The sequence below is a fragment of the Nesterenkonia cremea genome, from assembly GCF_014642675.1.
In the GTDB taxonomy this organism is placed as follows: domain Bacteria; phylum Actinomycetota; class Actinomycetes; order Actinomycetales; family Micrococcaceae; genus Nesterenkonia; species Nesterenkonia cremea.
The window spans coordinates 344748-402418 of sequence record NZ_BMIS01000002.1; the positions used below are offsets into that span (position 1 = coordinate 344748).

Sequence of the window (57671 nt, forward strand, 5' to 3'; positions counted from 1 at the left end):
GTTGGCGATGCCGGTGCTGATCCCGATGATCCCGGTGGCTCTGATCTTCCTGGGCATGTTCGTCTGGCCGTGGATCGAGTCTTGGATCACCAAGGACACCAAGGAGCGCCACCTCCTGGACCGTCCGCGCAACGCCCCCACCCGCACCGCCTTCGGTGTGGCCATCGTGACCAACTACATGATCATGTGGGGCATGGGCTCGAACGACCTCATCGCAACACACTTCCAGCTGTCGCTGAACGACATCACCTACTGGTCGCGTGTGCTGTTCTTCCTCGGCCCGGTGATCGCCTACATCCTCACCAAACGCATCTGCCTGTCCCTGCAGCGCAAGGACCGCGAGACGGCACTCCACGGTGATGAGGCCGGGGTGATCCAGGTGTCCGCCGACGGCGGCTTCAGCGAGAAGCACCGTCGCCTGGACGACTACGAGCTGTGGACCCTGGTCTCCTACGATTCGCCTGAACCGACCCCGGCCCAGCCGAACGCCAAGGGTAAGATCACCCTGCTCGAGAAGTTCCGGGCACGTCTGAACCGTGCGTTCTACGAGGACCGGGTTGCCCCGGTCAGCCGCGAGGAGTACCTCGAGGCGCTCGAGCACGATCACCATGAGCCGGAGGAGCTCCCCGCCAGCGGAGTGGGCGCCATCGAGTCCAGGGATCACTGATCCTTGAGCCTCCTCGGGCGAGATCATCGGGGAGCCTGACCGGCTCCACCACGACGGCGGGCCCGTTTTCCACAGATGTGGGAGACGGGCCCGCCGTCGTACCCGCTCCATGGGTAGTGTGGGACCCACGATCATCCCTGGTCAGACGGTCCGGGTCTGACAGTGGAGAGGAGCCTGAGTGGAGTTCCTGATCATCATCGGCCTGGTGCTGGCTGTGCTCTGCGCAGTGCCGCTGCTGATCGGCTTCGCCATCGGCCAGGCCGTGGAGCGCAGGCGCTGGATCCGCTCCGGCGCCTCAGCTCCGCATATCCGCGCTCAGCAGTCATACCCGACGCCGTACGGTCAGGCTCCGCAACAGCCGCAGGCTCCCTATGGTCCGCAGGCTGCGCAGGCACCGCAGCAGGACCCGTGGGCGCGGCCGGTGGCGGATCAGGAGCAGGCGGCACCACCACCGGCTGTCCACCCCCAGCCTCATCCGCACCCTCAGCCGTCTGCCGCTCGCTCCGCACCGCTGCCCGGCTACCAGGCGCCGGTGGGCAAGACTGCCGAGCAGTTGGCCGCAGAGAAGAGGCGTCGGGAGCACCGGAACATCAATGTCGCTCTCTACAGCGGCGGTCTGCTGCTGGTGGCCGCGGCACTCTCCTTCATCGCCGTGGTGGGAGACCCGGTGCTCACGGCCGTCAGCCTGGGTGCAGTCTGCCTGGCCTTCACCGCCGGCGGCTTCCTGATCGCGCGCTTCTCCACTGTCCTCAGGCCCGCAGGCATCGCCCTCTACGGCACAGGCCTGGCGCTGCTGCCGGTGCTGGCGCTGCCGCTCAACGAGGCGATCATCCATGAGGAGCTGCTGACCTGGTTGGTCACCTCAGTGGTGGGCACGGCTGTCTATCTCCACGGTGCCGTGGCCCTGGACAGCCGCATCCTCGGCTATCTGGTCATACCCTTCCTCTACTCCACGGTCTTCGCGGCCACGGCCGCCGTCCGTCCTGCCCTGTTCTGGGCGCTGCTGGTGGTCATCGCAGTCTCGTCGTCGCTCCAGCTGGCCATGGCCCTCTGGGGATCCCGTGTGCCGCAGGTGTTGTCCAAGCCCTTCGGGCAGCTGCATGTGGTCGTGGTGCCGGGTGTCCTGGTGGCCGCTCTTGTGATGTTCGACCAGCTGAGCCGCTATGAGTCTGCCACGCTGTTCGGCGTCACGGGTGTCTACTACTTGGCGAGCTCCTGGCAGTGCCTCACGCAGGCCGGTCGGCTGGCCCAACGGATCGCAGCGCGTCCAGTGTGGCTGCTCGCAGCGGTGCTCCTGCTGGGGGACCAGGGAATGGGTGCCTTCGGTCTGCTGACTGTGCTGGTCGGCATCCTGGCGGTGCTCTATCTGGCCGTCTGCCATATCCCTGGGTTCACCGTGGGGGAGTGGGCGCGTGCCGATCGGCGGCTCTCGCTGGTGCTGGTCCTGGGCGCCTCGGTGCTGGTCCAGCTAGCTGTGCTGCCCTCTGACACGCTCGACAGCACCGGACACGCCTGGATGATCATCCTGGCTGTGATCACTGTGTGCGTGGCCGTACAGTCTCTGCTGATCATTCGGGACACGGCAGCCGCAACGGCTCCGCTGGGCTGGCAGCTGGTCATCCGCGGTGTGCTGGTCCTCTCCATGCTGGCCGCCCTGCCGGAGAACACCTGGTGGACTGTGGCCTGGGCCCTGGTCTGGCTGCTCGGGGAGATCGCCCTGTCTCGGCGGCCCTGGCGAGCGCGCTGTCGGTGCCGTCGCTGTGGGAGCGTTCGGACTCGCTCTGGGCCGCGCTCTGGAGGATCCGCTGCTCGGCGATCGCCTGGCCCTGGCGGCAGTGACGCTCTTCGCCGTGACCTGCGCCGTCCTGTTGGGTCTGGCCAGCCGCAGCTCGTTCAGGCTCGGCGCCAGTCCACGCCGCGAGCTGGGAGAGTCATGGTGCTGGGCCGCACTGTTCATTCCAGCGGCGGCGCTGGGAGCAGTGCTCTACCTGCTGGGCGCGGCCGCGGTGCTCTGCAGAATCCTGCTCATGACCTCCGGATCGGCCGCGACAGTCGGTGATCAGGGCGAGGTCCCCTCGATCAGCACCGCTCGGGCAGGAGCTTTCGCCGGTTGTGCACTGATCGGAATCACCGCGGTGGACTGGCTCTACGGCAGCGCACAGGGCCAGGCGGCCCTGCTGCTGGCCGTGGCGCTGACTCTGCTGGGCGCAGAGGTGCTCAGCGCTGTCCTGCTGCGCCGTGGCGGTGCCGCCCAGGATGTCCGTGTGCGGACCTGGATGCCGCTGCATCTCTCCGCGAATCTGCTCTGGCTGGCCGCGGTCAACGCAGTGCTGGCGGTCACCGGGGCTGACGGCGCGCTGTATTGGGTCACCGCAGTGCCCTGGGCGCTGTCCGCGCTGGTTCTGCTGTGGCGCCTGGATCTTCGGGTTCCGCAGATCCTGCTGATCGCTCCGGCGTTCTACGCCGTCGGTGCGGCCGTGATGATGCTGGCCGGACTGGTCTCCGTCGATCGCCCATGGTGGGCCGCCTTGATCCTGGGCGCGGCCGGACTGCTGCTGGTGGTCCTGTGCCTGCGTCATGTGAGCCTTCCGCCGGGGGCGCTGGCTCTTCCGACCTGTGCCGCGTTGGGCGGCGCACTGCTGATGCTGGGTCCATTGGAGGCCGTCGATGCCTCGGCGGGGCTGACGCTCTATGTGGTCCCGGTTGCGGCCTTCCTGCTGAGCCTGCTGGCCGGCGTCGCAACGATGGCCCTCACCTCTGCTCAGCAGACGCGTATAGCGCTGATCGCCTCCACCGGTGGTATGACGCTGCTGACCTCGCTGGTCCCGGTGATCGCCGCACCCGCTGCGGATCCGCCCGGGCTGGGATGGACGGTTCCTGCCATGCACGCGCTGCTGGTGGCGGCGGCCCTCTGGGGCGGACCGCACAGTGTGCGGGTCATCGCCGCTCTGATCGGCAGTCTCGCCATGCCGGCCTCGTTGCTCTTGGCCTGGGGTCAGCATGAACCGATCACAGCGACCACGGCGGCTGTGGCTGTCCTGCTCATGCTGGCGGGTCTGCTGGTCAGCGAACCGCTGCTGAGTCGCGTACCTCATGAGTCCCATCTCTTCCTGGGCACCGCTGCGGCCGTGCTGGCGGTCCTGGTGGTGACGTCCCACCAGCCGCTGCCTGCCGGTGACTCCACGCTGCTGCTGCAGGTGGCGCCCTTCGCAGGTGCTGCGGCGCTGCTGACCCATGGTCTGGTCCGAGGTCACAGCGGTGCCCTCTGGGCAGGCGCTCTGCTGCCTGTGGCGGCTCCGGTGCCGGAGGAGGCCATGTACCTCTTCTGGCTGCTGCCGGTGCTGCACGCCCTGGTGTTCATGGCAGAGCTGGATCGCTCGGGTCCGGCGCAGCGCGCCCAGTGCTGCCTCTTCGGAGCGCTGGGGCTGCCGGTCTCGGGGCTGTATGTCTGGGTCCGGACAGAGGGGCTCTCACAGGTCAGCGTCTCGGTGACGCTGCTGCTGATGATGGTGGCCCTGATGGTCAGCGAGTGTGTGCTGGCCGCGCGTCAGGAGCTGCCCGGACAGGCGCCTGAGGTGGCCCGCACGGCCGTCCTGGGCCACGGGCTGTTCTTCGGAGCGGGGGAGCAGTCGCCACTGCCGCAGCGTTGGTCTCCTTCCTGGGCGACTCCACCTTCGCCGAGGTCACGCCGCTGGCCGCAGCCGCCGCTCTGCTGGTCTGCGCGCTGCTGCGATCCAACCGTAAGGGCCTGTGGTGGGCCGCCACGCTGATCGTGCTGAGCGTGCTCTGGTGGCTGCGGAGCTTCACTGTGCTGCTGCTGGTCACGCTGGCAGTGCTGATCATCGGTGCGGCCATCTGGCGGCTGATCGTGATCAACCGCCGGGACGTCACCTTCGGCGGGTGATGTCGCGCAGCTTCTCCAGCCGCTCGGCCACAGCCCGCTCAGCACCGTTGGTGGTGGGCCGGTAATAGTCCACGCCCACCAGATCGTCTGGCGGGTACTGCTGGGCGGCCACATGGTGGGGCTCGTCATGGGCATAGACATAGCTCTTGCCATGACCCAGACGGTGGGCCCCGGAGTAGTGGGCGTCGCGCAGATGGGCCGGCACCGGGGCTCCCTTGCCTGAACGGACATCGGCGATGGCGGCATCCAGGGCCTGATAGGAGGCATTGGACTTGGGCGCGGTGGCGATATGCACTGTGGCCTGTGCCAGCAGGATTCTGCCCTCGGGCATGCCGATGAGCTGGACGGCGTCGGCCGCCGCCACGGCTGTGGTCAGTGCGCTGGGGTCCGCCATCCCGACCTCCTCGCCGGCGGCGATCACCAGGCGCCGTGCCAGGAAACGAGGATCCTCACCGGCTTCGATCATCCGAGCCAGATAGTGCAGCGCGGCATCCGGGTCCGAGCCGCGCAGAGACTTGATGAAGGCCGAGATGATGTCATAGTGCTGGTCGCCGTCCTTGTCATATCTCTGGACGGCATGATCCATGGCATGCTCGGCGTCCAGTGCGGTGATCCGGATCTGCTCGTCACCCTCCGCCCGGGCGGTGGCCACAGCGGCTGAGGCCTCCAGAGCGGTGAGCACACGGCGGGCGTCGCCGCCGGACATGCGCAGGATATGCGAACGAGCTTCATCCTCCAGCAGGAACTCATCATTGAGCCCGCGGGGCTCGGCCACAGCGCGGTCGATCAGCTCACCCAGATCATCGGATGTCAGGGGCTGAAGGGTCATCAGAAGTGACCGGGAGAGCAGCGGGGAGATCACGGAGAAAGAGGGGTTCTCCGTGGTGGCGGCCACCAGGATGACCCATCCGTTCTCCACGCCGGGCAGCAGCGCATCCTGCTGCGCCTTGTTGAAGCGGTGGATCTCATCCAGGAACAGAACAGTGGTCTTGCCACGCAGGTCACGGTCCTCCAGCGCCTGATCCATGACGCTGCGGACGTCCTTCACGCCGGCGCGGATGGCAGAGAGCTCCACGAACTTCCGGGCGGCACCGCGGGCGATGACATGGGCCAGTGTGGTCTTGCCCGTACCGGGTGGTCCCCAGAGGATCACCGAGGAGGGGCCGGCGGGGCCGCGTGACCCTTCGGAGAGTACGCGCATGGGGGAGCCCTGGTCCAGCAGATGCTTCTGGCCGACCACCTCGTCCAGAGTACGCGGACGCATCCGCACCGCCAGGGGAGTGTGGCGGCGTCGGGTGCTGCCGGTCTCCGGGGAGTCGTCTCCCTCGTCCTCCGGGCCGAAGTCATCGGCGGAGAAGAGATCGGTCACGGCGCACCTCCGGCGGTATTCGGAGAAAGATTCGAACGGGCGGAGTCCACTCTACCGCGGCTGGAGCTGCGGGGCATCGTCCTGCTGCAGTCCGGCACCCGCCAGCCCCGCCAGCCTATGGGCTCCGATGTCGGCCATATAGCGTACCTCCCGGCCCGACGAGCCCAGAGCGCTCCCGTGCTCGAAGCGGGAGAAGCAGATCCCCACGGCCGGGTCTCCCACGGTGCGGCCGGCGGTGAGGGTGACAGCACCCAGCAGCAGGAGCGAAACCCAGCAGGCGACCGGCTGGGTCAGCTCGGCGTCGAGGGTGTCTCCATGCTGGCCGAGGTGGATCTGCCAGGCGTTGGTCAGCACCGCGGCCGGAGACGATCTCCTCGGTGGGCAGCCACCGCAGCTCCTCGAGCTCCGCGGCGGCCGGGAGGTTCTCAGGATGCGGCGCGGCGGCCAGCACGTAGGCTTCGGCCTGGACCAGCTGGCCGGAATCATCGGCCGCCTCGGCGGTCTGGTGGGGTTCCTCGGCCGGTTCAGGCGTGCCTCCGGACAGCATGAACCGCTGCGTGCCGCGTCTGCGCACTGTGAGGTTCCGCTGGTCGGCATCGCAGATCACGACGGCGGCGACATGGATGATGCGGGGGTCGATCGGGGCTGAGTCCACTCGGCCAGTCGTTCATAGGGCAGCTCCCAGGGATCGTGTCACGCAGTCATGTCAGACCCCCTCCGTAGACTCAGACCATGGAAGAGACTCAGGCTCTGATCGGCGGCGAGCGGCCGGGGCATGATGTGGATGCGCTGCTCGCCTCCGCCGCTGCGCTGCAGCGTCAGGGCCGACGGACAGAGGCCGCACAGATCAGCCGGATGCTGGCATATCAGGACCATCGCGAGCGTGAGATCTCCGGACTGCAGCTGACTGCGCCGGTGCGGGAAGATGCGCGCAAGGCCGCCGTACGGGACCTCGCGCTGACGCTGAGGAGCAGCGAGCGGACGGTCACCGAGCTGCTCGCCGCCATGCGCTTCTCCCGTCGAGAGCTGCCCCGCGTATGGCGAAGCTTCGGGGAGGGGCGCACAGATGCCGCGCGGGTCCGGAGGATCGCACATGCGGCGCTGAGCCTGGAGCGACCGGAGAATGTGGAGTCCCTGGACCGGGCAGCGGCGGAGATTGTGGAGCACCGCACGCCCGGCGGCCTGCAAGCCTGGCTGAATCGGTACCTGGCGCGGCTGGATGCACGGGAGCATGCGGCGCGGTGCCGCCGCGCGGTGCAGGAGCGGTCGGTCCGTGTCATCCACGGCGAGGATGGCATGAGCCTGGTCCAGGCGCTGATCCCCACCGTGGCCGCTGCGTCCATCGAGCGGCGTCTGGCGGCTGCGGCCCGCGGCCAGCAGGTGGACCGGACGTTGGGGGATGACCGCACTCTGGCGCAGCGTGAGGCGGACCTCTTCGCCTCCTGGCTGTTGGACGGCCGGACTGAGGGCTCGCCGGTGGAGGCCAAGATCGCGATCATGATTCCGCAGGCCACGCTCAGGGGAGATTCGGAGGAGCCCGCCGTGAGTGCCGATCGCCGCTGGACTGTTCCTGCGGAGCAGGCCCGCAGGCTGGCTGGGGCTCCCGGTGCCGCCCACGAGTGGTATGAGGCGCTCTGCGGACCCGCTGAGGACCTCGGTGAGGTGCCGGACATCCTGGCAGTGCGCTATCGAGGACGCTTCGCCCCGAGCAGGCTGCGTGACGCGATCACCTTCCGCGACGGAACCTGCCGAGCGTCGGGCTGCATGGTCCCGGCCGAGCGATCCGATCTCGATCACCAGGTCCCCTGGCCCGTGGGAACCACACAGGCGGCCAATCTCTGGGCATTGTGCCGACGGCATCACCGGATGAAGACGCACGGCTTCCTCGACCCTCCGCTGAGTGCGGAGGAGGAAGAGGTGTTGCCGAGGTATCGAACTGAGCCCAGGCGTCATCCTTCGCAGGCGGCATGAGGCTCAGCCGCAGTCTCGATTCACAGCTTCCACAAGAACCCCGGTCGATGTGACGCGGGCGAAACCTCCACTCTGCAGGTTTGCGGCGGTGACCTGCATCAGGGTCCCGGCCGGTATGACGTTGCCCTCCGGGTCCTCTCAGTCGAAGGTCCGTGTCGCATCAGGTGGGACAGTGACGCTGAACCCCAGATCCGGGTTGATCGCCGCACCATCGTCGACCAGGGCGTTTCCTGAGTGGCCCGGCATGAACGGCGAGCCGGCTACTTCGCTGTCGTGGCGGATCACCACCAGAGGGAGATCTCTGCGACTCCATGTCCTGATCAGGCCGTCGATGTTCTCCTCGCATCGCTGGATGCTCTGACGGGAGACACGAAGGCCCGGCAGGAGAGGATGTCTTCCTGCCGGGCCTTGAACGTGTGTTCGGACGTCAGTTCTTGGCGTCGCCCTTGCCCTTGGGCTCCGGCTTGGCGTCCACACCGGCCTCCTTGCGCTGCTGTGAGGTGATGGGCGCCGGGGCAGCAGTCAGCGGGTCGTAGCCTCCGCCGGTCTTCGGGAAGGCGATGACCTCGCGGATGGACTCCTCGCCGGCCAGCAGGGCCACCACGCGGTCCCAGCCGAAGGCGATGCCGCCGTGCGGGGGAGCACCGAACTTCATGGCGTCCAGCAGGAAGCCGAACTTCTCCTGGGCCTCCTCCTCGGAGATGCCCATGACCTTGAAGACGCGCTCCTGCATGTCCTGGCGGTGGATACGGATGGAGCCGCCGCCGATCTCGTTGCCGTTGCAGACCAGATCGTAGGCGTAGGCCAGAGCCTCGCCCGGGTCCTGGTCGAAGGTCTCGGCGAACTCCGGCTTCGGCGCGGTGAAGGCATGGTGCACTGCCGTCCAGGCGCCCGAGCCCACGGCCACATCACCGGCGGCGGTGGCATCGGCGGCCGGCTCGAACATCGGGGCGTCGACCACCCACACGAAGGACCAGGAGTCCTCCTCGATCATGCCCAGACGCTCGGCGATCTCATTGCGGGCGGCGCCCAGCAGGCCGCGGGACGGGGTGACCTCGCCAGCGGCGAAGAAGATGCAGTCGCCGGGCTTCGCGCCCACAGCCCCGGGCAGGCCGGCCTTCTCCTCCTCGGAGAGGTTCTTGGCCACCGGGCCGCCCAGCTCACCGTCCTCCTGGATCAGCACATAGGCCAGACCCTTGGCGCCGCGCTGCTTGGCCCATTCCTGCCAGGCATCCAGGGTGCGGCGGGGCTGGTCGGCGCCGCCGGGCATGACCACAGCACCCACATAGGGGGCCTGGAACACGCGGAAGGGGGTGTCCTTGAAGTATTCGGTGAGCTCGGTGAGCTCCACGCCGAAGCGCAGATCCGGCTTATCGGTGCCGTACTTCGCCATAGCCTCGCGGTAGGTGATGTGCGGGATCGGAGTCTCGATCTCGGCGCCGATGAGCTTCCACAGACGGCGGATGAGCTCCTCGGACAGGGAGATCACATCCTCCTGCTCAACAAAGCTGGCCTCGATGTCCAGCTGGGTGAACTCCGGCTGCCGGTCGGCACGGAAGTCCTCATCCCGGTAGCAGCGGGCGATCTGGTAGTAGCGCTCCAGCCCGCCGACCTGCAGCAGCTGCTTGAACAGCTGCGGGGACTGAGGCAGCGCGTACCAGGAGCCGGGCGCCAGGCGGGCCGGCACCAGAAAGTCGCGGGCGCCCTCAGGGGTGGAGCGGGTCAGCGTGGGGGTCTCGACCTCGGTATAGGCCTGCTCGTGCAGGAACTCACGGGCCACACGGTTGGCCTCGGACCGCAGCTTCAGCGCCTTGGCCGGAGCCGGACGGCGCAGGTCCAGGTAGCGGTGCTTCAGGCGAGCCTCCTCACCCACCTCCACATGCTCATCCACTTGGAAGGGCAGGGGAGCGGCAGCGTTGAGGACCTCAACGGTGTCCGCGATGACCTCGACCTCGCCGGAGGGCAGGTTCGGGTTCTCGTTGCCCTCTGGGCGGCGCTCCACTGTGCCGGTGACCTTCAGGACGAACTCGTTGCGCAGAGGATCGAAGTCCTCCTCATCCCGCACCACGACCTGGGCGACGCCGGAGGCGTCCCGCAGATCCAGGAATGCCACCCCACCGTGGTCCCGACGGCGGGCCACCCAGCCGGTCAGGGTGACGGTCTGGCCAATATGTTCGGCGTTGATCGCGCCGGTCTCGTGTGTGCGGAGCACGGTGTCCTTCCAGAGGGGTCGTTCAGGGGATTCGGCATCCAGCCGAGGTGTTCAGACGGATTCTACAATCCGCGGAAGCATGTCATCGTCTGCGGGAGTCCAGGTGGCCGGGTCGGCGGCGGTCTGCTCACCGGAGCGGATGTCCTTGACCTCGTGGTTCCCCTCCTCATCGGTGAACCAGACGAAGGGGATGCCGCGGCGGTCGGCATGACGGATCTGTCTGCCGAACTTCTCGGCCTTCAGCGCCACCTCAGCGTTGATCCCTCGGGAGCGCAGCTGATCGGCCACATCCTGGGCCGCACCCCAATCCTCCTCGGTGCGCAGCGCCACATAGACCGCAGCGGGCACCGAGCGGGTCGCCGTCGCCATCTCCGAGGAGAGCACGCGGGCCACCAGGCGGGTCACGCCGATGGAGATCCCGACGCCGGGGAAGGTGCGCCTGCCCTTCGAGGCCAGGGACTCGTAGCGGCCGCCCGAGCAGATGGAGCCGAGGTTCTCGTGGCCCACCAGCACCGTCTCGTAGACCGTGCCGGTGTAGTAGTCCAGGCCGCGGGCGATGGACAGGTCGGCCACAGCGCGTCCGGGGACACGCTTGCCCACCTCAGCGATGAGCTCCTCGAGCTCGGCCAGACCCTCCTCCAGAAGGGCGGTATCGCCGGTCAGGCCCTCGGTCAGTGCGCGGACCTGGTCCACGAAGGACGTGTCCTCGGTGCGGATCTGAGCCAGGGCGAGAGCCTTCCGGGCCTGCTCATCGGTGGCGCCGGCAGTGGTCTTCAGGTCCTCGGCCACACGCTCGGGGCCGATCTTCTCCAGCTTGTCGATGCCGCGCAGCACCGCAGTGGTGTCCTCCAGTCCGAGGGCGGTGTAGAAGCCCTGGGCCAGCTTGCGGTTGTTGATCCGCAGGTGGAACTCGCCGATGGGCATGGAGTCCAGCGCCTGGGCGATCACCACGGCGATCTCGACATCGGCGCGGAAGGGCAGCTCGCCGTCGCCGACCACGTCGATGTCGGCCTGGGTGAACTCGCGGTAGCGCCCATCCTGGGGCCGTTCCCCGCGCCATACCTTCTGGATCTGGTGGCGGCGGAACGGGAAGTTCAGGTGTCCGGCGTTCTCCACCACATAGCGGGCGAAGGGCACGGTGTTGTCGAAGCGCAGCGCCAGCCGGCCGTCCTTCTTGGGAGCGGCGTCCTCGGCCAGCTCCTCCTGGAGGCGGGAGACGGCGTAGATCTCCTTGTCCACCTCCCCCTTCTGCAGCAGAGTCTCCAGCGTCTCCACGGCGCGGGACTCCAGAGAGGAGAAGCCATGGCGTTCGAAGACCTCACGCAGGGTGTCCAGCATATGCAGCTCCACGAGCCGTTCGGCCGGGAGCCATTCGGCGAAGCCGGAGAGTGAGGTTGAACGTGCCATAGCGGTCCGCAGCACTCCTATCAGAGGGGAGGGGGTGGGATGAGCCCGTTCATCATATCGGCAGACGGTACGCTGGTGTCCATGAGTCCCGCAGTCAAGCCAGGCCATCATGAGACTTCGCTGGAAGAAGCCCGCCAGCACGCCCGCGTCGATGAGGAGGGGCACGTCTACTCGCTCTCCTCGGACGGGGGCGAGGAGAAGTACGTCGGGCAGTACCCCGGCGCCACAGAGGATGAGGCGCTGCAGTACTTCACGCGGAAGTTCGACGACCTCTACAACCGGGTGCTGCTGCTGAAGGCCCGCGCCGCCGCCGGGGCCGACTCGGCGAAGTCGCTGCGCGAGAGCTCCGCCACGCTGCGCACCGAACTGGATGAGGGCGTGTGGGCCGGAGACATCTCGGGGCTCGCCGCTGTGCTGGATGAGACCGACTCCCAGATCACTCAGCAGGCCGAGCAGGAGAAGCAGGCCTCGGAGGAGGCCGTGGCCGAGCACCTGGCGGTGCGTGAGCGGATCGTGGCCGAGGCCGAGCAGATCGCCGACGCCGACGCCTCCACCCAGCACTGGAAGAACGCCCAGGCGCGGATGAATGAGCTCTTCGCCGCTTGGAAGGCCGAGCAGAAGAAGCCGCCGCGCCTGTCGAAGTCCCAGGAGGACCCCTATTGGAAGCGCTTCCGGGCGGCACGGACCACCTTCGACAAGAACCGCCGGGCTTTCTTCAGCCAGCGCGACCGGGACCACGCTGAGGTCAAGAAGGTGAAGGAGGAGCTCATCGCCCGGGCCGAGGAGCTGCAGAACAGCACCGAATACGGCCCGACCACCAAGGCGTACCACCGCCTGATGGACGAGTGGAAGGCAGCCGGCCGCGGCGCCCGCAAGACCGACGACGCCCAGTGGGCCCGCTTCCGTGCCGCTCAGGATGTGTTCTTCGCCGCACGCGACGCCGCCAATGCGGAGATCGACGCCGAGTACGCGGAGAACCTGAAGGTCAAGGAACAGATCCTCGAGGAGCTCGAGAAGCTCATGCCCTTCGAGAGCCCTGAGCAGGTCCGTGATCAATATCATGTGCTGCTCGGCCGCTGGGATGAGGCCGGCAAGGTGCCCCGTGGGGACATCCGCCGCATGGAGGTCGCCATCAAGCGGATCCAGGACGCATTCCGCGAGGCGGAGGACCGTCATTGGCAGCGCACCGACCCGGAGACCGAGGCGCGCGCGAATTCGATGCTGACCCAGCTCGATGAGACCATTGCTGAGCTTCAGACCGAGCTCGGCGCCGCGCAGAAGGCCGGTGACGACACGCGCATCAAGGCGGCTGAAGAGGCCCTCGAGGCACGCCGCAGCTGGCGCGAGATGCTGGTCAAGAACGCTGACTGAGGGTCGCTCGGCCCGGGGTGCTCGCGGGTAGGCCTGCGAGCACAGAAGGTCACGGATAGATTACGATGGACAGGTCAGAGGCAGAGGACTGTCTGACTGTGCCCAGCGAACATTGGCCTGAAGAGTATTGCCGTCGACTTTCAGTGAGGACCCCCGCGTGAGCGATGAACAGCCGCATGAGGTGGGCTCCCGTCGTCGCCGTCGCGAGATCCGCGAGGCGCGGGAGCGCGCAGCTGCAGCAGAGCGCGAGCGGGAAGAGTCCCTGCGGCGTCGGTTGAGCTTCGATGAGGCTCTCCGCGAAGAGGAGGGGGAGAAGTCCGCTCCCCGCAAGCCCGTCACCCGGTCCGAGGCAGGCTCCTCCGATGAGGTCTTCGACCAGAGCATCTTCGACCAGGAGGCGCCGCAGCAGAAGGCGGCCAGCTCCAACGGTGCCCGGCAGAAGAAGAGCGCCTCCCGCGCGGGGGTACGAGGAACCCGTCAGCCCAGTCCGGTGGAGACCGGCGCAGCCCGCCGCAGCCCAGCTCCGAAGAGCAGCGCATCCAGCGCAGAATCCCCGGCACCCTCTCGACGCCGCGCTCAGCTGGAGGCCGCGCAGTCGCCGGCTCAGCTGCAGAAGCAGGAGATGCCGAAGCCGCTTCCGGTCAGCAGCGTCCACGCACCCGCCGCAGGAGCCTCCGCCGCGCAGAACCAGCCGGCAGACACTCCGGAGGAGCCAGAGCCCGCACGTCCGGCCGCCACCCCCGCAGAGCCCTTCGAGTCCGTGGTCTCCCCGCACCGTGCAGCGTCCCCGGCGGAGCCCCATGAGGAGGGCCCGGTGGAGCTCCACGAGGATCGCCCCCGCGACTTCCTGGATGACCATCTGGAGGATGATGAGCAGTTCCAGGAGCGCATCGAGCATGATGAGGACGGCACCCCGCTGCTCATCTCCTCCTCCAGCTACGGCCGCGGCTACCAGACCGTCACCCCGGTGGACAGCAGCGTGAGCCGCACTGTCCTTCAGCGGCGCCGTCAGCGCCGGCGTCGTCGCAACCTGACCCTGGCCGCGGCTCTGGCCGGCTTCACCGTGCTGGTCATCGGCTTCGTCTGGGCGGTGGGCGCCTTCCTCGGCGGAGGCGGTCCGGAGGACTATGACCAGGTGGCCGGAGACACGGTGGAGTTCACCGTGACCGAGGGCGACGTCCCGGAGGCCATCTTCAACCGCCTGGTGGATGAGGAGATCGTCGCCAGCGAAGAGGCGCTGAACGAGGCCTGGTCGGCCTGGCAGGCCGAGGGCGGCGATGACCTGCTGCGCACCGGCGATTTCGCCCTCTACGAGGAGATGCCGGCCGAAGACGCCATCGCCGCGATCTTCGACGGTGAGGAAGCCTCCCACTACTTCAGCATCAACTCCGGTATGCGCATCGATGATGTGCTCGACGCCATCGCCGAGCAGACCGGCGTGGACCGCCGCGAGCTCAGCGAGATCAACGAGAACCCGCAGCAGCTCGGCCTGCCTGAGGGGGCAGAGACCCTCGAGGGCTATTTGGCCGTGGGCGAGTACAGCCCCACGGTGGAGGCCAGTGCCGAGGAGATCCTGCGGGAGCCCGTTGAGCGCACCTTCGAAGAGCTCGAGGAGCTCGGAGTCGAGGAGGGCGAGCAGTTCGAGCTCATCACCAAAGCCTCCTTGGTCACCGCAGAGGCGCACTACGACGCCGACGGCGGCGACTACGCCACCATCGCCGGTGCCATCGAGAACCGTCTCGAGGAACAGGGCGATGAGGACAGCGAGACGGAGGGCTACCTCCAGATCGACGCCGCGGTGATCTACGGACTCGGCACCCAGCAGATCCACTTCACCGATGAAGAGCGTGAGGACGCAGACAACGAGTACAACACCTACCAGCACACCGGGCTGACCCCGGGGCCCATCGAGGCTCCTCATCCGGAGGCTCTGGCGGCGGTGGCCGATCCCGATGCGAACGATTATCTCTACTGGGTCACGGTGGACCTGGAGACCGGCGAGACGCTCTTCGCCACCACCTACAGCGACCACCAGGAGAACGTGCAGATGCTCAACGAGTACTGCGAGGAGAACTCCGAGATCTGCTCCGGCGAGCCCGCCGAGCAGGCCGAAGCCGTCGAGCCCGGAGAATGATCGTGACCGCATCCACCACCCCTGGATCCATGGGGCGGGCGGCGGTGCTCGGTCACCCGATCGGGCACTCTCAGTCCCCGCTGCTGCATGCCGCGGCCTACGGCCACCTCGGCCTGGACATCGATTACACGCGCATCGACCTCCAGGAGGAGGGCGTGGAGGAGTTCCTCGCCGCCTACGCTCACGAGCAGGGCTGGTTGGGCTGGTCGGTGACCATGCCGCTGAAGGCGGCGATGGTCTCGCACATGGCGGTCACCTCCTCCCGGGTGAAGACCCTGGGCGTGCTCAACACCGTGATCCGTCAGGCCGATGGGAGCCTCCACGGGGAGAACACTGATGTGGACGGCATCGTGGAGGCTCTGCGTGAGGCCGGGCTGGGCTCTGTGTCCGCAGGGCAGTCTTCGGAGAGGCCGTTGGGCATCCTCGGCGCCGGTGCGACCGCCTCGGCGGCACTGGCCGCGGCGGCGGAGCTCGGCAGCACCGAGGTGTGCGTCTACGCCCGATCGCCTGAGCGCGCTGCGAGCCTGGCGCCGGTGGCCCAAGTTCTGGGGCTTCAGCTCACCCTGCGGCCCAGTGCGGAGTTCGTCGTGGAGGCCCCCTCGCTGAGTGCTGCCATCTCCACGCTGCCCCCGCGCGCCGCAGACGGCCTGGCCGAGGAGTTCGCCGCGGTCGGGAACCTTGCCGGGATCCCGCTGCTGGACGTCGCCTATGACCCCTGGCCCTCGCAGCTCGCCCTGGGATGGGAGCGCGCCGGCGGCACAGTGGTCAGCGGACTGGTCATGCTGCTGCACCAGGCGGTGCGGCAGGTGGAGCTCTTCACCGACGGTGCGCAGGCCCCTGCGGCCGCCCAGTCGGCAGAGGATCACTCTGCCATGGTTCATCAGATGAGAAGCGCCCTGGGACTGTGACGTCCCCGGGCACAGGCACGGATAGGATGGGGTCCATGTTGCGTTGGCTGACCTCCGGAGAATCACACGGAAAATCACTCGTCGGAATCCTTGAGGGGCTTCCCGCCGGAGTGCGACTGACCAGTCAGATGGTCCAGGACACCCTGGCCCGTCGCCGGTTGGGCTATGGCCGCGGTGCGCGGATGAAGTTCGAGCAGGACCAGGTCACCATGCTGGCCGGCGTCCGCCACGGCATCACCCAGGGCGGCCCGCTGACCATCGAGGTCGGCAACACTGAGTGGCCCAAATGGGAGAAGGTCATGAACCCGGACCCGGTGGATCCCGCCGAGCTGGAGGGCCTGGCCCGCAACGCTCCGCTGACCCGCCCGCGCCCCGGTCACGCCGACTACACCGGCATGCAGAAGTACGGCTTCTCCGAGGCCCGTCCCGTGCTGGAGCGCGCCTCCGCCCGTGAGACCGCCACCCGCGTGGCCCTGGGCACCGCAGCCCAGGCCTTCCTGGCCGAGCTGGGCATCCGGACCGTCTCCCACACCACCGTCATCGGCCCCGTGGAGGTTCCGGAGGATGCTTCGGTGCCGCATGCCGATGATGTCGACGCCCTCGACGCCGACCCGCTGCGCTGCTTCGACGCCGCCACCTCCGAACGGATGGTGGCCGAGGTGGACGACGCCCATAAGGCGGGGGAGACTCTCGGCGGCGTCGTGGAGGTCGTCGTGGACGGCCTGCCCCCGGGACTGGGCAGCTATGTCCACTGGGACCGCCGACTCGACGCACGCCTGGCCGGAGCCCTGATGGGCATCCAGGCGATCAAGGCAGTGGAGGTCGGAGACGGCTTCCGGACCACTCGGCGTCGCGGCACCCAGGCCCACGATGAGATCGAGCGGGGCGAGGACGGCACGCTGCGCCGCGACGGCAATAAGGCCGGCGGCGTGGAGGGCGGCATGAGCGTCGGCGGCATGCTGCGCGTGAGTGCAGGCATGAAGCCCATCGCGACCGTCCCGCGCGCCCTGCGCACAGTCGACACCGCCAGCGGTGAGGAGACCACCGCCCACCACCAGCGCTCCGATGTCTGCGCCGTGCCTGCGGCCGGCGTCGTGGCCGAGGCCATGGTGGCCCTGGTGATCGCCCAGGCCGTGCTGGAGAAGTTCGGCGGGGACTCTGTGGCCGAGGTTCGCCGCAATATGGAGAGCTACCTCGCGAACCTGCCCGTGGTGGGGGAGAACCCGGAGGCAGCAGGCAGCGCCGGCGACCCCCTCCAGGCGCCCGCAGGTTTCTGAGCATGTCCAACATTGTGCTCATCGGTCCGATGGGCTCGGGCAAGTCCACTGTGGGCGCCGCCCTGGCCCGACGGCTCGGCCGGCCCCATGTGGACTCCGACCACTTCTTCGTGGCCCGCTACGGCCCTATCCCGGACTACTTCACCACCCACGGTGAGAAGGACTTCCGGGAGCGGGAGCACCGGGTGGTCGCGGAGCTGCTGGACTCGCCCCGGCCCTCGGTCATCAGCCTGGGCGGCGGTGCGGTGATGGACGAGCGCACCCGCGCGCTGCTGGGCGAGCAGATGGTGATCATGCTCGACATCACGGAGGAGCAGGCCGCCCTGCGCATCGGCGACGGGACCACACGCCCGGTGCTCGGAGACGAGCCCATGGAGGCCTGGAAGCGCATCTACGCCGAGCGCGAGGGCATCTACCGGGCCTGTGCAGATATGGTTCTCCCAGCCGATGATGAGAGCATCGAAACCAGGGTAGATACCATAGTTGCCAGACTGAACCCCACCCCATCAGGAGATGACACCACTCCATGAGCCACGAGGCTGAGAACGGAACTCCCCAGACCGAGCCCGAACCGACGGTGATCAGGGTCGGCCAGAGCGGGGATGCCGGACAGGAGGTGGGCAGCGCCGGTGCCGGATCCTATGACGTACTCGTGGGCAACGGGCTGCTCGCCAAGCTCCCCGAGATGATCGGCGCTCAGGCCGAGCGCGTCCTGGTCATCCACCCGCGTGCCCTGCGCGCCACCGGCGATGTGGTCCGTGAGGACCTCGAGAAGGCCGGCTACACCGCCATGGTCGCCGAGATCCCCGACGCCGAAGAGGGCAAGCACATCCAGGTGGCCGCATTCTGCTGGCAGGTCCTGGGGCAGAACGACTTCACCCGCTCCGATGCGGTGGTCTCCGTGGGTGGAGGTGCGGTGACCGACGTCGCCGGCTTCGTCGCCGCCACCTGGCTGCGCGGGGTGCGTGTGGTCCATATGCCCACCACGCTGCTGGGCATGGTGGACGCCGCCATCGGCGGCAAGACCGGCATCAACTCTGCCGAGGGCAAGAACCTGGTGGGCTCCTTCCACCACCCCGCCGGCGTGCTGGCCGATCTGGACACTCTGCTGACCCTGCCGCGCAATGAGCTGGTGGCCGGTCTGGCCGAAGTCGTGAAATGCGGCTTCATCGCCGATGAGAAGATCCTGGAGATCATCGAGTCGGCCCCGGATCAGGCCCAGAATCCGCACTCCTGGCAGCTGCGGGAGCTCATCGAGCGCGCCATCACCGTCAAGGCCGGTGTGGTCGGAGAGGACCCCAAGGAGTCCGGCGTCCGCGAGTCCCTGAACTACGGACACACCCTGGCCCACGCCATCGAGCTGGCCGAGCGCTACCAGTGGCGCCACGGCGCTGCGGTGGCCGTGGGCATGGTCTTCGCCGCCGAGCTGGCCCGCAGCCTGGGCCGCCTGGACGATGAGACCGCGGACCGCCACCGGAACATCCTGACCTCCCTGGGCCTGCCCACCACCTACCGGGACGACCGCTGGTCCCAGCTGCTGGAGGGCATCCGCCGGGACAAGAAGAACCGCGGCGACCAGCTGCGCTTCGTGCTGCTGAACGGCCAGGGACGCCCGGCCACAGTGGAGATCCCGGACGCCTCGATCCTGTTCACCACGTACCAGGAGATCGCCGAGCCGGTCACCGGCACCACGGTGACCATCTAGGGTCCTGCCAGAGACACTGTAGAATTACCCGTCGGTCCAAGAAGCAGATCAGAGAGAGACGCACCTGTGGCAACCTCGAACGACATCAAGAACGGCTCTGTGCTCAAGCTGGAAGGCCAGCTCTGGAACACTCTGGAGTTCCAGCACGTCAAGCCCGGCAAGGGCGGCGCCTTCATCCGCACCAAGCTGAAGAACATCACCTCGGGCAAGGTGGTCGACAAGACCTTCAACGCCGGTGCCAAGCTTGAGTTCGCCACGGTGGACCGCTCCACCTATCAGTACCTCTACATGGACGGCGAAGACTACGTCTTCATGGACCTGCGCGACTTCGACCAGGTCACCGTCCCGGCCACTGTGGTCGGCGACGCCGCCAACTTCCTGCTGGAGTCCGCTGAGGTCCAGCTGGCCATCAACGAGGGCACCCCGCTCTACATCGAGATGCCGCCCTCGGTGGTCCTGGAGATCACCCAGACCGATCCGGGTCTGCAGGGTGACCGCTCCAAGGCAGGCACCAAGCCCGCGACCCTGGAGACCGGTCACGAGATCCAGGTCCCGCTGTTCGTGGAGCAGGGCACCAAGGTCAAGGTCAGCACCTCCACCTCCGAGTACCTCGGCCGAGTCTGAACGGCGCACGGAGAACAGTGGCAAAGAGAAGCAAAGCACGACGCCGGGCCCTCGAAGTCCTCTTCGAGGCCGAGCAGCGGGACATGGACCCGTTGCAGGTCCTGCGTGTCCGCCGGGAGAAGGCCGATCTCATCGTCAACGACTATGTGGTCGAGATCCTCGACGGTGTGAAGACCGAGCAGGAGCAGATCGACGAGCTCCTGTCCACCTACGCCCGCGGATGGACCTTGGACCGGATGCCGCGGGTGGACCTCATGGCCCTGCGCATCGGGGCTTGGGAGCTGCTCTACAACGAGGAGATCCCCGACGGCGTCGCCGTGGCCGAGGCCGTGGCGCTGGCGCGGGAGCTCTCCACCGATGAGTCCCCGCCCTTCGTCAACGGCCTGCTCGGCCGGCTGCAGAAGCTGAAGCCGACCCTCGAGCTCGGCTGAGGTAAGCTGACACCCGGCATAACTTGATACACACTTCAAGACCTCCTTTAAGGATCGTCCCGTGAGGCGAGGAAGGAGTCTATGGTGGCGACACCTGAGACTGCAGAATCATCGCAGGTCATGTCCGCATCCGATGTGGAGCGGGCACTGACGCGCATCGCGCATGAGATCGTCGAGACCCAGCGGGGGACCGAGGGCCTCATGCTGCTGGGCATCCCGCGCCGCGGAGCGCCCTTGGCCGTTCGGCTGGGGGAGAAGCTGGCGCGGATCGACCCCTCATTCGACCCGGCCGCCTCCGTCGGAGCTCTGGACATCACCATGTACCGGGACGACCTCCGCTCCGGAGCCGCCCGCACCCCTGAGCCCACGCATGTGCCCGACGCCGGCGTGGACGGGGCCACGGTCGTCCTGGTGGACGACGTCCTCTACTCCGGGCGCACCATCCGTGCGGCCCTGGACGCCCTCTCCGATCTGGGACGGCCCCAGACCGTCCGGCTGGCCGTGCTCGTGGATCGCGGGCACCGTGACCTGCCCATCCGCGCCGATCATGTGGGGAAGAATCTGCCCACCTCTCGCGAGGAGCGGGTCTCGGTGAAGTTGGCCGAGACCGACGGCGTCTCCGCTGAGCAGGAGGGTGTGGTGATCACCCGATGAGGCACCTGCTCTCCACCGCTGACCTCAGCCGCGAGGACGCGCTGAGCATCCTGGACACCGCCGAGGAGATGTCCGGAGTCTCGGCTCGCGAGGTCAAGAAGCTCCCCACGCTGCGCGGACGCACCGTGGTCAACCTGTTCTTCGAGGACTCCACCCGCACGCGCATCTCCTTCGAGGCGGCCGCCAAGCGGCTCTCGGCGGATGTCATGAACTTCTCCGCCAAGGGGTCCTCGGTCTCCAAGGGGGAGTCCCTGAAGGACACCGTCCAGACCCTGGAAGCCATCGGGGCCGACGCCGTGGTCATGCGGCACTGGGCCTCCGGAGCCGCTGCCCAGCTGGCCGCCTCCGACTGGACCGACTGTGCTGTGGTCAACGCCGGAGACGGAACCCATGAGCACCCCACCCAGGCCCTGCTGGATGCTCTGACCCTGCGCCGCCGCTGGCATGCCGCCCACCACGGGCCCGACCAGTCCCCGCGGGGCACCGATCTGAGCGGCATGAAGGTGCTGATCGTCGGCGACATCCTGCACTCCCGGGTGGCGCGTTCGAACATCTGGCTGCTCAACACGCTCGGTGCAGAGGTGGGGCTCGTCGCCCCGGCCACGCTGCTGCCGGTGGGGGTGGAGACCTGGCCCGTCACTGTCCACTACAGCTTCGACGAGGCACTGGCCCCCGACTCTGCCGGACGCACACCGGATGCGGCGATGATGCTGCGCGTCCAGGCCGAGCGCATGGTGGGCGGAGGCTTCTTCCCGACGGCCGCCGAATACACCCGACGCTGGGGGCTCACCGATGAGCGGCTGGCCACGCTGGAGCGGCTGCGGCTGGGGGAGACCGACTGCCCCGCCATGCTCCTGCACCCCGGCCCCATGAACCGGGGCGTTGAGGTCTCCTCAGCAGCCGCGGACTCCCCGTTGAACCACGCACTCGACCAGGTCTCCCACGGTGTCTCCGTGCGCATGGCGGTGCTCCACCTGCTGCTGACAGGAGCTGATGACTCATGACCGCCCCCGCGAATCCCGCACTTCTGGTCACCGGTGCCCGCCCCTACGGCGAGGAGCCCCAGGACCTGCTGATCTCCGAGGGCCGCATCGCCGCCGTCGGGACCGAGGCCGACGGGCAGGCCGAGCAGCTGCGTGCCCAGGGCACCGAGGTGGAGACCATCGAGGCCGAGGGGCAGATCGCCCTGCCCGGTCTGGTGGACCTGCACACCCACCTGCGCGAGCCCGGCCGGGAGGACGCCGAGACGGTGGCCACCGGCTCCCGCGCCGCAGCACTGGGAGGCTTCACCGCCGTGCATGCGATGGCCAACTCCTCACCGGTGGCGGATACGGCCGGCGTCGTGGAACAGGTGCACCGGCTGGGACTGGACGCCGGATACACCGAGGTCTACCCGGTGGGCGCGGTGACCGTGGGCCTGGCCGGTGAGAAGCTGGCCGAGCTGGGTGCGATGGCCGAGTCCTCCGCCCAGGTGCGGATGTTCTCCGACGACGGTCACTGTGTGCACAACCCGGTGCTGATGCGCCGGGCACTGGAGTACGTGAAGGCATTCGACGGCTTCATCGCCCAGCACGCTCAGGAGCCGGCGCTGACCGGCTGGGACACCGACACGCCCGCCCAGATGAACGAAGGCTGCGTCTCCGCCGAGCTCGGTCTGCCCGGCTGGCCCGCAGTGGCCGAGGAGGCGATCATCGCCCGCGATGTGCTGCTGGCCCAGCACGTGGGCTCGCGGCTGCACATCTGCCACGTCTCCACCCAGGGCAGCGTGGAGATCATCCGCTGGGCCAAGGAGCGCGACATCGATGTCACCGCTGAGGTCACCCCGCACCACCTGATCCTCACCGATGAGCTGGTCCGCAGCTATGACCCGGTGTACAAGGTCAACCCGCCGCTGCGCACCGAGGCTGATGTCCATGCGCTGCGCGCGGGCCTGGCCGACGGCACCATCGACGTCATCGGCACCGATCACGCCCCGCACCCCACTGAGGCCAAGGAATGCGAATGGTCCCAGGCGGCCATGGGCATGACCGGGCTGGAGACCGCACTCTCCGTGGTGCAGATGACCATGGTGGAGACAGGGCTGATCGACTGGCGCCGCGTCGCGGAGATCACCTCCGCCAAGCCCGCCGAGATCTACCGGCACGCCCACCAGGGCCGCCCGCTGGCCGCCGGTGAGGCCGCCAACCTGATCCTGCTGAATCCCGAGGCCAGCCGCACGGTGGACCCGGCCCAGCATGCCTCCAAGGGGCGGAACTCGCCCTTCCGCGGCATGGAGCTGCCCGGCCAGGTGCGCACCACCGTCCTCAACGGCCGGGCTGTGGTCCGGGAAGGAGCACTGGTATGACCTTCGCCATGACCATGACCTACCTGAACTACTTCTGGGTCTCGCTGGGCGCGATCCTGCTCTTCGGGGCGTTGATCTGGCTGGGCTGGCGTAACCGCAAGCGCCGCCAGTCGCATCTGCCCGCACCGGCTGAGATCCCGGCCGAGGTCATCGACGCCGAACCGCTGGCCGCCGGTGAGGGGATGGTGATCGGAACCGTCCGCGCCGAGGACTACCTGGACCGTGTGGCAGTCCACAGCCTGGGGCTGCGCACCGACGGCCGCGTGGAGGTCCATGAGGCCGGCGTCGCCGTCCTGCGTGCCGGGGCTCCGAACTTTCTCATCATGCGGGAAGCCCTGCGGCACACGCGCACCGACCGCGGCGTCGTCGGTAAATTCGTCGAGCGCGACGGTGCGCTCATCATCGGCTGGCAGCTCGGCGACGAGTTCGTGGAGACCGCCTTCCGCGTCCGCCATGCCGAAGCCCACCAGCAGCTCCTGGGTGAGCTGCAGAAGCTCACCGGCCGTGGAGCAGACGCCCACGGCGACAACCCTGATGAGGAGTCCAACACCCCATGAGAATCGAACCGGCTCTCTTCGTCCTCGAGGACGGAACCGTCCATGAGGGAACCGCCTATGGGGCCCGCGGCAGCCGCCTGGGCGAGGCGGTCTTCTCCACCGGCATGACCGGCTACCAGGAGACGCTGACGGACCCCTCCTACGCGCGTCAGATCATCGTGCAGACCGCCCCACACATCGGCAACACCGGCATCAACGACGAGGACCTCGAGTCCCGGAAGATCTGGGTCTCCGGCTATGTGGTCCGCGACGCCGCCCGCCGTCCCTCCAACTGGCGCTCAGTGCGCAGTCTGGACGAGGAGCTCACCGCCCAGGACGTGGTGGGCATCAAGGATGTGGACACCCGCGCCATCACTCGCCACCTGCGCGACCGCGGCTCCATGCGGGCCGGCATCTTCTCCGGCGAGGCGGCCTCGCGCTCCATGGCCGAGCTGGTCGAGGAGGTCCGCAGTCAGCCCGAGATGAAGGGCGCCCGCCTGGCCGAGGAGGTCACCGCCGAATCCGCCTATGTGGTGGAGCCGGCCGACCACGGCTGGCAGGGTGAGCCGCTGGCCTCCGTAGCCGCCATCGACCTGGGGCTGAAGAACATGACCCCGGTGCGCATGGCTGAGCGCGGCCTGCGCGTGCACGTCCTGCCGGCCACCACCACCTTCGCCGAGATCGAGCAGCTCGACGCCGACGGCGTCTTCCTCTCCAACGGCCCCGGCGACCCGGCCACCGCAGCCACCCAGATCGGCCTGCTGCGCGCGGTGCTGGATGCGAAGAAGCCGTTCTTCGGCATCTGCTTCGGCAACCAGATCCTCGGCCGCGCCCTGGGCTTCGGCACCTATAAGCTGCCCTTCGGCCACCGCGGCATCAACCAGCCGGTGATGGACCACGCCACCGGCAAGGTGGAGATCACCTCGCAGAACCACGGCTTCGCCGTGGACGCACCCATCGGCGAGGTGGTGACTGCCCCGCAGGAGCAGTACGGCCGCGTGCAGGTCAGCCACTCCAGCCTCAACGACGACGTCGTCGAAGGACTGCGCTGCCTGGACATCCCCGCCTTCTCCGTCCAGTACCACCCGGAGGCCGCCGCCGGTCCGCATGATTCGGCCTACCTCTTCGATCGGTTCGTCGAGATGCTGACCAGCGACCGCGTGACCACCGGCGCCGACACCCTTCCCCCTGAAGACCGGAGGCCGTCGGCCTCCGCCGAGACCACCGGAGGTTCCGCTCTCCATGCCTAAGCGCACCGACCTCAACTCCGTCATGGTGATCGGCTCCGGGCCGATCGTCATCGGCCAGGCCGCCGAGTTCGACTACTCCGGGACCCAGGCGCTCCGCGTGCTGAAGGAGGAGGGCATCCGGGTCATCCTGGTGAACTCCAACCCCGCCACGATCATGACCGACCCGGAGTTCGCCGACGCCACCTACGTGGAGCCGATCAGCCCCGAAGTGGTCGCCAAGATCATCGAGAAGGAGCGGCCCGACGCCCTGCTGCCCACCCTGGGCGGGCAGACCGCGCTGAACACCGCCATCGCCCTGGACAAGGACGGTGTGCTGGAGAAGTTCGGTGTGGAGCTCATCGGGGCGAACATCGAAGCCATCGAGCTCGGCGAGGACCGTGAGAAGTTCAAGGGCGTGGTCGAGCGCTCCGGCGGCGAGTCCGCACGCTCGCGGATCGTCCACTCCATGGAGGAGGCCCTGGAGGCCGCCGAGGACCTGGGCTACCCGATGGTGGTCCGCCCTTCCTTCACCATGGGCGGCCTGGGCTCCGGCATGGCCTATGACGAGGAGGACCTGCACCGGATCGCCGGCGCGGGCCTGCAGTATTCGCCCACCACGGAGGTGCTCCTGGAGGAGTCCATCCTGGGGTGGAAGGAATACGAGTTGGAGATGATGCGCGACGCCAACGACAACGTCGTGGTGGTCTGCTCCATCGAGAACCTGGATCCGGTGGGCGTCCATACCGGCGACTCCATCACTGTGGCTCCGGCCATGACCCTGACCGACCGCGAGTACCAGAAGCTGCGCGACATCGCGATCGACGTCATCCGTGAGGTCGGCGTGGACACCGGCGGCTGCAACATCCAGTTCGCCGTGGACCCGAAGACCGGCCGCGTGGTGGTCATCGAGATGAACCCGCGCGTCTCCCGCTCCTCGGCGCTGGCCTCGAAGGCCACCGGCTTCGCCATCGCCAAGATCGCCACCAAGCTGGCAGTGGGCTACACCCTGGATGAGATCCCCAACGACATCACCCAGAAGACACCGGCCAGCTTCGAGCCGACTCTGGACTATGTGGTGGTCAAAGTGCCGCGCTTCGCCTTCGAGAAGTTCCCGGCCGCGGACCCCACGCTGACCACCACGATGAAGTCCGTGGGGGAGGCCATGGCCATCGGCCGCAACTTCACCGAGGCGCTGCAGAAGGCGCTGCGCTCCCTGGAGCAGCGCGGCAGCGAGTTCGACTTCGCCCCCGCCGAGGGCCAGGAGCTCGACGCTCTGCTCGAAGGTATGAAGACGGCCACCACGGAGCGGCTCTACCAGGTCCAGCGAGCCCTGCTCTCCGGCGTTCCGCTGGAGACGGTCTTCGAGATCACCGCCATCGACCCCTGGTACCTGGATCAGCTGCAGCTGGTCAACGAGGTGGCCCAGGGTGTGCGCTCCGCCGAGGAGCTGGACGTGGCAACGCTGCGTGCGGCCAAGCGCCACGGCTTCTCCGATGAGCAGATCGGCGCGCTGCGCCATATGGATCCGGCCGTGGTCCGCGGCGTCCGTCACGCCCTGGGCATCCGTCCGGTCTACAAGACGGTGGACACCTGCGCGGCAGAGTTCCCCGCCTTCACGCCCTACCACTACTCGTCCTATGACCGTGAGGATGAGATCGGCGGTCATGAGAAACCCTCGGTCATCATCCTGGGCTCGGGCCCCAACCGTATCGGACAGGGCATCGAGTTCGACTACTCCTGCGTCCACGCCACCTTGGCCCTGCGCGAGGCCGGCTACGAGACGGTCATGGTCAACTGCAACCCGGAGACTGTCTCAACCGACTATGACGTCTCCACCCGCCTCTACTTCGAGCCACTGACCCTTGAGGACGTCCTCGAGATCATCGCAGCCGAGGAGCGCACCGGGGGAGTGGCCGGTGTCTTCGTCCAGCTCGGCGGCCAGACCCCGCTGAAGCTGGCCCAGCAGCTGGCCGACGCCGGGGTGCCGATCCTGGGCACCAGCCCCGAGGCCATCGACCTGGCCGAGGACCGCGGCGAGTTCGACCACGTGCTGCAGAAGGCCGGCCTGATCGCCCCGAAGAACGGCACCGCCGTGAGCTTCGAAGACGCCAAGCGCGTGGCCGACGGCATCGGCTACCCCGTGCTGGTCCGGCCCAGCTACGTCCTGGGTGGACGCGGCATGGAGATCGTCTATGACGAGCCTGGCCTGGAGCGCTACATCGCCAATGCCACGGAGGTCACTCCTGAGCACCCGGTGCTGGTGGACCGCTTCCTCGAGGACGCCATCGAGGTGGACGTGGACGCACTCTACGACGGCGAGGAGCTCTACCTCGGCGGCATCATGGAGCACATCGAGGAGGCCGGCATCCACTCCGGCGACTCCGCCTGCGTGCTGCCCCCGATCACCCTGGGACCGGATGTCCTGCAACGGGTGCGCGAGGCCACCAAGGCCATCGCGGCCGGCGTCGGGGTGCGCGGTCTGATCAACATCCAGTTCGCCGTGGCCTCCGATGTGCTCTACGTGATCGAGGCGAACCCGCGTGCCTCCCGCACCGTGCCCTTCGTCTCCAAGGCCACCGGTGTGCAGCTGGCCAAGGCCGCTGCGCATATCGGCACCGGCATCGGCATCGCCGAGCTGCGCGCAGGATCCGGGCGCCCGAACGCCGGCGTGCTCCCGGAGACCGGCGACGGCTCTCTGCTGCCCCCGGGGGCTCCGGTCTCGGTGAAGGAAGCTGTGCTGCCCTTCGCCCGGTTCCGCACTCAGGAGGGCCGCGTGGTGGACTCGCTGCTGGGCCCCGAGATGCGCTCCACAGGGGAGGTCATGGGCATCGACAAGCACTTCGACACCGCCTTCGCCAAGTCCCAGCAGGCCGCGAACAACCCGCTGCCCACCAGGGGCAAGGTCTTCGTCTCGGTGGCCAACCGGGATAAGCGCGCGATCATCATGCCGGTGAAGCGTCTGAAGGACCTGGGCTTCGAGGTGGTCTCCACCGGAGGCACTGCGGATGTGCTGCGCCGCAACGGCATCGAGACTGAGGTGGTCGCCAAGATCGCCGACGTCGACGGCGGCGAGAGCGGCACCATCCTCGAGGCCGTCCAGAGCGGAGAGATCGCGCTGATCATCAATACGCCCTCCGGCGGCGACGCCCGCAGTGACGGCTACGAGATCCGCGCCGCAGCCACCTCCATGGGCACCCCGGTGATCACCACTGTGGCCGAATTCGGTGCGGCCCTGCAGGCGATGGAGGCCCAGCGCCAGTTCACCTGGTCGGTCGCCTCGCTGCAGGAGCACGAGCAGCGTCTGGCCGAGGCGGCGGGCCGGTGACAGCGGCGGCGGGCGGCCCGGTCGGCTTCGGGGCGAGGCTCACTGCGGCCATGGAGCAGCATGGTCGACTCTGTGTTGGCCTCGACCCCCATCCGGGCATGCTCGCCTCCTGGGGGCTGAGCGACGACGCCGCCGGTCTGCGCGAGTTCGGGCACCGGGTCATCGGCGCGGCGGCCGGCCGGGCCGGGGTGATCAAGCCCCAGGTAGCCTTCTTCGAGCACTACGGGGTCTCCGGGATGCAGGCCCTGGCCGAGATCCAGCAGGAAGCCCGCGAGGCCGGACTGCTGGTGGTGGCCGACGCCAAGCGCGGTGACATCGGCTCCACGATGGCGGCCTATGCCGAGGCCTGGCTGAACCCGGAGTCCGAGTTCGCCGCGGACGCGCTGACCGTCACGCCCTTCCTGGGCTTCGGCTCGCTCTCTCCCGCCGTGGAGGCCGCACAGCGCTATGAAGCGGGGCTGTTCGTCCTGGCGCTGACCTCCAATCCGGAGGGCCATGAGGTGCAGCTGGCCCAGCGTGAGCGGGTGACTGTCACCGAGCAGATCGTCCGCGCAGTGGCCCAGGCCGACGGCGGCACTGCAGAGCGTCAGGGGCGGTTGGCCGACATCGGGCTGGTGGTCGGGGCCACGACGGCCGGGCTGGCCGCCGAGCACGGCATCGACCTGACCGCCGGCAGCGTTCCCATCCTGGCCCCGGGGTACGGGGCTCAGGGCGCGACGGCACAGAGCCTGCGCGATGACTTCGGCTCCGCCTACTCCCAGGTCTTGGTGAACGCCTCGCGCAGCATCTTGGCCGCAGGGCCTGATGAGGCGGCGCTGGCGGGGGCCGTGGAGAAGACAGCGGCAGAGCTGGTCTGAACGGCCCGACTGTGGTCTGAGCTGGAGCTTCCTGTGTGAAAAGTGGCCTCAGCCGGGTCGTGGGCTATTGCCCCCTGCGAGGATTGCCGCTAGATTCTGGCACATGTGATGTCCGGCGTGCCCCACCCCCCCCCCTTGGAGGAGAATCAACCGTGGCTCTGCGAGAACTCAGCAAGGAAGAACGCGATACGGCCCGGAAGAAGGCTCTTGCGGCACGGATCGAGCGTGCCGAGCTGAAGCAGAGCTTCGGAGAGGGCAAGACCACCTTTGCCGAGGTTCTGACGAAGGCTGGGTCCTCGGAGGCGGTGGCCCGGCTGAAGACCATCGAGCTCCTGGAGTCCCTTCCCGGCGTCGGCCGTGTGACCGCCGGCAAGGTGCTCGAGGAGCTGGGGATCTCGGAGAACCGCCGCATCGGCGGACTGGGTGTGAAGCAGCGTGCTGCGCTGTCGGATTACCTGGACAGCCTCAGCTGAGCATTTCGTTGAATGGATGACCCCCTTGCACTGTGTCGCCTGACACGGTGGACTTGTGATGTTGCACACAAGCTCTTGTTCTAAGGGGAACTGCTATGGGTCTGCTGGACACCGCCGTATGGGACGGAAAGATCTTCATCGACGAATGGATGGCAGGATCCGGAGGCACGCAGCCGGTCATCGAGCCGGCCACCTCCCAGCAGCTGGCCACCCAGGGATTCGCCACACCTGAGGACGCTCAGCGCGCGGCCACAGCTGCCGCCGCCGCACAGAAAGAGTGGGCTGCGAAGAAGCCCGAGGAGCGCGCGGCCGTGCTGCGGAAGGCCGGGGACCTCTTCGAGCAGAACGCTGAGGAGATCCACTGGTGGATCCAGCGCGAGTCCGGCGGGATCGCCGCCAAGGCCGGCCTGGAGACCCATGTGGCCGCCAATGAATGCTTCGACGCCGCGTCCCTGCCCACGCTGGCCCAGGGTGAGGTGCTCTCCTCCAATGACGACCGCTGGTCCTTCGCCCGCCGCCGTCCCCTCGGAGTGGTCTCAGTCATCGCTCCCTTCAACTTCCCGCTGATCCTGGCCATCCGCGCCGTCGCGCCGGCCCTGGCCACCGGCAATGCTGTGCTGCTGAAGCCGGATCCGCGCACCACGGTCTCCGGCGGCGTGAGCATCATGCGCGTCTTCGAGGAGGCCGGCCTGCCGGCAGGTCTGCTCCAGTTGCTGCCCGGTGGCGGAGACGTCGGCGCCGCCGTGGTCGAGGCTCCCGAAGTCGAGATGGTGGCCTTCACCGGCTCCACTCCCGCCGGCCGCAAGGTGGGGGAGACCTGCTCCCGGCTGCTCAAGCGGGCCCATCTGGAGCTGGGCGGCAAGAACGCGATGATCGTGCTCGAGGATGCCGACACCGATCAGGCCGCCTCCGCAGCGGCCTTCGGCTCTTTCATGCACCAGGGCCAGATCTGCATGACCGCCGGGCGGCACATCGTCCACGACGCCCTCTACGACGAGTACGTCTCCAAGCTGGCGGATAGGGCCAAGAACCTGCCGGTGGGAGACCCCGCCGAGGCCAGCACGGTGATCGGGCCGATCATCGATGAGAACCAGCTGAATCGGATCGACGAGATCGTCCAGGATGCAGTCCAGGCCGGGGCCAAGGTGGCCGCCGGCGGCAGCTCCTCCGGAGCCTATTACAACCCCACTGTCCTGACCGATCTGACACCGGACAACCGTGCCTGGCGCGATGAGATCTTCGGTCCGGTGGCCCCGGTGATCCGCTTCTCCGATGTGGAGGAGGCCATCGCCCTGGCGGAGGACAACGAGTACGGGCTCTCCCTGGGCATCCTGGGCGACGTGGGTCAGGCGATGCAGATCGCCGATCGGGTGACCTCCGGCAAGATCCACATCAACGAGCAGACGGTCTCCGATGAGGCCCATGCACCCTTCGGCGGGTTCAAGGACTCCGGCAACGGCACACGGATCGGCGGAGCCACCACCAATCTGGAGGCCTTCACCGAGATCCAGTGGCTCACAATGCGCCCGGAGACCGCGCCCTACCCGTTCTGAGGGCGATAGGATGTGGGGCATGCCTTTGCAGGATCAGCAGCAGCCCACCGTCACCGTCCTCGCCGGCCCGACCTCTGTGGGCAAGTCCACCTTGAGTCGATACATCCGCAGCGCGTACCCCCAGGTGCACTTCTCGGTCTCGGCGACCACGCGGCCGCCCCGCCCGGCAGAGGTGGACGGTGAGGACTACCACTTCATCGATCCTGTGCGCTTCGACGAGCTGGTGGAGGCCGAGGACTTCCTGGAGTGGGCCACGGTCCATAAGAAGCACCGGTACGGGACGCTGCGCTCCACAGTCGAGAGCGCGCTGGCCGAGGGCAAGAGCGTGCTGCTGGAGATCGATCTGCAGGGTGCGCGGCAGGTGAGGCAGACCATGCCGGAGGCTCAGTTCGTCTTCCTTGCGCCTCCGACCTGGGACGATCTGGTCTCACGGCTCATCGGCAGGGGCACTGAGAGCGAAGAGGAACAGCAGCGACGCTTGGAAACCGCTAAGATGGAACTTGCGGCAGAACCGGAATTCGACGTGACCGTCACCAATGACGACGTCGAACGTGCCGCAGCCGAACTGGTGAAGCTCATGGGCTTCGACACAGCCGCCTGAGGCCGGCACCAGCCACAGACTTTTCCCCGACCGCAACCGAAGGACGCAGTTTCAAGTGACCGAGCAGCTCGAAGGCATCATCAATCCGCCGATCGACTCCCTGATGGAGAAGAACGACTCCAAGTACGCCCTGGTGCTCTTCGCCGCCAAGCGTGCCCGTCAGATCAACGCATACTACGCGCAGCTGCACGAGGGCCTCTTCGAGTACGTGGGCCCGCTGGTGGACACCAAGCTCAACGAGAAGCCGCTGTCCATCTCCCTGCGTGAGATCAACGAGGACCTTCTGGTGAACCACCCCGCAGAGGCACCGGCTTCCTGAGCCGAAGAATCTGCTGGAAGACATCGACCTGATGCGCATCGTCCTCGGGGTCAGCGGAGGCATCGCCGCCTATAAGGCGGTGATCCTCCTGCGCCTGCTCCGAGAGGACGGGCATCAGGTCGACGTCATTCCGACCCCCTCCTCGCTGGAGTTCATCGGACGGGCCACCTGGGAGGCCATCAGCGGCCGTCCCGTCACCACCTCCGTCTTCGAAGGGGTGGAGCAGGTCCGCCACGTCCGGCTGGGGCAGGAGGCCGATCTGGTGATCGTCGCCCCGGCCACCGCAGATCTGCTGGCTCGGACGCGCGCCGGGATGGCCGATGACCTGCTGACCTCCACCCTGCTGGCCACCGAGGCACCCACGCTGATGGCGCCCGCCATGCATACGGAGATGTGGCAGAACCCCGCCACCGTGGAGAACGTGGCCGTGCTGCGTGAGCGCGGCCTCCAGGTGATGGACCCCGCAGTGGGACGCCTCACCGGCAAAGACTCGGGGCCCGGGCGCCTGCCCGAACCCGAGGACATCAAGGCCCGGGTGGATGAGCTCACAGGAGAAGGCGGTCAGTGGTACGCCCGCTCGCCGCGCAGCGGGCTTGAGCTCCATCCTGGGGTAGGCGTGGTCCAGGGCGAGCCCGACACCGCCCCCTCCGGCCGACTCAGCGGCCGCACAGTGGTCGTCACCGCCGGCGGCTCCCGAGAGCCTCTGGACCCTGTGCGCTATCTGGGCAACCGCTCCTCCGGGAAGCAAGGCATCGCGCTGGCAGCGGAGGCCGCGGCCCAGGGCGCAGAGGTCACTCTGATCACCGGCATCATCGACGCCGAGCTCCCGCATCCGCTGCCGGTGAACCTCACCGTGCAGAGCGTGGAGACCGCCCAGCAGCTGCAGCAGGCAGTGCTGGCCGCCGCCGAGCACGCCGATATGCTCATCATGGCCGCCGCCGTCGCCGATTTCCGTCCGGCCGATTACGCCCAGGCGAAGATCAAGAAGACTGAGGACGGCCAGAATCCGGTGATCACGCTGGAGCGGAATCCGGACATCCTGGCCGACTTGGTGCGGCGTCGCAATGCCTCCGGGCGAGGTCCGGGCGTCATCGTCGGCTTCGCCGCAGAGACCGGCGACGAGAGCACCGACCCGCTGGAGCTCGCCCAGCAGAAGCTGCTGCGCAAAGGCTGCGAGCTGCTGGTCTTCAACCGGGTGGGGGAGGACCTCGTCTTCGGTCAGGACCAGACCGAGATCCAGATCTTGGCCTCCTTCGGCGCGCAGGGGGTGTTGGGGGATGCGGACCCGGTGCACGTCACCGGGTCCAAGCGGGAGGCGGCGGTCGCCGTCGTCGGCCGTGCCGCCCAGCTGTTGGAAGCGACGCAGCAGCTCTAGGACCAGGCGGGGACACTGCGTCCCCATATGACAGTGGGGATGAACGCCCAGGTGCTCCAGCGATAGGATGATCTGGTGACCACTTCTGATTCTCTGCGCCTGTTCTCTTCGGAGTCGGTGACGATCGGCCATCCGGATAAGATCTGCGATCAGATCTCCGACGCCATCCTGGACGCCATGTTGGCGGCCGACCCGGACTCCCGCGTCGCCGTCGAGACGCTGACCACCACCGGACTGGTGCATGTGGCCGGTGAAGTCACCACCTCCGGCTATGTGGAGATCCCGCAGATCGTGCGGAACACACTGCTGGACATCGGCTACGACTCCTCGGCCAACGGCTTCGACGGCGCCCGGGTGGGCGTCTCAGTGAGCATCGGCCAGCAGTCCCCGGACATCGCAGGTGGCGTGTTCAACTCTCTGGAGGCCCGCGGCGGCGCACAGGACCCCCGCGACGCCCAGGGTGCAGGCGATCAGGGGATCATGTTCGGCTACGCCACCAATGAGACCGACACCTACATGCCCACCTCCATCGCGCTGGCGCACCGCCTCTCCGCGCGGCTGACCCAGGTGCGTCAGGAAGGCGGGCTGGAGTACCTGCGCCCCGACGGCAAGACTCAGGTCACCATCGGCTACGACGGTGCACGCCCCGTGGCCCTGGACACTGTGGTGGTCTCCTCCCAGCATGACGATCTGATCAGCCAAGAGCAGCTGCAGGCCGACATCTCCTCCAATGTCATCGCACCGGTGATCGAGGCCTCCGGCCTGGACACCGCCGCCCATCACGAGATCATCAACCCCTCGGGTCCGTTCGTGGTCGGCGGACCGGTGGGCGACGCCGGACTCACCGGCCGCAAGATCATCGTGGACACCTATGGCGGCTACGCCCGCCACGGCGGCGGCGCCTTCTCCGGCAAGGACCCGTCCAAGGTGGACCGCTCCGCGGCCTACGCCATGCGGTGGGTGGCCAAGAACGTGGTGGCCGCAGGACTGGCCGATCGGGCCGAGATCCAGATCGCCTACGCCATCGGCCGCGCCCACCCCGTGGGCGTCTACGTGGAGACCTTCGGCACCGAGAAGGTGGACCCGGTGAGGATCTCCGCTGCGATCAGCGAGGTCTTCGACCTGCGCCCCCTGGGCATCATCGAGGACCTGGACCTCAAGCGTCCCATCTACCGGGAGACCGCAAAGAACGGCCACTTCGGCCAGGAGGGCGAGTCCTTCCCCTGGGAACGTCTGGACCGGGTGGAGGCGCTGCGCAGCTTCTTCGACGCCTGATCCTCAGGCGCGCTGCTCGGCCGGCCGGATATGGACGTTGCGTCCGCAGAACCAACCGATGGCCGTGTAGACGGCGGTGACCGCCAGTGCCGCGCCCAGCGAAGGCACCCAGGAGCCCGTGGCGTCGAAGACTGTACCGGCGAGGATCGGCAGCGATCCCGCGATGATGTAGCCCAGTCCCTGCGCCATCCCGGAGAGCTGGGTGGACTGCTCCGGACTGTTGGCCCGCAACGAGATCATCGTCATCGCCAGCAGCAGTGTGGAGGTGGAGGCGAAGCCGCAGACCATCGCCCACAGCGGCATCAGCGCCGGCAACGCCAGCATTCCGCAGAGGCCCGCGGCCATGGCCGTGCCGAGCCCGAGAGCCACCCAGCGGTGATCATCCAGGCGCTGCATCAGCCGCCCCACGGTGAGGGTGCCGATGATCCCGATGCCCTGGTAGGCGGCCACGCTGTAGCCGCCGGCGCGTTCGCTGAAGCCGTGGTAGGTGTGGATGGCGGCCAGCCAGGTGAGCAGGAAGTAGAACATCGAGGCCTGCAGCCCGAAGAACAGGGCCACCTGCCAGGCCAGCCCGGAGCGCCAGACACTGCGCTCCGCCGGTCGTTCTGCCGGCAGAGCCTCCTCAGCGGGCTGAGGCCGGTCCGCCGCTGCGTGCCCACGGCGAAGTCGCAGACTCCAGAGCGCGGTCCCGACGACGGCCACCAGCGCGGCGGAGGCCAGGGCGTACTGCCATCCGATCCCATCGGCCAGAGGCACGGCGATGCCGGAGGCCACTGAGGCCACAGCGGTCAGCGCGGCGGTGTAGGCCCCTGTCATCATGGGCACCCGGTCCGGGAAATCCCGGCGGACCACGATGGGCAGCAGCACATTCACCACGCCCACGGCGGCGGCGAGGATGATGGTTCCAGCGAACAGGGAATAGGGCAGGCCGGGGGCGGCGCGAAGCAACGTGCCCAGCACCAGGATGCCCAGGGCGGCGGTGATGACCGGTTCCAGGGACCAGCGCCGGGCCAGCAGGTGGACGAAGAGGGATACTGCGGCGAAGGTGAAGACCGGCAGGGCGCCGAGGACGCCCAGGGCTGCGGCGCTCATCCCGGTCTCTGCGCCGATGCGCTCGATGAGCGGGCCCACCAGGGTGATCGCAGGGCGGAGATTGGCCGCGACCACCAATACGGTCGCCACCAGCAGCAGCCGCGAGGGTGCGACGGAGTGTCTCTGCCCCATGGGCCCACCGTAGGACGAGGCTGTGGGGCGCGGCGGTACAGTCCCAGCGATCGGGATCAATGCTCCTCGGGCAGGATGACCTTCTCCAAGGTGTAGGGCGTCTCCGCCAGGGCCTGACCCATGATCGCCTCCATGACGGGAGTCGGGGAGAGGCAGTCGGTGCAGGCCTCGGCGCCTGCCTGGATCTGCACGGTGACGGTGTCCTGCTCGGACAGCGTCCAGCTGAGGTGGTAGTCGTCCTTCTGCATGGTCTCGCGGAAGGTGGCCAGGGCGCCGTCGATGGTCCTGGAATCGGAACCTGTCTGCTCGCTCATCGGAGTCTCCTTCGTCTGCTGTCTGAGACTCATCGTCGCCCAGTCCGGTGCGGCGGGCGACGGCTCATACCGCGGGGCGGAAACTCAGCTCGTGAAGGGAGCGGGCTCGGACGGAGCGGGCACAGCTGAGGCCCCGGGCCGACGGGTCCGGGGCCTCAGCCTGCCATGGACAGCGCCAGCTGGAGACTGCGGCCGGCGGAGCAGGGAGCTCAGGACTGCTCGGTGCGCCAGCCCCCTGCGTACTCCCTGCGGGCCACGGCGGAGAACGGAACCGGGCTGACCACAGCACGGATCTCGATCTGCTCGTGACGCTCCACAGTGGGCTTGGAGGTCCCGCCGTCGGGCTCGCCCCAGATCACCTTGACCTCGGCGCCCTCCGGGACATCGGGGGCGACAGTGGCCAGGGAGATCACCTGGCGCTCGTTATAGGTGTAGCCGGTGAACATGGAGAAGCCGACCGTGGTCCCGTCGGCGTCGATGACGGCGTCGTAGTTGGAGGATCCGTACTGGGCCATCGGCAGGTCGAAGTACTTGTACTGTGGACCGTCCGGATCCACCAGCGAGCCCCAGACCTTCTTGATGTCCTGGGCGTTCCAGGCCAGGGTCACCTTGCGATACTGGGAGGCCGGATCGAGCTTCTCCAGGGCCTCGCGGCCGATGAAGTCGTGGTCGAACTTCACGAACCCGCCGTAGCCCAGGGCCCAGGGGGTCAGGTAGTAGTCCTCGATGTTCTCCGAGACGAAGCTGCCCGCCAGCGCGTTCTTGGCCTCGTAGCTGTCGGCGCTCAGCCACTCGCGGTAGCTGCGCAGCTCCTCGCCGGTGTAGATGGCCGGCAGCGGGGAGGGGATCCAGCCGGATTCGATGGTGTTGGAGGAGTAGGTCCGCGAGCCCACCGGTCGGGTGCCGAACTCGGCGCCGGTCTCCAGGATGATGTCGCGGACCTCGTAGTAGTCCTCGTAGGGTCCCCAGATCTCCAGGCCGGGGGCGCCGGCCATGCCGTGGCGCAGCGTGCGCACCTGGCGGCCGCCGATGTTCATCCAGCTCATGTTGAAGAACTTCAGCTGCTCCAGCGGCTCGCCGTGGAGCTTCTCGATGACCTGCCAGGCGTTCGGTCCCTGGATCTGGAAGCGGTAGCACCTGCGCGAGACCGGACGTCCCATCGGTGCGGAGGGAGAGCGACGGTCCACCTCCACGTCCACGTCGTAGCCGCCGGTCTCAGCCTGGAACAGCAGCCAGTTGGCCGCGGGGCTGCGGCCTACGTACACGAACTCCTCCTCGGCCTCGCGGAAGATGATGCCGTCACCGATGACATGCCCATAGGGGGTCACCGGGACGTACTGCTTGGCCTTGTTCACCGCGAAGTTGGAGACCGTGTTCACCGCGGTGTCCGCGATGAGCTTGAGCGCATCCGGTCCCTTGATGAACAGGTTGTCCATGTGGTGGGACTGATCGTAGAGCACGGCGGCGTGGCGCCAGGCCTGCTGCTCGCTGCGCCAGTTGGAGAACTCGGTGGGGACCACCGGATAGACATAGGCGCCCAGCTGCGAGTTGCGCAGCAGGTCCACTGTGTCTCCGGATGAGTCCAGGACTCCCTGCAGATTCTGTGCTGTCATAGCGTTTCCTTCCTGTGATCAGTCGCCGTCCGGGCGGAAGCCCTGCTTGGCCGCCTGGATCTGTTCATAGACGTGGTGCCTCAGTTCGGTGAACCGGGGCGCCGATCGTGTCTCCAGCTGGGTTCGTTCTGCGGGCAGGTCGATGTCGATGTCGTCCTGGATGACGGTGGGGGAGGAGGAGAGCATGATGACCCTCTGTCCCAGGTACACCGACTCGTCGATGTCATGGGTGACGAAGAGGATGGTCACGCCCAGCTTCTTCCACACCGAGCGGATGAGGTCCTCCAGGTCCGCGCGGGTCTGTGCGTCCACGGCGGCGAAGGGCTCATCCATCAGCAGGACCTCCGGCTGATAGGCGATGGCGCGGGCGATGGCCACGCGCTGCTGCATACCGCCGGAGAGCTGCCAGGGGTAGGAGCGGGGCACATGGTCCAGCCCCACCGCCTCCAGGGCCTCCTGGACCAGCTCGCGGCGCTGGGCCTTGTCGATGCCGGCGTTCTTCAGCGGGAGCTCCACATTGGAGTCCACGCGGAGCCAGGGGAACAGCGAGCGGCCGTACTCCTGGAAGACCACGGCCATCCGTTTGGGCGGGCCGGTCACCTCCTGGCCGTCGAGGATCACTTCGCCGCTGGTGACGTTCATCAGTCCGGCGATGCACTTCAGCAGCGTGGTCTTGCCGGATCCGGAGGGGCCGACCAGGCAGGCCAGCTCGCCGCGGCCCAGGTCGAAGGTGAGGTCCCGGACGGCCTCGATGGGGCCGGCGTCGGTCTGGTAGACCTTCTGCAGTCCGCGGACCCGCAGCAGGGTGTCCTCGTCGCTGAGGGTCTTGCCGGCCGGCATCGGGCCGGTGCTGGTGTTCTCGGTCTCAGGCTGCATTCTCTACCTCTTTCAGTCCGTGGTACCAGCGCAGAACTCGACGTTCGACAAACTGGAAGATGAAGGACAGGGTGACGCCGATGATGCCCAGCACTGCGATGCCGGACCACATCTCCGGGATGGCGAAGGAGCGCTGGAACTGCACGATGGTGAAGCCCAGTCCGGAGGAGGTGGCGAACATCTCCGAGATCACCATCAGGATCAGTGCGATGGACAGGCTCTGCCGGACTCCGGCCATGATCGGCGGTGCCGCCGCCGGGAGGATCTGGTAGCGGACTCGGCTGAATCCGCTGATCCCGTAGGACCGTGAGGTCTCGGACTGCACCGGATCGATGCCGCGGACACCTTCGATGGTGTTCAGCAGGATGGGCCAGATGCAGCCGGAGACGATCACCGCCACCTGCATCGTGTTGCCCACGCCGATCAGCAGCATCAGCACTGGGATCAGCACCGGCGGCGGCAGAGCGCGGAAGAACTCGAAGACGGGTTCGGTCAGCGCCCGCACCGTCCGGTTCAGGCCGATCAGCAGGCCCAGCAGGATGCCCAGCACGATGGCCAGGGCCAATCCCATGCCGAGGCGGCGCAGGCTGGGCAGCACATCGGCGGTGAGCCGCTCCCCGGTGATCCAGGTGCTGATGAAGGTCTCCACCAGCCCCACCGGCTCCGGGACGAAGAAGCTGGTCGAGTTCAGCGTGTAGATCCACCAGGCGCCGATCAGGAGGATGGGCAGAGCCACCAGGGCCAGCACGGGTGAGATGACGCGGTTGAAGATGCTCATGCGGCGAGCTCTCCTCTCACGGAGGTGTGCCAGGACAGGACGCGCTTCTCCACCGCACGTGCGGCCAGGTTGATCAGCACGCCCAGGATCCCGGTGGCCAGGATGAGGGCGTACATATTGGTGATCGCGCCGCCCTGCTGGGCTCGGGCGATGGAGCTGCCCAGTCCGGGCGAACCGATGACCAGCCCGGCGGTGATCGCCAGGATCAGCGCCACGGCCGCACCCAGCCGGATGCCGGTCATGAAGTACGGCAGCACAGTGGGGACCACGACGTCACGGATGCGCTGGACGTAGCTGAAGCCGTAGGACTGCGCGGTCTGCATGGCCACACTGTCGACATCTCCGACGCCGTAGAGCACCTGGATCAGCACCTGCCAGAAGCAGGCGTAGATGATCAGCAGCAGAGCCGACTCCATGCCGATGCCGAAGAGCAGCACCGCCAGCGGGATGAGGGCCACTGAGGGGATGGGGCGCAGGAACTCGATGGTCGAGTGGGTGTAGCGCTTCAGGAAGGGGCTCATGCCGATGACGAGCCCCAGCACCGTGGCGGAGACGGCTGCGATGCCCAGGCCGATGGCCCAGGCCTGCATGGTGTCTGTCACGGCCTGCCAGAAGTCGCCGCCGCCCAGATTCTCGATCGCGGCCAGGATCACTTCCGAGGCCGGAGGCAGATATCTGCCGTCCACCATGCCGACGCGAGGAACCATCTCCCACAGGAGAAGGAATCCCATGATGCCGGCGGCCCCCAGGGCCGGAGCCATCCAGGGCGGATCGCCTGTGCGTCGGGGTTTCCCCCGCTTTGGTGTGGCCACGCATCCTCCTTCGAGTAAGTGCTGTAGGTCACATCGGGTCTCATGCAGTCATCATGGCCGCAGCTGAGTTCTGGGAGCAGGGGCTGGCCCATTGGGCAGGAAAACGCGAACACTCGTGCGGAGGGTGGACCTACGGTGGGACAACGGCGTATATGTGCCGTGTGCCACACTCAATGGCCGGAGGCAGATCATGAGTCACTCCATACCCGCGGCCGGGCGAACTGCCCGCGCGTACTCGCTGATGGGACACGTCTGAGGTCCTCTGTGGCTTCGAGGCTGGCGGCCGAATCTCCTCGGCAGCAATGCGCAGGTGGCTGGGCTCCCGGTCTACTGGCGCATCAGAGGTGGTGGGGCTCATCGTCGAATCAGTCCAGGACCACTTCGTCGAGGTTCACCGGCTCGTCGATGAAGTCGTACTCGACCATCAGCTCCACCATGGTGTCGAGCTGCTCCACGCGGGGGTCGGCGTCGAACTCCTCGAGGCGGACATCTGCGGCCACATCCTCATCCATGTCCAGGAAGGTGGCCAGGGCCTGCGCGGTCCCCTCCGGGTCCTCCTCTGCGGCGGTGAGGGCCTCGTCCATGGCCTCCTGGAACTGTTCGGTCAGCTCAGGGTTCTGCTCGGCGTACTGGGCTGAGGTGAAGGAGTGCATCGTGGGGAGGCCCGGGATCACCTCCTGGTTCGGGTGTCCGAGGAGCTCGAACTCATCGTCAGCCAGGGTCTGGCTGAGGAAGGGTTCGGGCAGCCAGATGGCATCGACATTGCCGCGCTCCAGCTGGGCCGTCATCTCGGGGAAGTCGATCTCAGTCAGGCCCAGGGAGTTCGGGTCCCCGCCGTCCTGCGAGACGGCCTCCATGATGGTGAGGTCACCCTGTCCGTTGAGGACGTTCACTGCCACGTCCAGTCCGTCCAGGTCGCTCCAGCCTTCGATGTCATCCTCACTGCGGACCACCACGCCGTTGATGTCATCGCCCTCGGCGTAGGAGTGGGAGTAGCCGGTCAGCAGGCGCATCTCCAGGCCCTGGTCCACTGCGGTGAGCACGGAGAGTGCGTTGCCCACGGCGAAGTCCATGTCTCCGGTCTGGACTGCAGGAAGCATGGCCCCCGCACCCTGGCCTTCGACGATCTCCACGTTGAAGCCATGCTCCTCGAAGATGCCCTCGTCCAGCCCATACTGCACGGCGGCCGAGGGTGCGATGTTCAGCACGCCCAGGCTGATGTCTGTCAGCTCTCCGTCATCTGCGGCGTCACCGTCGCCTCCGCAGGCTGTCAGCGTCAGGGCCAGAGCTGCGAGGGTGGATCCTGTGACAGTGGTCTTCTTGTGCATGGCGACATCCCTTCAATGTGAGGTGCAACACATTTAGTATCAGGCTACCTGTATCAGGAAGTCAAGAGGTGGCGGGCGGAAGGTCGAGATCGAACACGCGTGTGGCGATGCCCTCGAAGAACTCGAACTTCTCCTCGCCGCTGATCGGCAGTGCGTCCTGCTCGGCAACCTCCGCCGGTTCGTACTGATGGGGGTAGTCCATGGCATACATGACGCGGTCGGCGCCCATCTTCTGACGCACGTACATGACATCCTCGGTCCAGGGCAGCCCTGATGTGGTGACCCAGACGTTGCGGCGCAGGTACTCTGATGGCTTCATGGGCAGCGGCTTCATGTGGGGGTAGCGCCCTGTGGCGATCTGTTTGCCGTGCATGTAGTCGATCCGATTGATCCAGAAGGGGAGGGCCTCGCCGAGAGGGCCCACCACCAACGTCAGCTCTGGGAAGCGCTCGAAGGCACCGGAGGCGATCAGGCGCAGCAGATGCAGCCCTCTGTCAGCGCCGAAGCCGAAGACGGAGCCGTCCCGGCCGCGTTCGTGATACCTGCTGAACAGGCCGGAGATCGGGGTGCTCGGGTGGAGATGGACGGGGGTGCCCAGCGACTCTGTCCATCCCAGAAGTCGAAGAATTCGGGGGCGTGTAACGATCGCGCACATGACCATTGAGCACAGCCCCCTTGAGATCCAGTGTCCTGACGGCGTGGTCAAGCTCTGATGCTCTGGCGTCCTCGGCGCTGAAAGGCACGGCCGCCAGTCCCGAATACTGCTCAGGATATGTCCTGATCACTTCTGCGAGAGCCTCGTTGGCGGTGCGGGAGAGGTGCTTGGCAGTCTTGGCGGGGAAGGGGTTGGTGTATGCTGCGGTGAGCGAGAGGATCTGGTGATCGATCGCTGCGGCGCGCATCTCCTTCAGTCGGATGTCAGAGCTGTCGGTCATGCGGCGGCGGGTGAACTCGGGGCGCTCGCCATCACTCAGGACGTAGTACCCCATCAGACTCATGATGCCGGGGTCGTCCTGTGGGGGAGGTCGTGAGCAGCTCGCGGGCGGTCTCCGCGTCGATCTCCGACACATCCGGCAGCGCCTCAGGCTCTTCGGCCACATCCTCGGCTGTCCGCGAGATGCCCTCTCGGAATGCCTCCACGGCCTCCGGGTCCTCGGAGGCGAGCTGCTCGGAGGTGAGATAGGCAGCCGATCATCATCTCGGGCTGGGACTCCACGTAGGGTCTCATCACCGGCTCGAAGTCCCGGTTCAGGGCGGTGGTGACGAACGGCTCGATCAGCAGCGCCGCGTCCACATCATCGGCCCGCACGAACACTGGAGCGAAATCGTCCTCTTCCTCCTGTGCAGTCCTGGTCCCACCGGCGGCGATCCTGATCGGAAGGCCGCGGTCGGCGGCCAGGGGAGCGCTGACTGCATTGGAGCCGGCGAAGTGGGTGTCCCCATTGACCAGTGACGGGATCTATGCGGCTCCGCCCACAGATGCTTCCAGGTCGATGTCCAGGCCCACTTCGTCGAAATGCCCCTGGTCGATGCCGTACTGCAGGAAGGCGGAGGGCATTCCGGCGGCGTCTGCCGCCCGGATCGATGTGACCTCGTCCCCCTGGTCTCCGCCGCAGGCTGTCAGTCCCAGCAGTGCGGCACAGGCGACGGCGGTCCAGCGGCTCTTCGGCTCGATGTGGTCTCCCATGGTGCCCTCCCGTCGGCTCGCCTTCGCATGGCTTGCCGAGAAGCATGTCAGCTTGGAGGTGACTGCAGTCACAGTGAAGGTAGTGTTCTGCTATGCAGAACAGTGACGGCTGGCCCTATCGCCTGGAGTCGGTGTCGCTCTCTGTGCTGCATGGAGGAGAGGTCGTGCTCATCGACGGCGTCGATTCCCTGGCCACCCTGCGGGCGGCTCCGCACATCGGATCGAAGATGATGTCTCGGCAGTGCGCCTGCGAGGACGGGCCGCCTCGCCCGGTGAGAAGAGATGGCCGGGGTCAGGAGGCCTCCGGCGCGAGTCCGAGCAGGCGAGCCGCATTCTCGCGGAAGATCAGCCGCTTGATGTCCTCGTCGAACTCCAGGCGGTCGAAGTCGCGCATCCAGCGCTCCGGAGTCAGCAGCGGGTAATCCGTGCCGAACAACATCTTGTGCTTGAGCAGTGTGCGGGCGTGCTGGATCAGATTCGGTGGGAAGTACTTCGGCGACCACCCGGAGAGATCGATGTGCACATGCGGCTTATGCAGTGCCACGGACAGAGCCTCATCCTGCCAGGGGAAGGAGGGGTGGGCCAGGATGATCTTCAGCTCAGGGAAGTCCACTGCCGCATCGTCCACGTACATGGGGTTGGCGAACTTCAGGCGGATGCCTCCGCCGCCCGGGCGTCCTGCTCCGGCGCCGGTGTGGCCGCTGTGGAACAGGGCCACAGTTCCGGTCTCCTCGATGGCCTCGAGGATCGGGTAGACGTCGCGGTCATTGGGGTAGAAGGCCTGGGAGCTGGGGTGGAACTTGAAGCCCTGGGTGCCCATCTCGGCCAGACGGTGGACCTCCCGAGCTCCGCGCCGTCCGCTGTGCGGATCCACGCTGCTGAAGGGGATGACGGTGCGCGGGTATTCCGTGGCGATCTCGAGGATCTCCTCATTGCTGACCGCATTGGGCTCACCGGTGAGCCAGCTGGAATCCAAGGAGAAGACCACGCACATCATGTTCTCCTCGCGGTAGATCTCCGCGAGGTCATGGACGGTGGGGGTCTTGAAGTCACGTCTGAAGTACTTCTGCATCGCCGAGTTGTGCTCGGCGTGCTCCTGCGAATCCGCGTCCTCGTGGGTTGAAGCCAAGGCGTGGGTGTGGACGTCGATGGCCACTATGTCATCGGTCAGCTCGATATTCATCACATCTCCTGTAGTGGTCGAAGGGTGGATCTACGGAGGTCCGTCGCCCAGGGTCTGAAGGTTGTGGCGCAGAGTGCGCAGGGAGGAGGCCAGCTGAGTGCGTGCGGAGTCGCTCAGCCCGTCCAGGATTGCGGCCTCCGCCTGTTCCACCGGCTGTTCCACCTCGGCCAGCGCCTGCTCGCCGCGGTCGGTCAGCTGCAGCAGCAGCCTGCGCGCATGTGCTGGGTCCGGCTCCTTATAGATCAGTTCGCGCTCCTGCAGGCTGGAGACCGTCTCAGCCATGGACTGGGCCCTCACGAAGGAGCGCCGGGCCAGCTCGGAGGAGGTGATGCCGGGCCGCACGCGCAGTACGGAGAGTGCTGTGTACTGCGAGGTGGTGAAGCCGTGTGCGGAGAGGGCGGACTCCAGGGAGGGGCGGAGTCCGGTCTCGATGAGCTTCAGCATGTAGAGGTACCACCCACCCGGCGTCGGCTGCGGGTCGGTCTTGGGCGGCTGAGGCATGGGGCCTCCTTAGGCGGCGGGGAGATGACCTGCTCAGCATAGTCGGCTGCTGCCAGTGACATCTTGACGCACAATTAAGGCTACCTGATACTGAATGTGACGCAAGTCAAATATGGAGCCTGCGTATCCGCATCATTCACACTTACTGGAGGTACTGATGGCTGAAGCAGCCGAGAACCGACTCTCCGTCACCGTGGACCAGCTGCCCGATCTCAAGGGGGCCGACTTCGGGCCCTCCTCCTGGCAGACCATCACCCAGGAGGACATCCAGCAGTACGCCGATGTCTCCGGGGACCACAACCCGATCCACACCGACCCGGAGGCCGCGGCCAAGAGCCCTTTCGGCACAGTGGTCGCCCACGGCTACCTCACGCTGAGCCGCGTGGTGCCCCTGATGGCCGAGGTCTTCGAAGTCACAGAGCTCAGCTCCGGGATCAACTACGGCCTGGACAAGCTGCGCTTCCCGGCGCCTGTTCCGGCCGGAGGCCGCATCCGCATCCGCGGCACCGTCACCGAGGTCACCGAGATCCCCGGCGGCTACCAGGTCCACGCTGACCTGACCTGGGACGTGGAAGGAAGCGACAAGCCCGCCTGCGCCGCCAAGCAGGTTCTGCGCTACTACCGCTGAAGGAGTTCCTGAGATGACTGAACAGCTGAGCAGCTACACCCATCGCGTGACGGCCGGGGAGCTCGAGGGCAAGGTCGCTGTGGTGACCGGAGCTGGCCGCGGCCTGGGGGAGTGTTATGCCCTGGCCCTCGCCGCAGCCGGCGCCTCGGTGCTGGTCAACGACGCCGACGCCGACGCCGCCCACCGGGTCGCCGAGGCCATCACCTCCGGCGGCGGCACTGCATCCGCCGCCCCGGGGAAGGTAGGCCCGCAGTCAGCCGCCGATGAGCTGGTGGCCCAGGCCGTGGAGACCTATGGCCGCCTCGATGTCATGGTCACCAACGCCGGAATCCTGAGGGACCGCGTGAGCTGGAAGATGGAGGAGTCAGACTTCGACGCCGTCATCGAGACCCATCTGAAGGGCACCTGGACCTGCGTCACTGCTGCGCTGAAGCAGATGCGGAACCAGGGCGAGGGCGGGCGCCTGATCCTGATCGGTTCCCCGGCCGGCCAGTTCGGCTCCTTCGGCCAGTCCAACTACGCCCCGGCCAAGGCCGGCATCGTGGCCCTGGCGCGGACGCTGTCCATGGAGCTCGCCCGGGACAAGATCATGGTCAACACAGTGGTGCCCACGGCGATGACTGCGATGACCGCCACCATCCCGGTGTACCAGGAGTGGTCCGCGGCCTTCGAGCAAGGCCTCGAGTTGCCTGCCGCCGCGCGTCAGGACCACGCCCTGGGTGAGCCCGGCGATGTGACTCCGCTGATCGTCTGGCTGGCCTCCGCAGCCTCTGAGGGTGTCACCGGGCAGGCCATCGGTCTGGGCGGAGATCGGCTGACGCTCTACTCCCATCCGGCGGAGCTGCGCACCGCCGACCATCCGGGAGGGTGGACCACCTCGGCGCTGGATCAGGCCTGGACCGAGCAGCTCTCGGCCGATGCCCAGACCTCCGGCGGGCCGGCGCGCCCGGATCCACGAGAGCACCCTGCCGGCGCGCAGACCGAACCCGCGGCTGGGGGATGAGCCCCGATGTTCGAGAACCATGCCAACCTCTGGCAGGAGATCGCCCGGCAGTCACCTGAGCGGACCGCGCTGGTGGCCGGTGAGCGGCGGTTCAGCTACGGCGCGTTCGACGAGGCCGCCGGCCGCGCCGCCGCCTATCTTCAGGGCAGAGGAGTCGGAGGCGGCGATGTCGTCGCCTTCTATCTGCACAACACCGCAGAGTTTCTGATCCTCTTCTACGCCTGCTTGAAGCTGGAGGCGATCCCTGCGCCGATGAATTATCGGTACCGCGCGGCAGAAGTGGTGGAGCTCGCGGAGATCTCCACGCCCAAGGCGCTCATCTACCGTTCCTCCGTCCGCGCTGAGGCACGGGCGGCTCAGGAGCAGGTGCTCCAGAGCATGCCGGAGCAGGCGCCTGAGGTCTGGGTGGAGGTGGACGACTCGGCCTGGACCTCGCCCGCGGAACAGCCCGCGGAGACGGCTGGGCCGGCGTCGGCGGTCCCGGTGGAGGAGCTGCTGAGCTTCGAGCAGGTGCTCGAGCACCGCACGGTGGACCGCGACGCCGAGCTCTATATCTTCACCGGCGGCACCACCGGACGGCCCAAGGCAGTGGTGTGGAGCCTGGGCGGACTCATGGACATCCAGGTCACCTCCACCTATACCCCGCTGGGGATCACGCCGCCGGAGTCGCTGCAGGAGGCGGTGGGGATCGCCACGGATCCGGACACCCCGCATGTGGTGACCCTGCCGCTGGCGCCTTTCATCCACGCCACGGCGCTGTTCATGTCCGGCAACACGCTCACTGTGGGCGGCACTGTGGTGGTCAACCCGAATCCGAGCCTCGATGCCGCTGCGGCCGCCGAGCTGACGCTGGCCGAAGGGGTCACCGAGCTCATCGTGGCCGGAGACGCTGTGGCCCAGCCGGTCTCGGAGGCGCTGGCCGCCCACCCGGGCCGGGAAGGGCTGCGGTTGAACGCCGTGATGAGCTCGGGGATGCGCTTCAGCGATGAGACCAAGGCTAGGCTGCACGGACTGGGCGAGGTCACCATCATCGACGTGCTGGCCTCCACCGAGGGTGGACCCTTCGCCATGGGCATCACCCGCAGCGAGGATGACCTGCCGGCCCGGTTCAAGCTGGCCGCCGAGGCTGTGGTCCTGGACGAGAAGGACCGCGAGGTCCAGCAGACTCCCGGATCCACCGGGATCCTCGCCTTCCGAGGTGCCCTGCCCAAGGGCTACCTGAACGAACCCGAGAAGAGCCGCGAGACCTATCCGGTCATCTCCGGGAAGCGCCACGTGAAGCCCGGCGACTACGTGCAGGTGGATGAGGGCGGCTATATCGAGTTCCTCGGCCGCGGCTCCGCCGTGATCAACACTGGCGGAGAGAAGGTCTATCCCGCCGAGGTGGAGGAGGCGCTGCTCACCCACCAGGCCGTCCACGATGCTGTGGTCTTCGGCCTGCCGGACCAGCGCCTGGGCGAGCGCGTCTCCGCCGTCGTCGCAGTGGATGATTCTGAGGCGCTCAGCCCGGAGGAGCTGCAGAGCTGGGTGGCGCAGCAGCTGGCCGGCTATAAGAAGCCGCGCAGCATCGCCATCCGTCAGCAGCTGGAGCGGACACCGGCGGGCAAGCTGAACATGCGCCGCGTCAAGGAGGTGGCGCGCAGCGCCGACGCCGATCAGCAGACTGTCGCCCCATGACCGAGCAGCTCATCGGGCCCGGGGACTTCTACGGCTGGGCAGATGTGCTCACCGAGGCCGAGCGCAGCGCGCTGCTGCGGCTGCGCAGCTTCCTGCAGGAGCGCGCCCAACCGGTCCTGCGGGATCACTGGGAGCGGGGTGACAGCCCGGAGTTCCTGCGCGAGGAGTTCGCCGCAGGAGACTTCGTCCGGCCCCGCGAGCTCTGGGAGGCCGGCGAGCTCAGCGAGCGGAACCCACGGGTCAGACCGCTGTTCGCCGGCTTCCGCAATCTGGAGCTCTCCCGTACCGATGCCTCCCTGGCGGTGCTCATCGACGGCCAGATCGGGATGTTCGACACCATCCTGCGCCGCGGTCTTCCGGCGGAGCGCTATGCGCCCCTGCAGGAGCAGATCGAGACCTTCGCCCTGACCGGCTGCTTTGCGCTGACCGAGCCTGACCACGGCTCGGACATCGCAGGAGGCCTGAGCACCCGGGCGCGCCGGCAGGGCGAGGGCTGGGTGCTCTCCGGGGAGAAGAGGTGGATCGGGAATGCGGCACTGTCGCAGTACGCCGTGGTCGTCGCCCGCGATGTCCAGGATGGTCAGGCCAAGGCGTTCCTGGTGCCCACCGACGCCCCAGGGATGGAGGTCAGCCTCATCGAGGGCAAGACCTCTCTGCGGATGGTCGGCAATGCCCATATCCGTCTGGATGAGGTCTCTGTGGGCGCGGAGGCCCGGCTGCCGCAGATCAACAGCTTCGCCGAGCTCAACCGGGCCTTCGAGGACCTGCGCCCCGCCGTGGTCTGGAATGCGGTGGGTCTGCAGGCCGGGATCTATGAGCACACCCGGGAGTATGTCCTGAGCCGTGAGCAGTTCGGCAGGCCGCTGGGCGGATTCCAGCTGGTCCAGGAGAAGCTGGTGCGCATGCTCGGCAATCTCAACGCCTCACTTGGGATGGCGGTGCGTCTGGGCCAGCTGGCCGCAGGGGGCGGGGTCTCCGGAGCGCAGGCCGCTGCGGCCAAAGGCTGGGTCTGCACGCAGATGCGCCAGACTGCGGCCCTAGGCAGGGAGCTGCTCGGCGGCAACGGAATCCTGCTGGATCATCAGGTGGCCCGCTTCCACGCCGATGCCGAATCGCTCTACACCTTCGAGGGCACCCACGAGATCAGCAGTCTGATCGCGGGACGGGAGATCACCGGGCACAGTGCCTTCGCCTGAGGCCCATAGGACAGATGTCCTGATCAGCCCCCGCTGAATGAGAGGGACCCCCGACGCCGGCGTTCGAGAGTGACAGCATGTGATGCAGACCTGCGAACACAGTTCGCGTCATGAACACCGACCGCCCAGGAGGGTACCCATGGCTAGCTTCTCCTCCCGCAGTCCCCTTGCCCGCAACGACGCTGAGCGTGAAGTGCTCCGCGGACTCGTGGAGAACATCGGGTACGAGGTCATGCCGTTCAAGACGGCCGAGGAGAAGGTGCTGGGGGCTGTTCCCACCGAGGTGCCGCTGACCATCACCGCCACCGGAGGAAAGGGCCTGGAGCCCACGCTGGGACTCAGCGAGTCGCTGGTGGGCAAGGGCTACAGCGTGGCCCCGCATATCCCGGCGCGCATGGTCTCCGGTCCGGGTGAGCTGGATGAGATCGTCAGTCGTCTGGAGTCCGCCGGGATCGGCCGTCTCTTCGTCATCGCCGGTGATGCCGAGGAGCCCGCCGGGGAGTTTCACCAGGCCCTCGACCTGCTCCGCGCGCTGAAGGAGCGGGGACATCACTTCAAGGACATCGGGATCGGAGGTTATCCGGAGGGCCACGCCTTCTTCCCGGATGATGCCATCGATCAGGCGCTGCGGGACAAGGCCCCTTATGCCGACCGCGTGCTCACCCAGATCTGCTTCAGCCCGGAGACATTCATCCGCTGGGGTGAGCGGATCCGCTCCGAGGGCGTGGAGCTGCCGGTCTTCGCCGGGATGCCCGGGCCGGTGAGCCGGCAGAAGCTCATGCGCATCTCCGCCTCGCTGGGGCTGGGGCAGTCGGCCAACTTCCTGAAGAAGCAGCAGAACATGTTCTGGAAGTTCTTCAGCCCCTCGGGCTATAAGCCCACCAAGCTGATCCGCGGACTGGTCCGCCAGCTGGGCCAGTCGCAGACCTCCATCACCGGATTCCACATCTTCACCTTCAACGAGCTGGAAGCTGCCGAGACCTGGCGTCGCGAGCTGCAGCAGGCCAGCCGTGCCGAGCAGTAAGGAGCATCTGTGAGCCTGCAACGACGCACTGAGCCCCCAGCCGTCGGCGACGACGTTGCCCGCCTGATCGTCCAGGGCACGGATCAGCCCGGACTGGTCGCGGCCATCACCGGAGTCCTCTCTGAGGCGGGGGCGAACATCGCCTCACTGGACCAGCACACTTCGGACCCCGAGGGCGGGCGGTTCTTCCAGAGGACGGTGTTCACCCTCCCGAACCTCAGCGTGGTCCTGCCGGATCTCCGTGAGCGCCTGGGCGAGGTGCTCAGCGACTTCGATCTGACCTGGACGCTGGCCCCGGCCAATCAGCGCAAGCGTGTGGCCGTCTTCTCCTCGAAGTCGGATCACTGCCTGCTGGACCTGCTGTGGCGGCATCGCCGTGGGGAGCTGCCCATCGACATCACCATGGTGGTCTCCAACCACCCGGACCACAGCGATGATGTGCGCGCCTTCGGGATCCCCTTCTTCCACGTGCCCGTGGAGAAGGACCGCCGTGAGGAGGCCGAGGCCAAGCATCTGGAGCTGCTGAAGGGCAATGTCGACCTGGTGGTGCTGGCCCGCTATATGCAGATCATCAGTGAGGACTTCATCGACGACGTCGGCGTGCCGATCATCAACATCCACCACAGCTTCCTGCCCGCCTTCATCGGGGCAGGGCCCTATCGCAAGGCCAAGGAGCGCGGTGTGAAGCTGATCGGTGCCACGGCCCACTACGTGACCAAGGATCTGGATGAGGGGCCGATCATCGCGCAGGACGTCATCTCGGTGACCCATGAGGACACTGCGGCGGATCTGCAGCGCCGCGGTGCCGATGTCGAGCGCCGTGTGCTCTCCTCAGCGGTGGAGGCCCACTGCGAGGAGCGGGTGCTGCGCGACGGCAATGTGACCATCGTCTTCTGAGCGGCGCCTTCAGAGCAGGCCTCAGCGGCCGGGTGTCCAGTGATCATCGCTGGACACCGGGCGGCTGAAAGCGCCGCCCAGCTCTGCTCAGTCGGAGATGGTGTGATCGCCGAAGAGCAGGTCCAGATCGACCTCCTCGCTGATGACTCCTGATTCGGCAGAGATCTGGTTGATCTGCTCCAGGGAGTCCAGGTTCACCGCTTCGGGATAGTCCGAGAGTGTGAGCTGCTCGATGACCTCATCCTCGAGGTCGGTGTAGGTGGGCAGGATCTCGCGGACGGCGTCGGGGTTCTCCGCCGCGTAGTTCTGGGACTCTGCCATGGCCTCGGTGAAGGCTTCGACGATCTCCGGGTTCTGCTCCACGTAGTCGCTGGCGCTGAACCAGACGGCCACCGTGAGGTCCTCCACCGGATAGGCGTAGTTGGAGAAGATGTCCCGGGCGCCGTCGTTGAGGATGATGGTCTGATAGGGCTCCACCGCCGCAGCGGCGTCCACTGTGCCGTTCTCCAGGGCGGCGGGCATATCCGGGAAGGGCATCTCCACATAGTCGATGGTGCTGGGATCTCCGCCTGCCTCCTCCACGGCGGCGCTGATGGTGGAGTCGGAGATGTTGCTCAGCGTGTTCACCGCGATCTCTGCGCCCTCCAGATCCTCGATCTCCTCGATCTCGGATTCCTCCGGCACGACGACGGCGGCGAAGTCCTCATCCGGGTCACCGGTGGTGGCGCTGCCTCCGGCCAGGATCTCCACATCGAGGCCCTGGGACTCGGCGATGAGCAGAGAGGTGACATTGCTGAAGCCGAAGTCCATCTCATCGCTCATCACAGCCGGCAGCAGGGCCGCTCCGCCCTGTGCCTGTTCGATGGTCAGATCCAGGCCGGCGTCCTCGAAGAAGCCCTCCTGATCGCCGAGATAGATGGCGGCGTTGTCCACGATGGGCAGCGCGCCCACAGTGATCTCGGTGAGCTCTCCGTCCTCGCCGGGGGTCTCGCCGTTGCCGCAGGCGGTGAGGCTGAGTCCTGCCGCGGCGGCCAGGGCCAGCCCGGTGCGGGTGTGGGCAGAGGTGTGTCGCATAGCGAGCTCCTTCTAGAGGCGAGCCAGGACAGGCTCGTGCTGTTCGGCGGTGCGAGTGGGTGATCGGTGGGTGGTCGGTGCGACGGTGCGCTCCTGCTCAGTGCGGCCTTGGAGGCTGAAAGCGATCCGGCGGGCGGCGTGCTGCAGGGCCATGACATGGACACCTACGTTGCGGCTGCCGGTGGGCACCACAGTGGTCAGCGCCGCCACGACGTGACCCTGGCGGTCGAGGATGGGCACGGAGGTGCCGGTGGTGCTGCGGTGGATCAGGCCCTCCAGGCTGGAGAAGCCGCGGCGGCGCGTCTCGGCCAGCTCGGCCCGGAAGCTGGGGCGCTCCTCGGCGATCCGCTCACTGTGCCGGTCCATGACCTCATCGATGACGTCGCTGGGGGAGAAGGCGAGGATGGCGTGGCCCATGGAGGTCAGGTGCACGGGCATGCGGCTGGCCACTTCGGCGGGGTTCACCGCAGCTCCGGTGCGGGAGAGGCGCTCGACGATCATCACCGAGCCCTCCTCCAGGATGGAGAGCTGGGTGGTCTGCTGGACCACGGCGTTGAGGTCCTCCATATAGGGCAGCGCGTTATGCCGCAGCGTGGCCGCCAGTGGGGTGTGCTGGGCCATCTCCCAAAGCCTGCGGCCCAGGGTGACGTGGCCTTCCTCGGTGCGTTCGAGCAGGCCGCGCTGTGCCAGCTCATCGATGAGCCGGTAGGCCGTGGACTTCGGCAGACCCGTCTCCTCGGCCAGGTTGCTGGGGGTCAGTTCGGGTTCGGTCTCCAGGGCGGTGAGCACGCGCATGACGCGGTCAAGGACTGATTCTCCAGAAGGCGAGTTCGCCATCAGCATCCTCCGTTGTCCATCGTGAAGACGTAATGTCGTCTCACGGTGTCCCTTATTCAGTGGGACTGATACTCATTTCAGTGTGATGTGGTTCATATAGTGGCGTCAAGTGCGTTATGCGAACACGTGAAGGGAGGGAATGCATGGGGGCCACGTCAGGGGGCGGCGAATATGTGCAGTCGCTGGCACGCGGCCTGAAGGTCATCAGGGCCTTCGGCCGAGAGCCGGAGGGCGGAGACGGACAGGTGCGGGCTGAACTCTCATTGACCGAGGTGGCAGACCGGGCAGGACTCTCCCGGGCCACTGCGCGCAGACTGCTGCTGACGCTGGCCGAGATGGGCTATCTCTCGCAGCGGGGGAGAGGTTTCGAACTCACGCCCAAAGTCTTGGAGCTGGGCTACTCCTACTTCGCCTCGGCGGACCTGCCGCAGCTGATCCAACCGGTGATCGAAGGCGTCTCCGCACAGGTGGGGGAGTCCGTCTCAGCCTCGGCGCTGGACGGCGGAGAGATCGTCTATATCGCCCGTGCCCATATCCGCAGGATCATGCGGATCAACATCTCTGCCGGAACCCGGCTGCCCGCCTATGCGACCTCGATGGGACGGGTCCACCTGGCCCACCTGCCCGCAGAGGAGCAGCGACACCGGCTCGAGCCGCCCCTGCCTGCGCTCACCGACCATACGCTCACCGACCCGGAGGAGCTGCTGCGCAGGCTCGAGCTCGTCCGCGAGCAGGGCTGGTCCATGGTGGAGCATGAGCTGGAGCTGGGGCTGCGCTCCGTGGCGGTCCCGGTCTTCGCTCCCGAAGGCCATGTGGTGGCCGCGCTGAACGTGGCCCTCGGCATGGCCAACGGCCTCGATGTGGTGGAGGAGGACGTGGAGGGCCGCTTCGTGGAGCCGCTGCGTGCCGCCGCCGATGAGATCCAGCAGGTACTCGGCCAGCAGCGCTGATCTGGCCCCGGGTTCGGCTCTCCACAGGCGGACCCAGCATGTCCCCGCGGACCGATACGATCGGACTATGCCCGGCGCCGGAACCCCAGACCCAGCTCAGCAGCCTGCGCTGCTCGATGCGCTGGCGCCTCCGCCGCCGCAGAAGCTGCCGGCCGGAGCGGCCGAGCATCTGCCCATCGCCCAGGTGCTCCTGGAGTCTCCGGTGCCGCATCTGGACCGAGCCTTCGACTATGCGGTGCCCATCGATCTGGAAGAGAAGATCGTGCCCGGATGCCGGGTGAAAGTCCGCTTCTCCGGACGCGAGATGTCCGGCTATGTGCTCAGCCGCCGGCAGAAGCCGGAGACGTCCTCGCGGCTTTCGTTGATCGCCAAAGTGGTCTCTGCGCTGCCGGTGCTCTCACCTGAGGTGCTGGAGCTCGCGGAGAAGGTGGCCGCCAGGGGAGCAGGCGTCACCTCAGATGTGCTGCGGGCAGCGGTGCCCTCGCGCGTGGCGCGCGTGGAGAAGGAGTTCGAAGACCTCCCCGCCCCTGAACCGGCAGCCTCTCCCGAGGAGCCGGGCCCCCGGCAGGCTGATCTGGCGCTGAAGTCCTACGGGCCATCAGGCTGGCCTCAGAAGATCCTGGAGGCGGCCCGCCGCTGCTATGCGGAGGGTGGGGATGCCGTCGTCGTCCTGCCGGATCAGCGGGATGTGGATCTGGCCGCTGAGCTGCTGGAGGCCGAGTTGGGCGAGCAGGTGGCCAGGCTGAGCGCAGAGATGGGCCCGACGCCGCGGTATCGCTCCTTCCTGCGCCTTCGCTACGGCCAGTCGCGGATCGCCGTGGGGACGCGCTCGGCGATCTTCGCGCCGGTGGCCGCCCCGCGGCTGATCATCGTGGTGGACGACGCCGAGCACACCCATGCGGAGCCGAGGGCCCCGTACCACCATGTCCGTGAGGTGGCCCTTCTGCGCACGGTGCTGACCGGCTCCGCCCTGCTCTTCCTCTCCACCTCGCGCAGTCTGGAGGTCCAGCGGCTGGTGGAGCGCGGCTGGCTGGAGGATCTGGCGCCGTCCCGTGAGGAGCGCCGCGAGGCCTCCCCGCGGATGGTCTCCACCGCTGATTCCTATCAGCAGGAGCGCGAACCGGCCTATCGGCAGGCACGTCTGCCGGCGGCGGCCTACCGGGCGGCGCGCCAAGGACTGCAGCAGGGTCCGGTGCTGATCCAGGTGGCCCGCAGTGGGTTCGTTCCGGCGGTCATCTGCGAGCGCTGCCGCAGCCGTCAGCAGTGCCCCAGCTGCCATGGTCCGCTGGCGGTGCCTCCGCACCACGCTCAGTCGGGGACGCTGCGCTGCCGCTGGTGTGGGCTGCATCATCGTGGTCATCGTTGTGCAGAATGCGGCCATGCCGGCTTCCGCGCCGGGTCCCGTGGTGCTGACCGCACGGCTCAGGAGCTGGGACGGGCCTTCCCGAACACTCCGGTGATCTCCTCGACGGCGGATCATCCGGTGACTGCGGTGGGCACCGATCCAGCCGTGGTGGTGAGCACTCCCGGCGTGGAGCCGCTGGCTCCGGAGGGCTATGCCGCAGCGCTGCTTCTGGACGGCGACTCACAGCTCTCCCGTGAGGGTCTTGATGTGCCGCGCCAGGTGCTGTCCCGCTGGTTCCGTGCCGCCTCGTTGGTGCGTGCCCATCGCGGCACTCCGGAGGACTCGGGGACTGTGGTGGTCACCGCCGATGTGGAGGAGCTGACCGCGCCGCTGGTGCGGTGGGATCCGGTCGGCTATGCCCGGCGGGAGCTCTACAACCGCCTGGAGCTGGGGCTGCCTCCGGCCACCCGCATGCTGAGCCTGACAGGCGAGCAGGCTGAGGCGGAGGCCTTCATCGCGCAGGTGCAGCTGCCCGAGCGCGTGGAATGGATCGGGCCCACCCATATGGAGGACGGTCGTCACCGCTATCTGCTCTTCTTCGGCTATGCCCAGGCTGAGGAGATCGTAGGGGAGATCCGCCGCATCCGGCGCACCCACAGCGCCCAGCCGGCGGCCCGCGCGGCGTCCCAACGGGGCTTGAGAATCTCAGTAGATGACCACGAGGCGCTTCAGATCTGAGTCGATGAGGACGACGCACCCGGTCGGCACAGCGGGGATCAGCATGACGCTGCGGTCGGGGTCTCAGGGGGGGGGGAGGTGGAACGCCGGCGCCTTCGACTCCACCGCCGCCTGCTCCGCGGGAATCCCAGGGGCCAGAGCCCGAGGAGGTTGCAGAGGACTCGGCGGAGGACGTCCTGGGCGAGCGCGATGCTGTCAGTCGGTCATGGAGTTCTGATCGTGTGAGAGAGAGACGAGGGTCGACAGGGCGTGTGCGTCCGGGCTTCCGGCGACAGCGGACCAGAGTATGAGCTGCTGTCTTGCCGCGCCCGCGTAGGTGAAGGAGTCCCAGCTCAGGCTCATTCGTCCGGCCGTCGGGTGGAACATGACCTTGGCTCCGAAGTTCTGTTCGGCGACGCGATGTTCGGCCCACCAACGGCGGAAGTCGTCGTCGGCGATGGAGAGCCGACCGACCAGCGCGGCCAGCTCCGGATCGTCCGGGTTCTCCGCTGCCTCGCGCCGGAGGATGCCCACGCATGTGCGGGCAACGGACTGCCAGTCTTCATAGAGATCACTCATCCCAGGTGCTGTGAAGGTGATGGAGACGTAGTTCCGGTCGGCAGCCGGGATCCGTGCGAAGTCCGTGATCAGAGTGGCCGCGGGTGCGTTCCAGGCGAGGACGTCCATCCTGGGACCGAGGACCAGTGCCGGCAGGTCCGTGAGCTGGTCCAGCAGCAGCTGGAGCCGGTCGTGGGCGGCTTCGCGGCCTGGGGCAGACGATACGTACCCGCGGGCGTGGTTGAGGAGATCTTCGGCGTAGATCCTCTGTTCCGAAGACAGCGCGAAGGTCCGGCACAGCGTGGCGAAGACCTGGTCTGATGGTGTCACTCGACCTTGTTCGACTCGCGTGTAATAGTCGGTGCTCACCGCGGCGAGCTGTGCGACCTCTTCGCGCCTCAGGCCCTCGACTCGTCGCCGTGTGGAGGCGCTCACCGCGTTGGCGGGAATCGCTTCCGGGGTGAGCTCGCCACGTCTTGCCCGGAAGAACTCGCCCAGGGCTTTGAGCTGAGGTGAGGATGACATGTCCCAATCCTAGGGCGGATCCACACTTGCATCCTGGGACAGATCTTTCCTAGGCAAGATCGCGGGCTGGTTGGTCTGCACGGCGCGGGGGAGAGTGGATGTCACGACGGGGAATCGCCCCGGTCAGTACTGAGGAGACACCATGACCACCGGCACTATCGAACGCGTCACTTTCCGCAATCCCGACATGTACTGGGATATCGCAGCGGATCTCCACTTCCCGCCGAACTTCGACGAGTCAAAGACCTATCCCACCATCGTTGTGGCTCACCCGATCGGAAGCTGCAAAGAGCAGACCTCCGGCAACATCTACGCCCCTGCCCTCAAAGACGCTGGCTACCTGGTCATCGCCTTTGATGCGAGTTTCCAAGGCGCGAGTGGAGGCGAGCCGCGGTTCCTGGAG

55 protein-coding genes (2 of these 55 cut by a window edge) are annotated in these 57671 nt (G+C 67.4%); 36 read left to right on the plus strand and 19 right to left on the minus strand.

Features of this window, described 5'->3' with window-relative positions:
- From qcrB to IEW85_RS14540, 4 genes are all read left to right on the plus strand, one after another.
- A protein-coding gene (gene qcrB, locus IEW85_RS03835) for a cytochrome bc1 complex cytochrome b subunit (RefSeq protein WP_188682821.1) crosses the window boundary here: on the plus strand, window positions 1-667 show its final stretch. 1052 nt of this gene lie to the left of the window's left edge; only the last 667 of its 1719 coding nucleotides appear in the window; its start codon lies off the left edge, out of view; the stop codon is at window positions 665-667.
- Between the two features lie 178 nt (window positions 668-845).
- The gene (locus IEW85_RS14290) at window positions 846-2726 is read left to right on the plus strand and encodes a hypothetical protein (protein ID WP_229658761.1); all 1881 of its coding nucleotides are present in this window, start codon (window positions 846-848) and stop codon (window positions 2724-2726) included.
- A complete protein-coding gene (locus IEW85_RS03840) occupies window positions 2695-4437 on the plus strand; it encodes a hypothetical protein (protein ID WP_229658762.1) in 1743 nt (580 codons plus the stop codon). Before IEW85_RS14290 ends, IEW85_RS03840 begins: the two co-directional genes overlap by 32 nt.
- Window positions 4438-4439: 2 nt before the next feature.
- A complete protein-coding gene (locus IEW85_RS14540; protein WP_268234647.1) occupies window positions 4440-4571 on the plus strand; it encodes a hypothetical protein in 132 nt (43 codons plus the stop codon).
- Here IEW85_RS14540 and IEW85_RS03845 read toward each other — a convergent pair.
- Together IEW85_RS03845 and IEW85_RS03850 are read right to left on the minus strand one after the other, a co-directional pair.
- The gene (locus IEW85_RS03845) at window positions 4555-5940 is read right to left on the minus strand and encodes a replication-associated recombination protein A (protein ID WP_229658763.1); all 1386 of its coding nucleotides are present in this window, start codon (window positions 5938-5940) and stop codon (window positions 4555-4557) included. The genes IEW85_RS14540 and IEW85_RS03845 overlap by 17 nt on opposite strands.
- A gap of 51 nt (window positions 5941-5991) precedes the next feature.
- A complete protein-coding gene (locus IEW85_RS03850) occupies window positions 5992-6294 on the minus strand; it encodes a hypothetical protein (RefSeq protein WP_188682825.1) in 303 nt (100 codons plus the stop codon).
- 76 nt (window positions 6295-6370) lie between these two features.
- Here IEW85_RS03850 and IEW85_RS03855 point away from each other — a divergent pair, with 76 nt between their 5' ends.
- Entirely contained in the window at window positions 6371-6589 is a 219-nt protein-coding gene (locus IEW85_RS03855; protein ID WP_188682827.1) for a hypothetical protein, read from the plus strand.
- Between the two features lie 83 nt (window positions 6590-6672).
- On the plus strand, window positions 6673-7911 hold the full coding sequence (locus IEW85_RS03860) for an HNH endonuclease signature motif containing protein (RefSeq protein ID WP_188682829.1): 1239 nt from the start codon (window positions 6673-6675) through the stop codon (window positions 7909-7911).
- Window positions 7912-8338: 427 nt separating this feature from the next.
- Here IEW85_RS03860 and aspS read toward each other — a convergent pair whose 3' ends face one another.
- Together aspS and hisS are read right to left on the minus strand one after the other, a co-directional pair.
- The gene (gene aspS / locus IEW85_RS03865) at window positions 8339-10123 is read right to left on the minus strand and encodes an aspartate--tRNA ligase (protein ID WP_188682831.1); all 1785 of its coding nucleotides are present in this window, start codon (window positions 10121-10123) and stop codon (window positions 8339-8341) included.
- 51 nt (window positions 10124-10174) lie between these two features.
- Window positions 10175-11530: a histidine--tRNA ligase gene (gene hisS / locus IEW85_RS03870; RefSeq protein ID WP_188682833.1), complete on the minus strand. Its 1356-nt coding sequence runs from the start codon at window positions 11528-11530 to the stop codon at window positions 10175-10177.
- 81 nt (window positions 11531-11611) lie between these two features.
- Between hisS and IEW85_RS03875 the strand changes: the two genes are divergently transcribed.
- The 21 genes from IEW85_RS03875 to metK all read left to right on the plus strand — a co-directional run bounded on the left by IEW85_RS03875 (window position 11612) and on the right by metK (window position 34521).
- Complete coding sequence (locus tag IEW85_RS03875; protein ID WP_188682835.1) at window positions 11612-12901, plus strand: DUF349 domain-containing protein; 1290 nt, start codon at window positions 11612-11614, stop codon at window positions 12899-12901.
- A 157-nt stretch (window positions 12902-13058) separates the two neighbouring features.
- Window positions 13059-15035, plus strand: coding sequence for an endolytic transglycosylase MltG (locus IEW85_RS03880; protein ID WP_188682837.1), 1977 nt, complete (start codon window positions 13059-13061; stop codon window positions 15033-15035).
- 2 nt (window positions 15036-15037) lie between these two features.
- A complete protein-coding gene (locus IEW85_RS03885; protein ID WP_229658764.1) occupies window positions 15038-15943 on the plus strand; it encodes a shikimate dehydrogenase family protein in 906 nt (301 codons plus the stop codon).
- Between the two features lie 35 nt (window positions 15944-15978).
- The gene (gene aroC / locus IEW85_RS03890; protein WP_188682839.1) at window positions 15979-17220 is read left to right on the plus strand and encodes a chorismate synthase; all 1242 of its coding nucleotides are present in this window, start codon (window positions 15979-15981) and stop codon (window positions 17218-17220) included.
- Window positions 17221-17222: 2 nt separating this feature from the next.
- Window positions 17223-17750, plus strand: coding sequence for a shikimate kinase (locus IEW85_RS03895; protein WP_188682841.1), 528 nt, complete (start codon window positions 17223-17225; stop codon window positions 17748-17750).
- Complete coding sequence (gene aroB / locus IEW85_RS03900; RefSeq protein ID WP_188682843.1) at window positions 17747-18925, plus strand: 3-dehydroquinate synthase; 1179 nt, start codon at window positions 17747-17749, stop codon at window positions 18923-18925. Before IEW85_RS03895 ends, aroB begins: the two co-directional genes overlap by 4 nt.
- Before the next feature lie 66 nt (window positions 18926-18991).
- A complete protein-coding gene (gene efp, locus IEW85_RS03905; protein WP_188682845.1) occupies window positions 18992-19549 on the plus strand; it encodes an elongation factor P in 558 nt (185 codons plus the stop codon).
- A 17-nt stretch (window positions 19550-19566) separates the two neighbouring features.
- On the plus strand, window positions 19567-19980 hold the full coding sequence (nusB, locus tag IEW85_RS03910; RefSeq protein WP_188682847.1) for a transcription antitermination factor NusB: 414 nt from the start codon (window positions 19567-19569) through the stop codon (window positions 19978-19980).
- An 81-nt stretch (window positions 19981-20061) separates the two neighbouring features.
- Window positions 20062-20634 carry a bifunctional pyr operon transcriptional regulator/uracil phosphoribosyltransferase PyrR gene (pyrR, locus tag IEW85_RS03915; protein WP_188682849.1) on the plus strand — a complete coding sequence of 191 codons (573 nt, stop codon included), beginning with the start codon at window positions 20062-20064 and terminating at the stop codon, window positions 20632-20634.
- A complete protein-coding gene (locus IEW85_RS03920) occupies window positions 20631-21638 on the plus strand; it encodes an aspartate carbamoyltransferase catalytic subunit (RefSeq protein ID WP_188682851.1) in 1008 nt (335 codons plus the stop codon). Before pyrR ends, IEW85_RS03920 begins: the two co-directional genes overlap by 4 nt.
- Window positions 21635-22978, plus strand: a complete 1344-nt coding sequence (locus IEW85_RS03925; protein ID WP_188682853.1) for a dihydroorotase — start codon at window positions 21635-21637, stop codon at window positions 22976-22978. The genes IEW85_RS03920 and IEW85_RS03925 overlap by 4 nt, the downstream gene beginning before the upstream one ends.
- Window positions 22975-23535 (plus strand): PH-like domain-containing protein, encoded by a 561-nt coding sequence (locus tag IEW85_RS03930; protein WP_188682855.1) that lies wholly within the window; start codon window positions 22975-22977, stop codon window positions 23533-23535. Before IEW85_RS03925 ends, IEW85_RS03930 begins: the two co-directional genes overlap by 4 nt.
- Window positions 23532-24764 (plus strand): glutamine-hydrolyzing carbamoyl-phosphate synthase small subunit, encoded by a 1233-nt coding sequence (gene carA, locus IEW85_RS03935; protein ID WP_188682857.1) that lies wholly within the window; start codon window positions 23532-23534, stop codon window positions 24762-24764. Before IEW85_RS03930 ends, carA begins: the two co-directional genes overlap by 4 nt.
- Complete coding sequence (gene carB / locus IEW85_RS03940; protein ID WP_188682859.1) at window positions 24757-28068, plus strand: carbamoyl-phosphate synthase large subunit; 3312 nt, start codon at window positions 24757-24759, stop codon at window positions 28066-28068. The genes carA and carB overlap by 8 nt, the downstream gene beginning before the upstream one ends.
- Window positions 28065-28925, plus strand: coding sequence for an orotidine-5'-phosphate decarboxylase (pyrF, locus tag IEW85_RS03945; protein ID WP_268234648.1), 861 nt, complete (start codon window positions 28065-28067; stop codon window positions 28923-28925). Before carB ends, pyrF begins: the two co-directional genes overlap by 4 nt.
- A gap of 152 nt (window positions 28926-29077) precedes the next feature.
- Complete coding sequence (gene mihF, locus IEW85_RS03950) at window positions 29078-29398, plus strand: integration host factor, actinobacterial type (RefSeq protein WP_188682861.1); 321 nt, start codon at window positions 29078-29080, stop codon at window positions 29396-29398.
- Window positions 29399-29493: 95 nt separating this feature from the next.
- Entirely contained in the window at window positions 29494-30951 is a 1458-nt protein-coding gene (locus tag IEW85_RS03955) for an aldehyde dehydrogenase family protein (protein WP_188682862.1), read from the plus strand.
- Between the two features lie 19 nt (window positions 30952-30970).
- Window positions 30971-31552, plus strand: coding sequence for a guanylate kinase (gene gmk / locus IEW85_RS03960; protein WP_188682863.1), 582 nt, complete (start codon window positions 30971-30973; stop codon window positions 31550-31552).
- A gap of 55 nt (window positions 31553-31607) precedes the next feature.
- Window positions 31608-31871 (plus strand): DNA-directed RNA polymerase subunit omega, encoded by a 264-nt coding sequence (gene rpoZ, locus IEW85_RS03965; RefSeq protein ID WP_188682864.1) that lies wholly within the window; start codon window positions 31608-31610, stop codon window positions 31869-31871.
- 31 nt (window positions 31872-31902) lie between these two features.
- Window positions 31903-33246 (plus strand): bifunctional phosphopantothenoylcysteine decarboxylase/phosphopantothenate synthase, encoded by a 1344-nt coding sequence (locus IEW85_RS03970; RefSeq protein ID WP_188682865.1) that lies wholly within the window; start codon window positions 31903-31905, stop codon window positions 33244-33246.
- A gap of 72 nt (window positions 33247-33318) precedes the next feature.
- Window positions 33319-34521, plus strand: a complete 1203-nt coding sequence (gene metK, locus IEW85_RS03975) for a methionine adenosyltransferase (protein WP_188683002.1) — start codon at window positions 33319-33321, stop codon at window positions 34519-34521.
- Between the two features lie 3 nt (window positions 34522-34524).
- On the opposite strand, the gene IEW85_RS03980 is transcribed toward metK, so the two are convergent.
- From IEW85_RS03980 to IEW85_RS04035, 12 genes are all read right to left on the minus strand, one after another.
- On the minus strand, window positions 34525-35745 hold the full coding sequence (locus IEW85_RS03980; protein WP_188682866.1) for an MFS transporter: 1221 nt from the start codon (window positions 35743-35745) through the stop codon (window positions 34525-34527).
- Between the two features lie 56 nt (window positions 35746-35801).
- Window positions 35802-36059 carry a hypothetical protein gene (locus tag IEW85_RS03985; RefSeq protein ID WP_188682867.1) on the minus strand — a complete coding sequence of 86 codons (258 nt, stop codon included), beginning with the start codon at window positions 36057-36059 and terminating at the stop codon, window positions 35802-35804.
- A gap of 209 nt (window positions 36060-36268) precedes the next feature.
- The gene (ligM, locus tag IEW85_RS03990; protein WP_188682869.1) at window positions 36269-37672 is read right to left on the minus strand and encodes a vanillate/3-O-methylgallate O-demethylase; all 1404 of its coding nucleotides are present in this window, start codon (window positions 37670-37672) and stop codon (window positions 36269-36271) included.
- An 18-nt stretch (window positions 37673-37690) separates the two neighbouring features.
- On the minus strand, window positions 37691-38548 hold the full coding sequence (locus IEW85_RS03995) for an ABC transporter ATP-binding protein (RefSeq protein WP_188682871.1): 858 nt from the start codon (window positions 38546-38548) through the stop codon (window positions 37691-37693).
- Window positions 38538-39326, minus strand: coding sequence for an ABC transporter permease (locus IEW85_RS04000; RefSeq protein ID WP_188682873.1), 789 nt, complete (start codon window positions 39324-39326; stop codon window positions 38538-38540). The genes IEW85_RS03995 and IEW85_RS04000 overlap by 11 nt, the downstream gene beginning before the upstream one ends.
- A complete protein-coding gene (locus IEW85_RS04005) occupies window positions 39323-40087 on the minus strand; it encodes an ABC transporter permease (RefSeq protein ID WP_188683004.1) in 765 nt (254 codons plus the stop codon). The genes IEW85_RS04000 and IEW85_RS04005 overlap by 4 nt, the downstream gene beginning before the upstream one ends.
- A gap of 416 nt (window positions 40088-40503) precedes the next feature.
- Window positions 40504-41466: an ABC transporter substrate-binding protein gene (locus IEW85_RS04010; protein WP_188682875.1), complete on the minus strand. Its 963-nt coding sequence runs from the start codon at window positions 41464-41466 to the stop codon at window positions 40504-40506.
- A 61-nt stretch (window positions 41467-41527) separates the two neighbouring features.
- Window positions 41528-42121, minus strand: coding sequence for an amidohydrolase family protein (locus tag IEW85_RS04015; RefSeq protein WP_188682877.1), 594 nt, complete (start codon window positions 42119-42121; stop codon window positions 41528-41530).
- Window positions 42122-42432: 311 nt separating this feature from the next.
- A complete protein-coding gene (locus tag IEW85_RS04020; RefSeq protein WP_188682879.1) occupies window positions 42433-42606 on the minus strand; it encodes a hypothetical protein in 174 nt (57 codons plus the stop codon).
- A 319-nt stretch (window positions 42607-42925) separates the two neighbouring features.
- Window positions 42926-43153, minus strand: coding sequence for a substrate-binding domain-containing protein (locus tag IEW85_RS04025; RefSeq protein ID WP_188682882.1), 228 nt, complete (start codon window positions 43151-43153; stop codon window positions 42926-42928).
- A 292-nt stretch (window positions 43154-43445) separates the two neighbouring features.
- Window positions 43446-44336, minus strand: a complete 891-nt coding sequence (locus IEW85_RS04030; RefSeq protein ID WP_229658766.1) for an amidohydrolase family protein — start codon at window positions 44334-44336, stop codon at window positions 43446-43448.
- A 30-nt stretch (window positions 44337-44366) separates the two neighbouring features.
- Window positions 44367-44837 carry a MarR family winged helix-turn-helix transcriptional regulator gene (locus IEW85_RS04035; RefSeq protein WP_188682884.1) on the minus strand — a complete coding sequence of 157 codons (471 nt, stop codon included), beginning with the start codon at window positions 44835-44837 and terminating at the stop codon, window positions 44367-44369.
- A 157-nt stretch (window positions 44838-44994) separates the two neighbouring features.
- On the opposite strand from IEW85_RS04035, the gene IEW85_RS04040 reads away from it, so the two are divergent.
- The 6 genes from IEW85_RS04040 (at window position 44995) to purU (ending at window position 51262) form a co-directional block, all read left to right on the plus strand.
- Complete coding sequence (locus IEW85_RS04040) at window positions 44995-45465, plus strand: MaoC family dehydratase (protein ID WP_188682886.1); 471 nt, start codon at window positions 44995-44997, stop codon at window positions 45463-45465.
- Window positions 45466-45478: 13 nt separating this feature from the next.
- A complete protein-coding gene (locus IEW85_RS04045; protein ID WP_229658767.1) occupies window positions 45479-46468 on the plus strand; it encodes an SDR family NAD(P)-dependent oxidoreductase in 990 nt (329 codons plus the stop codon).
- Between the two features lie 6 nt (window positions 46469-46474).
- Window positions 46475-48145, plus strand: a complete 1671-nt coding sequence (locus tag IEW85_RS04050) for an AMP-binding protein (protein WP_188682887.1) — start codon at window positions 46475-46477, stop codon at window positions 48143-48145.
- Complete coding sequence (locus IEW85_RS04055; protein ID WP_188682888.1) at window positions 48142-49341, plus strand: acyl-CoA dehydrogenase family protein; 1200 nt, start codon at window positions 48142-48144, stop codon at window positions 49339-49341. The genes IEW85_RS04050 and IEW85_RS04055 overlap by 4 nt, the downstream gene beginning before the upstream one ends.
- 139 nt (window positions 49342-49480) lie before the next feature.
- Entirely contained in the window at window positions 49481-50365 is an 885-nt protein-coding gene (locus IEW85_RS04060) for a methylenetetrahydrofolate reductase (protein WP_188682889.1), read from the plus strand.
- A gap of 9 nt (window positions 50366-50374) precedes the next feature.
- A complete protein-coding gene (purU, locus tag IEW85_RS04065; RefSeq protein WP_229658768.1) occupies window positions 50375-51262 on the plus strand; it encodes a formyltetrahydrofolate deformylase in 888 nt (295 codons plus the stop codon).
- A gap of 87 nt (window positions 51263-51349) precedes the next feature.
- Here the strand turns inward: purU and IEW85_RS04070 are convergent, their stop codons facing one another.
- Entirely contained in the window at window positions 51350-52336 is a 987-nt protein-coding gene (locus IEW85_RS04070) for an ABC transporter substrate-binding protein (protein ID WP_188682890.1), read from the minus strand.
- Window positions 52337-52348: 12 nt separating this feature from the next.
- Window positions 52349-53173 (minus strand): IclR family transcriptional regulator, encoded by an 825-nt coding sequence (locus IEW85_RS04075; RefSeq protein WP_188682891.1) that lies wholly within the window; start codon window positions 53171-53173, stop codon window positions 52349-52351.
- Between the two features lie 143 nt (window positions 53174-53316).
- Here IEW85_RS04075 and IEW85_RS04080 point away from each other — a divergent pair, with 143 nt between their 5' ends.
- Together IEW85_RS04080 and IEW85_RS04085 are read left to right on the plus strand one after the other, a co-directional pair.
- The gene (locus IEW85_RS04080) at window positions 53317-54123 is read left to right on the plus strand and encodes an IclR family transcriptional regulator domain-containing protein (RefSeq protein WP_229658769.1); all 807 of its coding nucleotides are present in this window, start codon (window positions 53317-53319) and stop codon (window positions 54121-54123) included.
- Between the two features lie 67 nt (window positions 54124-54190).
- On the plus strand, window positions 54191-56206 hold the full coding sequence (locus IEW85_RS04085; protein ID WP_229658770.1) for a primosomal protein N' family DNA-binding protein: 2016 nt from the start codon (window positions 54191-54193) through the stop codon (window positions 56204-56206).
- 195 nt (window positions 56207-56401) lie between these two features.
- On the opposite strand, the gene IEW85_RS04090 is transcribed toward IEW85_RS04085, so the two are convergent.
- Entirely contained in the window at window positions 56402-57268 is an 867-nt protein-coding gene (locus IEW85_RS04090) for a helix-turn-helix domain-containing protein (RefSeq protein ID WP_188682896.1), read from the minus strand.
- 142 nt (window positions 57269-57410) lie between these two features.
- Here IEW85_RS04090 and IEW85_RS04095 point away from each other — a divergent pair, with 142 nt between their 5' ends.
- Window positions 57411-57671: the start of an alpha/beta hydrolase gene (locus IEW85_RS04095; RefSeq protein ID WP_188682899.1), read on the plus strand. 684 nt of this gene lie beyond the right edge of the window; the window shows 261 of its 945 coding nt (coding positions 1-261); its start codon is at window positions 57411-57413; its stop codon lies off the right edge, out of view.

Coding starts and splice junctions, on each gene's coding strand:
- IEW85_RS03840 (WP_229658762.1), top strand. CDS start 2,695: ATGACCTCCGGATCGGCCGCGACAGTCGGTGATCAGGGCGAGGTCCCC.
- IEW85_RS03855 (WP_188682827.1), top strand. CDS start 6,371: ATGCGGCGCGGCGGCCAGCACGTAGGCTTCGGCCTGGACCAGCTGGCC.
- IEW85_RS03860 (WP_188682829.1), top strand. CDS start 6,673: ATGGAAGAGACTCAGGCTCTGATCGGCGGCGAGCGGCCGGGGCATGAT.
- hisS (WP_188682833.1), bottom strand. CDS start 11,530: ATGGCACGTTCAACCTCACTCTCCGGCTTCGCCGAATGGCTCCCGGCC.
- IEW85_RS03875 (WP_188682835.1), top strand. CDS start 11,612: ATGAGTCCCGCAGTCAAGCCAGGCCATCATGAGACTTCGCTGGAAGAA.
- aroC (WP_188682839.1), top strand. CDS start 15,979: ATGTTGCGTTGGCTGACCTCCGGAGAATCACACGGAAAATCACTCGTC.
- IEW85_RS03895 (WP_188682841.1), top strand. CDS start 17,223: ATGTCCAACATTGTGCTCATCGGTCCGATGGGCTCGGGCAAGTCCACT.
- aroB (WP_188682843.1), top strand. CDS start 17,747: ATGAGCCACGAGGCTGAGAACGGAACTCCCCAGACCGAGCCCGAACCG.
- pyrR (WP_188682849.1), top strand. CDS start 20,062: ATGGTGGCGACACCTGAGACTGCAGAATCATCGCAGGTCATGTCCGCA.
- IEW85_RS03920 (WP_188682851.1), top strand. CDS start 20,631: ATGAGGCACCTGCTCTCCACCGCTGACCTCAGCCGCGAGGACGCGCTG.
- IEW85_RS03925 (WP_188682853.1), top strand. CDS start 21,635: ATGACCGCCCCCGCGAATCCCGCACTTCTGGTCACCGGTGCCCGCCCC.
- IEW85_RS03930 (WP_188682855.1), top strand. CDS start 22,975: ATGACCTTCGCCATGACCATGACCTACCTGAACTACTTCTGGGTCTCG.
- carA (WP_188682857.1), top strand. CDS start 23,532: ATGAGAATCGAACCGGCTCTCTTCGTCCTCGAGGACGGAACCGTCCAT.
- carB (WP_188682859.1), top strand. CDS start 24,757: ATGCCTAAGCGCACCGACCTCAACTCCGTCATGGTGATCGGCTCCGGG.
- IEW85_RS03955 (WP_188682862.1), top strand. CDS start 29,494: ATGGGTCTGCTGGACACCGCCGTATGGGACGGAAAGATCTTCATCGAC.
- gmk (WP_188682863.1), top strand. CDS start 30,971: ATGCCTTTGCAGGATCAGCAGCAGCCCACCGTCACCGTCCTCGCCGGC.
- IEW85_RS03970 (WP_188682865.1), top strand. CDS start 31,903: ATGCGCATCGTCCTCGGGGTCAGCGGAGGCATCGCCGCCTATAAGGCG.
- IEW85_RS03980 (WP_188682866.1), bottom strand. CDS start 35,745: ATGGGGCAGAGACACTCCGTCGCACCCTCGCGGCTGCTGCTGGTGGCG.
- IEW85_RS03985 (WP_188682867.1), bottom strand. CDS start 36,059: ATGAGCGAGCAGACAGGTTCCGATTCCAGGACCATCGACGGCGCCCTG.
- ligM (WP_188682869.1), bottom strand. CDS start 37,672: ATGACAGCACAGAATCTGCAGGGAGTCCTGGACTCATCCGGAGACACA.
- IEW85_RS03995 (WP_188682871.1), bottom strand. CDS start 38,548: ATGCAGCCTGAGACCGAGAACACCAGCACCGGCCCGATGCCGGCCGGC.
- IEW85_RS04000 (WP_188682873.1), bottom strand. CDS start 39,326: ATGAGCATCTTCAACCGCGTCATCTCACCCGTGCTGGCCCTGGTGGCT.
- IEW85_RS04005 (WP_188683004.1), bottom strand. CDS start 40,087: ATGGCTCCGGCCCTGGGGGCCGCCGGCATCATGGGATTCCTTCTCCTG.
- IEW85_RS04010 (WP_188682875.1), bottom strand. CDS start 41,466: ATGCACAAGAAGACCACTGTCACAGGATCCACCCTCGCAGCTCTGGCC.
- IEW85_RS04015 (WP_188682877.1), bottom strand. CDS start 42,121: ATGTGCGCGATCGTTACACGCCCCCGAATTCTTCGACTTCTGGGATGG.
- IEW85_RS04025 (WP_188682882.1), bottom strand. CDS start 43,153: ATGGGAGACCACATCGAGCCGAAGAGCCGCTGGACCGCCGTCGCCTGT.
- IEW85_RS04030 (WP_229658766.1), bottom strand. CDS start 44,336: ATGAATATCGAGCTGACCGATGACATAGTGGCCATCGACGTCCACACC.
- IEW85_RS04035 (WP_188682884.1), bottom strand. CDS start 44,837: ATGCCTCAGCCGCCCAAGACCGACCCGCAGCCGACGCCGGGTGGGTGG.
- IEW85_RS04040 (WP_188682886.1), top strand. CDS start 44,995: ATGGCTGAAGCAGCCGAGAACCGACTCTCCGTCACCGTGGACCAGCTG.
- IEW85_RS04045 (WP_229658767.1), top strand. CDS start 45,479: ATGACTGAACAGCTGAGCAGCTACACCCATCGCGTGACGGCCGGGGAG.
- IEW85_RS04050 (WP_188682887.1), top strand. CDS start 46,475: ATGTTCGAGAACCATGCCAACCTCTGGCAGGAGATCGCCCGGCAGTCA.
- IEW85_RS04055 (WP_188682888.1), top strand. CDS start 48,142: ATGACCGAGCAGCTCATCGGGCCCGGGGACTTCTACGGCTGGGCAGAT.
- IEW85_RS04060 (WP_188682889.1), top strand. CDS start 49,481: ATGGCTAGCTTCTCCTCCCGCAGTCCCCTTGCCCGCAACGACGCTGAG.
- IEW85_RS04070 (WP_188682890.1), bottom strand. CDS start 52,336: ATGCGACACACCTCTGCCCACACCCGCACCGGGCTGGCCCTGGCCGCC.
- IEW85_RS04075 (WP_188682891.1), bottom strand. CDS start 53,173: ATGGCGAACTCGCCTTCTGGAGAATCAGTCCTTGACCGCGTCATGCGC.
- IEW85_RS04080 (WP_229658769.1), top strand. CDS start 53,317: ATGGGGGCCACGTCAGGGGGCGGCGAATATGTGCAGTCGCTGGCACGC.
- IEW85_RS04085 (WP_229658770.1), top strand. CDS start 54,191: ATGCCCGGCGCCGGAACCCCAGACCCAGCTCAGCAGCCTGCGCTGCTC.
- IEW85_RS04090 (WP_188682896.1), bottom strand. CDS start 57,268: ATGTCATCCTCACCTCAGCTCAAAGCCCTGGGCGAGTTCTTCCGGGCA.